The 57,671-nt window shown below is 40.4% G+C and carries 44 protein-coding genes and 3 tRNA genes (1 of these 47 only partly in view); 19 read left to right on the plus strand and 28 right to left on the minus strand.

Annotation, left to right across the window (positions count from 1 at the left end; translation table 11 throughout):
• The 4 genes from J4N24_RS13005 to J4N24_RS13020 form a co-directional block, all read right to left on the minus strand.
• Positions 1-462: the beginning of a SusC/RagA family TonB-linked outer membrane protein gene (locus tag J4N24_RS13005; RefSeq protein ID WP_207534128.1), read on the minus strand. The gene continues 2,622 nt to the left of window position 1, outside the view; only the first 462 of its 3,084 coding nucleotides appear in the window; it begins with the start codon at positions 460-462; its stop codon lies off the left edge, out of view.
• Between the two features lie 381 nt (positions 463-843).
• On the minus strand, positions 844-2,436 hold the full coding sequence (locus tag J4N24_RS13010; protein WP_207534129.1) for a sulfatase family protein: 1,593 nt from the start codon (positions 2,434-2,436) through the stop codon (positions 844-846).
• Positions 2,420-3,952, minus strand: a complete 1,533-nt coding sequence (locus J4N24_RS13015) for a sulfatase family protein (protein WP_207534130.1) — start codon at positions 3,950-3,952, stop codon at positions 2,420-2,422. Before J4N24_RS13015 ends, J4N24_RS13010 begins: the two co-directional genes overlap by 17 nt.
• 62 nt (positions 3,953-4,014) lie before the next feature.
• Positions 4,015-5,493 (minus strand): sulfatase, encoded by a 1,479-nt coding sequence (locus J4N24_RS13020; protein ID WP_207534131.1) that lies wholly within the window; start codon positions 5,491-5,493, stop codon positions 4,015-4,017.
• 49 nt (positions 5,494-5,542) lie between these two features.
• Here J4N24_RS13020 and J4N24_RS13025 point away from each other — a divergent pair, with 49 nt between their 5' ends.
• Entirely contained in the window at positions 5,543-5,695 is a 153-nt protein-coding gene (locus tag J4N24_RS13025; RefSeq protein ID WP_207534132.1) for a hypothetical protein, read from the plus strand.
• A 27-nt stretch (positions 5,696-5,722) separates the two neighbouring features.
• On the opposite strand, the gene J4N24_RS13030 is transcribed toward J4N24_RS13025, so the two are convergent.
• The 4 genes from J4N24_RS13030 to J4N24_RS13045 form a co-directional block, all read right to left on the minus strand.
• Positions 5,723-6,505, minus strand: a complete 783-nt coding sequence (locus tag J4N24_RS13030; RefSeq protein WP_369806228.1) for a ThuA domain-containing protein — start codon at positions 6,503-6,505, stop codon at positions 5,723-5,725.
• Between the two features lie 181 nt (positions 6,506-6,686).
• Complete coding sequence (locus J4N24_RS13035; protein ID WP_207534134.1) at positions 6,687-9,026, minus strand: arylsulfatase; 2,340 nt, start codon at positions 9,024-9,026, stop codon at positions 6,687-6,689.
• 227 nt (positions 9,027-9,253) lie between these two features.
• Entirely contained in the window at positions 9,254-9,574 is a 321-nt protein-coding gene (locus J4N24_RS13040) for a DUF6686 family protein (RefSeq protein WP_369806229.1), read from the minus strand.
• A gap of 137 nt (positions 9,575-9,711) precedes the next feature.
• Positions 9,712-10,278, minus strand: coding sequence for a DUF4256 domain-containing protein (locus J4N24_RS13045; RefSeq protein WP_207534136.1), 567 nt, complete (start codon positions 10,276-10,278; stop codon positions 9,712-9,714).
• Between the two features lie 400 nt (positions 10,279-10,678).
• On the opposite strand from J4N24_RS13045, the gene J4N24_RS13050 reads away from it, so the two are divergent.
• Positions 10,679-11,320, plus strand: coding sequence for a DUF6266 family protein (locus tag J4N24_RS13050; RefSeq protein WP_207534137.1), 642 nt, complete (start codon positions 10,679-10,681; stop codon positions 11,318-11,320).
• Between the two features lie 160 nt (positions 11,321-11,480).
• On the opposite strand, the gene J4N24_RS13055 is transcribed toward J4N24_RS13050, so the two are convergent.
• The 6 genes from J4N24_RS13055 to J4N24_RS13080 form a co-directional block, all read right to left on the minus strand.
• Positions 11,481-11,556: transfer RNA gene (locus tag J4N24_RS13055), tRNA-Lys, on the minus strand.
• A gap of 103 nt (positions 11,557-11,659) precedes the next feature.
• Positions 11,660-12,091: a GtrA family protein gene (locus tag J4N24_RS13060; RefSeq protein ID WP_242691612.1), complete on the minus strand. Its 432-nt coding sequence runs from the start codon at positions 12,089-12,091 to the stop codon at positions 11,660-11,662.
• The gene (locus tag J4N24_RS13065; protein ID WP_242691613.1) at positions 12,088-12,807 is read right to left on the minus strand and encodes a CDP-alcohol phosphatidyltransferase family protein; all 720 of its coding nucleotides are present in this window, start codon (positions 12,805-12,807) and stop codon (positions 12,088-12,090) included. Before J4N24_RS13065 ends, J4N24_RS13060 begins: the two co-directional genes overlap by 4 nt.
• Before the next feature lie 77 nt (positions 12,808-12,884).
• Entirely contained in the window at positions 12,885-13,538 is a 654-nt protein-coding gene (locus J4N24_RS13070; RefSeq protein WP_207534138.1) for a DUF4833 domain-containing protein, read from the minus strand.
• A 5-nt stretch (positions 13,539-13,543) separates the two neighbouring features.
• Positions 13,544-14,350 carry a phytanoyl-CoA dioxygenase family protein gene (locus J4N24_RS13075; RefSeq protein ID WP_207534139.1) on the minus strand — a complete coding sequence of 269 codons (807 nt, stop codon included), beginning with the start codon at positions 14,348-14,350 and terminating at the stop codon, positions 13,544-13,546.
• Positions 14,351-14,707: 357 nt separating this feature from the next.
• Entirely contained in the window at positions 14,708-15,487 is a 780-nt protein-coding gene (locus J4N24_RS13080; protein WP_207534140.1) for an SDR family NAD(P)-dependent oxidoreductase, read from the minus strand.
• A gap of 758 nt (positions 15,488-16,245) precedes the next feature.
• On the opposite strand from J4N24_RS13080, the gene J4N24_RS13085 reads away from it, so the two are divergent.
• Together J4N24_RS13085 and J4N24_RS13090 are read left to right on the plus strand one after the other, a co-directional pair.
• Entirely contained in the window at positions 16,246-19,404 is a 3,159-nt protein-coding gene (locus tag J4N24_RS13085; RefSeq protein WP_242691614.1) for a SusC/RagA family TonB-linked outer membrane protein, read from the plus strand.
• 10 nt (positions 19,405-19,414) lie between these two features.
• Positions 19,415-20,908 carry a RagB/SusD family nutrient uptake outer membrane protein gene (locus J4N24_RS13090; protein WP_207534142.1) on the plus strand — a complete coding sequence of 498 codons (1,494 nt, stop codon included), beginning with the start codon at positions 19,415-19,417 and terminating at the stop codon, positions 20,906-20,908.
• A 68-nt stretch (positions 20,909-20,976) separates the two neighbouring features.
• Here the strand turns inward: J4N24_RS13090 and J4N24_RS13095 are convergent, their stop codons facing one another.
• Both J4N24_RS13095 and J4N24_RS13100 read right to left on the minus strand, forming a co-directional pair.
• Positions 20,977-21,270 carry a DUF6122 family protein gene (locus tag J4N24_RS13095; RefSeq protein ID WP_207534143.1) on the minus strand — a complete coding sequence of 98 codons (294 nt, stop codon included), beginning with the start codon at positions 21,268-21,270 and terminating at the stop codon, positions 20,977-20,979.
• A 119-nt stretch (positions 21,271-21,389) separates the two neighbouring features.
• Positions 21,390-22,409, minus strand: a complete 1,020-nt coding sequence (locus J4N24_RS13100; protein ID WP_207534144.1) for a PorP/SprF family type IX secretion system membrane protein — start codon at positions 22,407-22,409, stop codon at positions 21,390-21,392.
• A 312-nt stretch (positions 22,410-22,721) separates the two neighbouring features.
• Between J4N24_RS13100 and J4N24_RS13105 the strand changes: the two genes are divergently transcribed.
• The 3 genes from J4N24_RS13105 to J4N24_RS13115 all read left to right on the plus strand — a co-directional run bounded on the left by J4N24_RS13105 (position 22,722) and on the right by J4N24_RS13115 (position 23,580).
• Positions 22,722-23,204 carry a hypothetical protein gene (locus J4N24_RS13105; protein ID WP_207534145.1) on the plus strand — a complete coding sequence of 161 codons (483 nt, stop codon included), beginning with the start codon at positions 22,722-22,724 and terminating at the stop codon, positions 23,202-23,204.
• A 178-nt stretch (positions 23,205-23,382) separates the two neighbouring features.
• Positions 23,383-23,458 (plus strand) — tRNA-Gly (locus J4N24_RS13110).
• Positions 23,459-23,491: 33 nt separating this feature from the next.
• Positions 23,492-23,580: transfer RNA gene (locus J4N24_RS13115), tRNA-Leu, on the plus strand.
• Positions 23,581-23,784: 204 nt separating this feature from the next.
• On the opposite strand, the gene galK is transcribed toward J4N24_RS13115, so the two are convergent.
• A complete protein-coding gene (galK, locus tag J4N24_RS13120; RefSeq protein WP_207534146.1) occupies positions 23,785-24,954 on the minus strand; it encodes a galactokinase in 1,170 nt (389 codons plus the stop codon).
• Positions 24,955-25,237: 283 nt separating this feature from the next.
• Here galK and J4N24_RS13125 point away from each other — a divergent pair, with 283 nt between their 5' ends.
• Together J4N24_RS13125 and J4N24_RS13130 are read left to right on the plus strand one after the other, a co-directional pair.
• Positions 25,238-25,630, plus strand: a complete 393-nt coding sequence (locus tag J4N24_RS13125; protein ID WP_207534147.1) for a hypothetical protein — start codon at positions 25,238-25,240, stop codon at positions 25,628-25,630.
• Positions 25,631-25,686: 56 nt separating this feature from the next.
• Complete coding sequence (locus tag J4N24_RS13130) at positions 25,687-26,067, plus strand: response regulator (protein ID WP_207534148.1); 381 nt, start codon at positions 25,687-25,689, stop codon at positions 26,065-26,067.
• 89 nt (positions 26,068-26,156) lie between these two features.
• Here J4N24_RS13130 and J4N24_RS13135 read toward each other — a convergent pair whose 3' ends face one another.
• The 7 genes from J4N24_RS13135 to J4N24_RS13165 form a co-directional block, all read right to left on the minus strand.
• The gene (locus J4N24_RS13135; protein WP_207534149.1) at positions 26,157-27,314 is read right to left on the minus strand and encodes a glycoside hydrolase family 76 protein; all 1,158 of its coding nucleotides are present in this window, start codon (positions 27,312-27,314) and stop codon (positions 26,157-26,159) included.
• Between the two features lies 1 nt (position 27,315).
• Positions 27,316-28,449 carry a SusE domain-containing protein gene (locus J4N24_RS13140; RefSeq protein ID WP_207534150.1) on the minus strand — a complete coding sequence of 378 codons (1,134 nt, stop codon included), beginning with the start codon at positions 28,447-28,449 and terminating at the stop codon, positions 27,316-27,318.
• Between the two features lie 17 nt (positions 28,450-28,466).
• A complete protein-coding gene (locus J4N24_RS13145; RefSeq protein ID WP_207534151.1) occupies positions 28,467-30,098 on the minus strand; it encodes a RagB/SusD family nutrient uptake outer membrane protein in 1,632 nt (543 codons plus the stop codon).
• 20 nt (positions 30,099-30,118) lie between these two features.
• Complete coding sequence (locus J4N24_RS13150) at positions 30,119-33,160, minus strand: SusC/RagA family TonB-linked outer membrane protein (protein ID WP_242691615.1); 3,042 nt, start codon at positions 33,158-33,160, stop codon at positions 30,119-30,121.
• 887 nt (positions 33,161-34,047) lie between these two features.
• Positions 34,048-35,871 carry a glycoside hydrolase family 2 protein gene (locus J4N24_RS13155; RefSeq protein WP_207534153.1) on the minus strand — a complete coding sequence of 608 codons (1,824 nt, stop codon included), beginning with the start codon at positions 35,869-35,871 and terminating at the stop codon, positions 34,048-34,050.
• A gap of 49 nt (positions 35,872-35,920) precedes the next feature.
• Positions 35,921-37,645: an arylsulfatase gene (locus tag J4N24_RS13160; protein WP_207534154.1), complete on the minus strand. Its 1,725-nt coding sequence runs from the start codon at positions 37,643-37,645 to the stop codon at positions 35,921-35,923.
• Positions 37,646-37,665: 20 nt separating this feature from the next.
• Positions 37,666-40,122, minus strand: coding sequence for a glutaminase family protein (locus J4N24_RS13165; RefSeq protein ID WP_207534155.1), 2,457 nt, complete (start codon positions 40,120-40,122; stop codon positions 37,666-37,668).
• 266 nt (positions 40,123-40,388) lie between these two features.
• Between J4N24_RS13165 and J4N24_RS13170 the strand changes: the two genes are divergently transcribed.
• The 7 genes from J4N24_RS13170 to J4N24_RS13200 all read left to right on the plus strand — a co-directional run bounded on the left by J4N24_RS13170 (position 40,389) and on the right by J4N24_RS13200 (position 49,972).
• The gene (locus tag J4N24_RS13170; protein ID WP_207534156.1) at positions 40,389-43,550 is read left to right on the plus strand and encodes a ligand-binding sensor domain-containing protein; all 3,162 of its coding nucleotides are present in this window, start codon (positions 40,389-40,391) and stop codon (positions 43,548-43,550) included.
• Between the two features lie 9 nt (positions 43,551-43,559).
• Entirely contained in the window at positions 43,560-44,339 is a 780-nt protein-coding gene (locus J4N24_RS13175; protein ID WP_207534157.1) for a response regulator transcription factor, read from the plus strand.
• 65 nt (positions 44,340-44,404) lie between these two features.
• Positions 44,405-45,004 carry a 5'-methylthioadenosine/S-adenosylhomocysteine nucleosidase family protein gene (locus tag J4N24_RS13180; RefSeq protein WP_207534158.1) on the plus strand — a complete coding sequence of 200 codons (600 nt, stop codon included), beginning with the start codon at positions 44,405-44,407 and terminating at the stop codon, positions 45,002-45,004.
• Positions 45,005-45,120: 116 nt separating this feature from the next.
• Positions 45,121-46,989 (plus strand): rhamnogalacturonan lyase, encoded by a 1,869-nt coding sequence (locus J4N24_RS13185; RefSeq protein WP_242691616.1) that lies wholly within the window; start codon positions 45,121-45,123, stop codon positions 46,987-46,989.
• A gap of 13 nt (positions 46,990-47,002) precedes the next feature.
• Positions 47,003-47,890, plus strand: a complete 888-nt coding sequence (locus J4N24_RS13190) for a dienelactone hydrolase family protein (protein ID WP_207534159.1) — start codon at positions 47,003-47,005, stop codon at positions 47,888-47,890.
• Between the two features lie 135 nt (positions 47,891-48,025).
• On the plus strand, positions 48,026-48,832 hold the full coding sequence (locus J4N24_RS13195) for a hypothetical protein (RefSeq protein WP_207534160.1): 807 nt from the start codon (positions 48,026-48,028) through the stop codon (positions 48,830-48,832).
• A gap of 102 nt (positions 48,833-48,934) precedes the next feature.
• Positions 48,935-49,972: a LacI family DNA-binding transcriptional regulator gene (locus tag J4N24_RS13200; RefSeq protein WP_207534161.1), complete on the plus strand. Its 1,038-nt coding sequence runs from the start codon at positions 48,935-48,937 to the stop codon at positions 49,970-49,972.
• Positions 49,973-50,012: 40 nt separating this feature from the next.
• Here J4N24_RS13200 and J4N24_RS13205 read toward each other — a convergent pair whose 3' ends face one another.
• Positions 50,013-50,630, minus strand: a complete 618-nt coding sequence (locus J4N24_RS13205; RefSeq protein WP_207534162.1) for an outer membrane beta-barrel protein — start codon at positions 50,628-50,630, stop codon at positions 50,013-50,015.
• 300 nt (positions 50,631-50,930) lie between these two features.
• Here J4N24_RS13205 and J4N24_RS13210 point away from each other — a divergent pair, with 300 nt between their 5' ends.
• Positions 50,931-51,527 carry a TetR/AcrR family transcriptional regulator gene (locus J4N24_RS13210; RefSeq protein ID WP_207534163.1) on the plus strand — a complete coding sequence of 199 codons (597 nt, stop codon included), beginning with the start codon at positions 50,931-50,933 and terminating at the stop codon, positions 51,525-51,527.
• Between the two features lie 5 nt (positions 51,528-51,532).
• Here J4N24_RS13210 and J4N24_RS13215 read toward each other — a convergent pair whose 3' ends face one another.
• The 3 genes from J4N24_RS13215 to J4N24_RS13225 are packed head-to-tail and all read right to left on the minus strand — an operon-like array spanning position 51,533 to position 54,569.
• Positions 51,533-52,297, minus strand: a complete 765-nt coding sequence (locus J4N24_RS13215; protein WP_207534164.1) for a LytR/AlgR family response regulator transcription factor — start codon at positions 52,295-52,297, stop codon at positions 51,533-51,535.
• Positions 52,298-52,320: 23 nt separating this feature from the next.
• Positions 52,321-53,367 (minus strand): sensor histidine kinase, encoded by a 1,047-nt coding sequence (locus J4N24_RS13220; RefSeq protein WP_207534165.1) that lies wholly within the window; start codon positions 53,365-53,367, stop codon positions 52,321-52,323.
• Entirely contained in the window at positions 53,367-54,569 is a 1,203-nt protein-coding gene (locus tag J4N24_RS13225; RefSeq protein ID WP_207534166.1) for a hypothetical protein, read from the minus strand. Before J4N24_RS13225 ends, J4N24_RS13220 begins: the two co-directional genes overlap by 1 nt.
• Positions 54,570-54,800: 231 nt before the next feature.
• On the opposite strand from J4N24_RS13225, the gene J4N24_RS13230 reads away from it, so the two are divergent.
• Both J4N24_RS13230 and J4N24_RS13235 read left to right on the plus strand, forming a co-directional pair.
• The gene (locus tag J4N24_RS13230; protein ID WP_207534167.1) at positions 54,801-55,361 is read left to right on the plus strand and encodes a hypothetical protein; all 561 of its coding nucleotides are present in this window, start codon (positions 54,801-54,803) and stop codon (positions 55,359-55,361) included.
• 19 nt (positions 55,362-55,380) lie between these two features.
• Positions 55,381-57,528 (plus strand): cation:proton antiporter, encoded by a 2,148-nt coding sequence (locus J4N24_RS13235; protein ID WP_207534168.1) that lies wholly within the window; start codon positions 55,381-55,383, stop codon positions 57,526-57,528.
• Positions 57,529-57,671: the final 143 nt, after the last annotated feature.

Raw genomic sequence — 57,671 nt, forward strand, 5'->3', positions numbered from 1 at the left:
ACTAACTGGCTGAGAAAGTACTTTCTGAGATACAGAAGCCACAGAGCCGGTTAGATCAATACGTTTTTGAGTTCCGTAACCTACTACTACTATTTCATTCAATTGATTTACGCTTTCTTTCAACGCAACAGTAACGGTTGGCCCGTTAACCACAACTTCTGTTTTTTCATAACCAATAAAGCTTACTTCAAGCGTGTAGGGAAACTTTTGTCCGGTTACGAACTTAAATGCTCCGTTAGCATCCGTATTTACTTCGTGAGTAGTGCCTTTTATATGAACGATAGCGCCGGGAAGGGTTTCTTTCGTTTTGGCGTCAATTACTTTCCCGGTTAAATTAGAATTAATTAATGGGGTCGTCTGAGTTTGAGCTTGTGCTGTTTCTACATTTCCTGCATAGGCGAACAATCCTAAACATAGCAGGCTAGTCCTGGTGATACGCCAGGATCTGGTAATTAAATTCATAAAATTATTTGGCGTTAAGTTGACCGAAAATATGCCCGGCCAGAGTGAAAATCCTGATTTGACCTTTAAGATCTAAATTGACACATGTTTACTAAACATGTTGAGCAATAGGATCAACAGACCATCCTAGAATTTGAAGAACAAGGTGTAAAAACGGGGTTTGAGTACAAATTTTCCATCTTACTTATAAATTATATTTCTCTAATTGTTTATTTACACACCCTGATACAACATAGATTCCCTGCTATAACCCACCCCGGTGATGATACTTACCTTTTTGTCAGCGCCTGCAAATATAAATCTTTTTCGCAAACTCTATAAAATTAATAGATTTAATATTCATACTAGGACACTGTTCTGATCAAGACCTAAAAAGAGAGCCTATTTGATAGCCTTATCCAGATCTGACTCATTTGCAGAACCAGTTTTAACAATCTCGCCTCTCAAATACTTCTCATAATATCCAACAACATCAGGTTGAGCATACTTGTATTGATCGAACAGGTAGCCTTTTCCGAACATCCTTGGGTCGTTCTGCTTTCTCAGCTCAGCTTCCAACTGCTGTTTCAACTTCTGTTTCAAGGAAGTTTGTGCTGAACTAGCTGCGAGGTTATTTAAACAGAAAGGATCTTTTTTAATGTCATATAACTCCTCGCCTCCTTTTTTTGCAAAGGAAAGTTTCCAATACTCGTCATTCTCATTCTTACGATGAGCTTGCAGAATGCTTGTCTTTGTTGGACTCCCATCAGTATCCCTGTAACCTGTTTCAGGATTACCGCAAGGCCAGCGTGAAGGTTCGTAGTTAACAGCCAGAAAATAACCATCTTTTATAATTGCCCGAACAGGGTAACCTTCATCATTTGGTCTCCCGATGTCTGTACGTTCTCTTCCCAGAAGTACATGATCGCGGTTCTTATCGGGGATGGACGATTTTAAAAGGTTGAGAATAGATTTTCCTTCAATCGCTTGCATTCCCGATGAGCTTTGATCAACCCCTGCCAACTCCAGAAATGTAGGAGCAAAATCAATAAAGCTCACAAAATCTTTCACCTTCCTTCCAGGAGATTTGATGCCATTTTTCCAGTAAATAGCTAAAGGAAGATGATTAGCCTTCTCATATACATGTCCCTTAACACGCGGGAAAGGCATCCCATTATCTGAAGTAACCACAATAATCGTATTGTCAAGCTCACCAGACTTCTCCAAAAGGTCCAGGATCTTACCCAGATACTGGTCAAAATATTCTACCTCGTAAGCATAGTCAAGCAAATCATTCCTAACCTGTGCGTTATCAGGCCAGGTAGGCGGTACCTTCACCTGACTTATATCTTTTTTTCCTTTGCTTATTCCGGAGCCATATTCGTAAGCACGATGCGGTTCGTGGCCGCCATACCAAAAGCAGAAAGGCTTGTCAGAAGGCTTTTCCTGCAGGAATTTCTCAAAATTAGCAGCATAATTAATAGGAGAAATTTTATCTGTTGGCGTCTGGACCTTAATTTCACTGTATGCCTTACCTGTCAATTGCCTTTGCTTCCCATTCCCGTCTACCGCAACACCGGGTCCCCAACCTTTTCCTGTAAAAGCAGTTGTATATCCGTTTTGCCCTAATACTTCTACAAAGCTGGCAAATTTGGCCGGGAAGTAAGAATTATGATTAGCAGCCTCTTCAAGTTGCCATGGATTCCAGCCTGTTAAAATACTCGCTCTTGAAGGCGAACATTTAGCATTAGGAGTATAAGCATTTTCAAACAGGATACCTTCCCGCGCTATTCTGTCAAAGGCTGGTGTGTTCACATAGGAGTAACCAAAACCATATGCGCTAAAAAATTCAAGAGAGGCATCATCTGCAATACAAAACAGAATATTGGGATGCTTTGTCTCTTTGTTCTGGGCTGAAATAATCCCGGGAAGACAAAAAAACAGGGTAGTAACTGAAACGCTTACTGCTTTAAAGATTCTATCTGCTACGGCCATTTTCTTTTAGTGTTTTTAATGCTGCTGCAAGTTCAGCTACTATTTCAGGATGTTTCATGGCAACGTTATTTGTTTCGCCAATATCTGTTTTGAGATTGTAAAGCTGAGCTTCGGGATTGTTTCCGAGCTCTATTCTGGCACCGGGGTTCACTTTTGCGCCATCTTTAGGTTCTATATACTTCCATTCGCCTTTAATAAGGGCAAGTGTTCCGGCATGCTCTACTAAACTTTCTCTTCCCTTAACAGACTTTCCAAGTAAAACCTGCAATTCATCAAAACTATCAGGAGCGTCAGCGGGACTTAATTTTTGCTTAGTCAAAGAAGCGAAGGAAGCAAAAAGGTCAACCTGACTAAGAAGTGCATCCGAGGATGTACCAGGCTTGATAACGCCGGGCCACTTAATGAAAAAAGGAACCCGTGTTCCGGCATCAAAAATGCTGTATTTACCTCCCCGTAATGGTCCGGCAGGTTTGTGTCCGTTCAATTTCTCCACAGCTTCATCCTGGTACCCATCATCCAGCACAGGACCATTATCGCTACTGAAAATTACAATAGTATTCTTACTTAAACCCAGACTGTCAAGCGTTTTCAGCACTTCTCCTGCACACCAATCTAATTGTAACAAGGCATCTCCCCGTACACCGAGGCCACTTTTCCCGGCAAATCTTGAATGAGGAATACGCGGCACATGGATATCGTGAGTAGCAAAATAAAGGAAAAATGGGTTCTGCTTGTTATCCTGGATAAAATGCTTTGCCTTCGCAGTTAACACATCCGCAATATCCTCATCCACCCAACGCGCAGATTTTCCTCCGCTCATATACCCGATCCGGCTAACGCCATTCACAATAGTTTGATTATGGCCTCTTGAGGGTTTTACCTTAAGAAGCTCCGGATTATTTACTCCCGTAGGCTCGTTTCCAACCGGGGCCTCATAACTCACCAGAACAGGATCATTCTTATCCAGATTCACGATATGGTGGTTTTCTACATACACACAAGGTACGCGGTCGCCAGTAGCAGGAAGGATATAAGAATAATTAAAACCCAGTTCCAGTGGTCCAGGCTTTATCTCTCCATTCCAGTCAGGTCCCGATGCAGGCCCTAATCCCAAATGCCATTTACCTACAACGCCACTAGTATATCCTGCTCTTTTCAGGAGGCCCGCAATAGTAAGTCTTGCTGTATCTATTATTAATGACGCATTTCCCGGAGCCACCTTCGTCCCTTCCTTTCTCCATGCATACTGCCCGGTGATCAAAGAATATCGGGAAGGGGTACAGGATGCTGATGAGGTGTGAGCGTTGGAAAAGCGTAAGCCCTGCTTCGCAATCTTGTCTAAATTTGGGGTCTTTATTTTGCTTGCCCCATTAGCACTGATATCACCGTAACCCACATCATCTGCGTAGATAAGGACGATATTTGGTTTTGTCGCGGTACTTTTTTGAGCAAGCGCTTCCGATATTGAAGACGCCAAAAGTGCAAAAAACAAGTATTTATAAGAAGTTTTGATCATTGATAAAATATTAGGAAGCATAAAAAAATACAGGGAGGGATCCCTGTATTTGAAGCTAATTTTTACTCTCCGGCTTGGCGACGCTGCCTGCCTTCCACCTGTACTACTTTAGGCTCTAAGGGATATCCCTTTTTCAGCAAAGCTGCCAGTGCTGCTACCTGAGCTTTAAATTTTTCGTCTTTTGCCAGGTTGGTAAATTCTTCCGGATCCTTCACATGGTCATAAAGTTCAACACCCGCTTTTCCATGATCCCACTCTGTATATCTGAAACGCTCAGTTCGTACGCTTCTTCCAAAGATTTGTCCTCGTTTTACTTGTGTATAAGCTGCCTTATCCCATTTTGCATCTCCTTTTTTCAGCAGAGGTGTAAGACTCTTACCTTCTAAATCAGAAGGAGCTTTCAATCCGCTAAGTTCAGCTAAAGTTGGATATATGTCTACCAGCTCTACAGTACGGGGACTGGATTTCCCCGGAGCATAACCAGGAGCTGAAATAATTAAGGGAACCCTGGCTGAATTTTCGAATAAGCTCTGTTTCATCCATTGTCCATGCTGACCAACATTGTAACCATGGTCGCTCCATAGAACAATGATGGTATTGTCTGATAATTTTAAACGATCTAAAGCATCCAGCACCTTTCCAACCTGGGCATCCATAAATGAAATAGAAGCATAATAAGCTCTTAAGGCTTCACGCTGTTTTGCTTCATCTAATCCCCAGTTTGCAGGCCTGGTAAATAAAGCTGGCTCTGGAATATCATCCCAGTCGTTAGGCGTTTTCTTTGCCAAGGGTACTGTTTCTACCGGATACTGATCAAAATATTTCCTTGGAGCCACATATGGAGTGTGAGGCCTGAAAAAGCCAACTGCTAAAAAGAATGGTTCATTCTTTTTTTCTTCGAGAATTCTGATTGCTTCCTTAGCAATTAAACCATCCGTTTGTTCCTCATCGGTACCGTCGGCAATATGATAACAAAGGGCACTTCCCAGAGGTCGGTCCGGAGTAAGATTAATAATCTTTGACTCCTCAACTTTATCTCTACCTTTCGGATTGAATCTTTGTACCCAGGAAATAGAATCATCTAGTCCATTGGTTCCTATCTGCCCTGGAACCCCATAATGATATATTTTGCCTACCCTTGCGGTGTAGTAATTATTGTTTTTAAATAATTGAGGAAGAGTTACAACATCCGGAAGAATTTTACGAAAGTGCGTTTGCAGTTCGTATATACCTGTAACATCCGGACGGTGCCCCGTAAGTAACGAAGAACGGCTTGGACTGCAAAGAGGAAATTGAGTATATGCTTTATCAAACCTTACACCCCGTGCAGCAAGACGATCGATGTTTGGAGATTTAACATAGGTATTCCCAAAAGCACCAAGATCATTATTCAGATCGTCTATGGCAATAAACAGTACGTTAGGTTTCTTTTTCTGATTCTGGCCACTCGCATTGCTGTTCAAAGCAAAAAGACCAAGAGCGATGCATACCGCTGGCTTTAACGAACTCGCAAGGCTGCTAATCAATGTATTAGTTCTCATCGGGTTAAAATATATTGTGTTAATTCTTTTACAATCTTTAAATCACTCGATGAAATCTTACACTAACAAGCAGGGGACTTCTCTTTCCGTATTCTGGTACCCGAAAGAAAATGGAGGAATAGCTAAAGCTGAAATAACAGGATACTTTTTAGTATCAATTTCTAATACTACTAACTTCATTATGAGTGATTGGCAGGGCTAAGATACAAAATCTATAAAAAAAGTAGATTTATTTTTTCTTTCTGCCGCTCAACCACAATAAGGAATTGATAATCATCCTATTTTGAACCTCATTATCAAAGGTATAGGAAAGGGTTTTATTCGTATTATCAAACTTATGCTCGTAGTCAATATCGTTATGGCCCATGTTTACATAAACCATCTTATACTTTTTATTGGACCATACAACCGGATAATATCCGCTTTGCCAGATCTCATGCTTTTTAGGACCTGTACCAAGGGGAAAACTGCTGGAATCTATTGCAAGTAAAATGCTGATATCCGGATTCAGTCGCAGGTCATTCTCCCATCGGTACCATTCATTCGGCGAGGCTTTGAATGTATGCGGTAACCGGCGAGTAACAGAATGTTTCTTATCTACTACACGTAGAATAGCAGATGTAGGACGCCAGGTATTACTACCATAATTTCCTGAGCCTAAAAACTCGTTATGATACCAATCCCAGTTCTGAGGGTATGAAGAAGGCGTAAGGGCAAAGGCTGAGAAATGAAAGCCCATCCAGGCCCCACCCTTCTTCATATAGTTTTCAAAGTTTAGCCGTTGCTGCGGGTTATCAGGTCTCGTATCTAAAAATAATACAACCTGATATTCTGATAAAAAGTCCGGATTAAGATTATTCCAGTTTGATGTTGTATCATAACTAAATCCCTGCTTTAATCCAATCTTGGGAAACCACTCATTGGCCTCATGCACAAAACTGATATGCGCCTGATCGTTTTTAGCAGTAAAAAATGCAATTACCTTAAACCGTGCTTTTTTTTCTTTAGTCACAGCTTGCAGACTAGAAAAAACAAGGCTGAATGTAATAAAAAGCACATACAAGAAATGGGGCGTCCACCGCTTATTCATCAGGTTTAATTTGATAGTTCATGTAATGTTACGAAAACTATCTACATCAAACAAAACCACATTGAGCCAAGTCACTGCATTTGAGGCGCCCCGTTAAAAATGCTTATTCTCCGCTGGCACCAGTATTACTCGTCACCGGTCTTGGTGCATTCTTCGGATAGTTTATCGTTACCTTCTTGAGCTTACCATTAAAGTTGAATGGAACGACATACTTGTCTGACACTGCTTCTGAAAGATCCCGGCCAACGTCTGTTCCGTCTGTTTTACTTTGACCAAAAACAGTGGCTTGTGCACGTGTGAAAACCCTCTCTGCTACTTTTTCATTATTAATGAAAAGCGTTTCTGTTCCGGCAGCCTCAGCGCTTGGTTGCTCTGCAAATTTGTATTCAAGTTTAAAGCTGGCACGACCCTTAGGTAAAGGCTTATCAACAACCAGATGACTGATCTTATTTCGACTTTTGTGCGCGTACTGGAATTTTCCTTCTTTCAAAAACAAGCTTATCCCAGATCCTTCTCCTCCGATAGCAAACAAAACACCTTCTTCCTTGCCTGAAATTAATTCAGTTTCTGCAGTAACATTGAAAGAACGACCATTATATAGCGGATTATTTACACCTACCAGGTGATTAACTCCAGGGAAAAAAGTAATTGTTTCATGATTACCATAAGCGCTACGGTTTTGAGGAAGATCCACTTGTGAGAAATCCTTCAGAGGATAAACATTGTACTTCTTCGCTTCCTGGTCAAAAAGCCCCTGAAGTTCTTTCAGCTTTTCGGGATACTTTGAAGCTAGATTTATCCTTTCGTTAAAATCGTCGTTGAGATTGTAAAGTTCCCAGACATCTTTGTTGAAATCCGTTCCCGGTTGATGAAGTGTACCTGCTTTCCATCCATCTTTGTAAAGCGAACGACTTCCGGCAATTTCATAGTACTGGATAGTATGCCTGGATGGAGCTTTAGCTTGATCTATTGTATAAGCAAGGCTCGTCCCTTCAATAGGTTCCTGTTTATACCCATTTATTACTGCCGGTACCTGAGCTTTCGCCAACTGTAAAGTTGTAGGCAATACATCTATTACGTGACCATACTGATTGCGAATTCCCCCTTTATCTTTAATTCCCTTTGGATAGAAAAGAATCAATGGATTGCGGGTACCGCCTTCTGTATTAGCATCGGTTTTCCAGTATTTGAAAGGAGTGTTTGCTGCCATTGCCCAACCTTGTGGGTAATCTGTATTAGATTCGTCCGTACCAATGATATCCCGGGCATTTAAAATTGCGTCGATCCTCGCTTCTCCTTGCAACGCATTTACCTGAGCATTCACCGTACCTGTTTGGGTTCCCCCCTTGCTTGCTCCGTTATCTCCGAGAACTACAGCAACAATGGTATTGTCTAACTGATCAATCTGCTCAAGGTAATTAATAACACGACCGATTTCATAGTCAGTATAACTGTAAAACGCAGCATAAACTTCCATAAAATGAGCAAAGGCTTTTTGCTCCTTCTCTGAAAGCGTGTCCCATGCCTTAATTGCAGGATTAGGATTTCTCTCAGGAAGGATTGCATTCGCCGGAATTACCCCCAACTTTTTCTGACGCTCGATAACCAGTTCCCGGTATTTATCCCAGCCAAAGTCGAACTTCCCTTTATATTTATCGATCCACTCTTTAGCCACCTGGTGTGGTGAATGGGTTGCTCCTGTAGCGAGGTAAAGAAAAAACGGCTTCTCGGGGTTACCCGACTTCTGATTTGCGATGTATTTTATTGCCTTGTCAGCGAGCAATTCATTCAAATGTTTGGTATTTGGTTCGATATCGATCTTCGTCTGGTCTTCCCAAAGTTCAGGATGCCATTGGTCTGTAGCGCCAGGATGGAAACCATAAAAATGATCAAAGCCACGACCAGTAGGCCAGCGATTAAATGGTCCGGCTTCAGTGTTCTCATTCACAGGTGTTAAATGCCACTTGCCTAAAGCGAAGGTATTATAGCCGTTTTCACGAAGAATCTCTGCAACAGTAGCCTTCTCAAAAGGAATACGTGTATCATAGCCCGGAAAATCAACTACAGCAGGGGTAAGTAGACCTACGTGAGCAGAATGATGATTTCTACCCGTAAGTAGTGCAGCCCGCGTAGGTGAACAAATGGCCGTGGTGTGAAAATTGGTAAAACGTAAACCCCGATTGGCAAGCTTTTCAAGGTTCGGGGTTTCTACTAAACCACCAAAGGCGGTAGTTGCTCCAAAGCCAGCATCGTCGATTAAGATCCAAACCACATTGGGAGCACCAGGAGCAGCCTTCTTGTTATATTCGGTCTTATAAGGTGCAGATTCAGATAGGGTCTTACCTATTTTCCCCTTGAAGGGCTGTTGAGGACTATTTTGTGAATAAGCAAAGTGGGCTGTTGCTAAAATAATAGCAGCCGAAACAGATAATTTGTTACGCATTTTATGAATGATTGGCAATGCGAAGATATAAATCTATAAGGTTTATAGGAAATATATATGGCCATTTTTTTAATGCATTTTTTAACAAAAAACCCGGATTTATATGAAGTTAGGCTCTCAAAGAAATCTTGAGCTTTAGATACCTTTTTTTTACAAAGTTATTCTAACAAAATCGGATTATGATTTGCGAGATTATGACAAACGATTTTAGCCTGATCAGGAGATTTTCAATCCTTTAATAGGTTGTAAACCTCCCTCATAAAAATAGCCTCTTCCATCACTTCATTCAAACACTTCCACTCCTCCCAGGTGAAGGCCATAGAAATATCACTGCAGGGGGTGTTTATTATTGCGCGATTCACTTTATCTGGAAAAGGGAAAGAACAATCTTCGTACCGCAGGGCTGCCACCGCTTCCTTAAACAGTGTGAACTTTTCTGCGCTGAAATTCAAAAGCAGGTTATTATGCCATAAGTAGTATTGGTTGCAGTGCATGCAATAGTTGACAGTAATATTTGATTTGCTACTCAGAAGTCTCGTTTGACACATGCCTTTCGATCTATTTTTATGATTAATGCAGATGCAGCAAATATATATTATTTAGACTAATTTTAAATAGTAGGACAAGTAAAAGTAAAAGTTCTCTATTCGTCGGGCGGTTAGGGCAGTGTTTATGATAAGAGTATTTAGACTTTTAAAATTCCTCGGAAAGCCCTTGCTGCATAGTAAGACTGAGCCCCATTGTGATACACAAAGACTTGACCGTAACGAAAATCACCAAATATAGCTCCTCCATGCTTTCGGATTGCTTCGGGTGTTTTTAACCAACTGGATGTCTTGGCATCAAAATGCCCGAGTTTCTGTAACTCTCTGTATTGCTCCTCATCCAAAAGTTCAACGCCCATTTCTGCGGCCATATCCACAGCACTATTTTCGGGTCGATGTTCTTTTCTTGACTCGAGCCCTTCCCTATCATAACAAACGCTTCTGCGACCTTTGGGACTTTCCGCAGAACAATCGCAAAAGATATATTCATTGCTAGCATCATCATACGCGATCACATCCGGCTCTCCTCCTGTATTTTCCATTTCATCCAATGACCATAACTTCTCCGTATTTCCTGCCAGCTTTGCCTCAACATCTACCCATTCAATTCCTTTGTGGCGGTTTTTATTTTTTTCAAAGCGAGACTTTAAAATCTCAAGAAGATCTCTGGTTTGCTTGGGTGATAATTGTTTTTTATTACTGCTCATATCAATCATAGTTTATATAAAGTTGTCACTAAAAAAGTCAGCTGCCTATTCAACAGTAAATCGATGAATGATTGCCACCTTTTATATGATTTAGAACCGATTTAATTTTTTAACTTCTGTAAGATAATATAAATTTCTCCTGTTCAACTCCCCTGCCAGCCCTGTAAAATTAACAATTACATATTAACTATTACTTGAAAAATATAAGAAGCTTTCACCCCCAAACTTGTAATTTCAAGGAGGGAACAGGGGCATAACGCGGTAATAACCCGGACCTAGCGCGGTAAATTTCGCGAGAGGAACGAATTAAGGACAAGTTAATCTTTTATTAACTACAGGTTTTTATTAATTTCTTTTTATACTTATATTAGCATTATTGTTTAACGTTAAATCCTTAATTATGGCAAGACAAAAAAACGGACCAAATGGTCCCTTTTACGGAAAATGCGGATCAGTTGTGGGAAGCAGTTGGAGAGGGGTTGATTATCTCCGGGGACTCCCTAAGAGAAGAACGACACCGCCAAGTGAAAATGAGGCGGCGAATCGAACCCGGTTTGGCTTCACTCAAACATGGTTAAATCATGTTGGAGCTTTTCCATCCATCGGGTTTGCAAATTTCTCACCTACAAAAACCTGGCAAAACATGATGATGTCCTGGAATTCAAAAAATGCAGTAACAGGAGAAGCTCCAAATTTTAGGATCGATTACTCTAAGGTGTTGTTAAGTGACGGACCACTACAAGAGGCTACTAACCCATCGGTTAAGGTGACCGCAGAAGGTGAATTTATCCTATCATGGGAGACTATTTATCGTCGTAAAGCAAAACAAACAGACGAGCTACTATTTATTGCAATTTGTCCCTTATCACTAGATTCATTTTTCAGTGCGGGACAAAGCAATCGCGATAATGGAAATTTCAAAGCTACGATACCTGAATTTTTAAAGGGCTGTAACGTAGAAGTATTTATGGCATTTTGCTCAAGAGACCGTAAAATTGCTTCCAGATCACAATATTTGGGAAATCTCGAGGTGCCTTCATAAGCCTAAAATAAGTTTGGTTAAAAGGATTTTCATAGCAATGTGAAGGCCTGCCGTGAGTCGACCCTTGCATTGCTATTTTAAAACGTAATGAAATTTCTAAATTCATCATCCTCACAAAAGAAAAAACCGCTTCTACTTTTGATAGAAACGGCTACTTTTTTGGTGACCTGGGAGAGATTCGAACTCTCGACCCACTGATTAAGAGTCAGTTGCTCTACCAACTGAGCTACCAAGTCATTAATGCAAACTAAAGCAATTTTAATCAAATTTTGTAATAAAATTTTTCTTTGCTTTTTTTGATTAGGGAATTTTTCAATAACAGTATATATTTTTACTTGATTATGAGCCAATTACAGAAGGTTCCCTCTCAGCTTTTGCCTTTTTAAATACCCAATATCTAATAAGTGGATAGTTGAAACTATAAGATATCAATAGATCTACAGCAATTCGACTAATCTTGTAATCAAGACCCGAACTCTCTGTTACGAAAAACGTACCTGCCGATTTTAACAAAACGCTTCCTCCAATTACTACAGAAAATTTTAATAGCTGGCTTTTGAGAGAGTGATGAAAATCTTCTTCTGAGTTAAAGGCCCAACGCCTGTTTAATGAAAAATTTATCGCAGCTCCAATGATCCCGCTTACTACAATAGAAATGGTGTACTTAACAAAAAACACCTCTGTTAGCGTTACCATTATTGCATAATCAGACAACCCACCAGATAAGGCTGAAACTTGTGCCTTTCCAAAAGTTAATAAGGCTTTCCTCAATGTATTAAGCCTTTCTCCTCTGTATCTCTTTTGTCGCCTGCCTTCAACAGGTTTGAGGTATCTTTCAAGTTTAGAATAAACAACATTAGCGAAATTACTATAGCTGGGTATTGAATGATACGGGAGTAAAACACTTCTGCAATAAGGATCAGAGCAATGATAACACGCAATTCAGTAGGACCTACAGCCCCTGAGTCTATAGTATAACGATCTGTAATTTTATATCGCAGCTGTGAAATCAATATCGCCCAGCCGTACAAAGTAACAAATAAAAAACCTAACCATTTATAGGGTTCTGTTGCATAAATGTAATATCCCATGCCTATGGAAACAGTGCTCAGCCAATCCATGATAATGTCAAGGGCAAAGCCGTACCACTTTCTAGATTTGTTCCTGTAGAAGGCCAGGCGACCATCCAGCGAGTCTCCAAGCCAGTTGATCGCTAAGCCAGCTATCCCAAGTAGAAGCCAGATTGAACCTATATATGATGCAGTTAAAAAAGCAAGAAACACGATGGCCGAACCGACTCCGCCTAAAAAAGTCAGGAAATCAGAACTTATGTAAGCTGGTATCTTTTTTACCAGCAATAGAATGGTCCTTTGTTCAGCCTCTCTAAGGAGGTTTGTTCTCTTTCTATCACCGAACACCCTTAAGCGGCTAGCGACGTTGTCTAAAATTTCTTCTTCTTTTATATTTTGAGGCTCTGCCAATAGCATTAATTTTACTTTTTACGATATCGATAAAAAAGGAATAGATGAGCTTTCGCTTACTTATTTTAACAACATACATGACTTTAAATATCTATGCGATGAGTTAGAGAGCGCCCTGTTTTCACGTCCACTCCTGTTAAATCAACATAATCAACTTTTGGAAGGCATATACTACCCTCCTTCACTCTTACAAAAACTTTGTTCAAAACAAGTTCCCTTTGGCCAACATTTGCATGCACATTGTATTCATGTCCCTCTTTCAGCAAGTACAAAGGCAATTTCGGATAAGCTGCGAACCGGAGCTCATGATTGCCATTGCCAATTGATTTAGAACGCAATCCATAAGCCAGTCGCCGTTGAATTGATGTTAGCTCTTTAACCTGGCCCTTATCAGCAAACTTTATCCAAAAAACATTGACGGGGTCTTCCGCATCAACCTGCCCATCTTTAATATTTAGTTGATAAACAACAGTATTTGCATCGGGATCCCGCTGTAAATAAAACAGCATGTTGTTCACGCCCCGCGGCACAGGGAATTTATCACTATCACTTTTATAACTAAAAATTGTTTTCGAATTATTACTGAACGAATTAGGGGCTATCAGTAACAGCATAAGAAGAAGCGCCGTTCTGGCAAGTCTGACGCCTCTTCGTTTATATGCATTCTTAACAACCAAAATGGCTTTATTTAATCGCCCTGATCTAACCAGGAAGTTAACGATAAGTAAAATAAGCATCTTACTTATTTTACTATACCAGCAAAGCGTTGATAAAATACGGTAGGGCTATTCTCATGTTTGGGTTCGTACTTACCTGCTATAATAGGCACATAAATTACCCTTCTCCGGCTATCTTCGCCTATTACTTCTGATTTTGCAACCCGATGCCACAAGCGTCCATCATGAACTGTCAGATCACCGGCAGAAGGAATCACTGCTACTTCATTAGGATCTTCATCATGATCCAAAAAGTATTTTTTCCTGAATAGGAACTGGTATAAGCTTTGGTTGTGGGTACCGGGAATGATTCGCAACCCTCCATTTTCAGGCAGAAGATTACTTAAATGAATCCCTACATTGAGCATTGGGTTTACTCTGCCGCCATAAAAGATATCTCTCAGGCCGTCTGTATGCCAACCCATCTTGGTAAACTTACTTTCAGGGCCGTTAACATAGTGATTGAAGACCATCCCATCTTTTTCTTTATCGCCAATTCTCGCCCCCGAACCTGCCAATTCCAGCAATGATTGCAATCGGGGATCTAATAGCAATCCGCTTAGGGTTGGATGATGCTGATTTATAAATGCAAAACGTTGAACAAGAGTAGATCCGTCAAGGTCTTTGCCATACTTGATGGGCACGCCATTTACTTTTTTCACATCTTCGGCGATCCATTTTCTTTGAACTTCCTTGGAAGCTTCTACTATAGAGGCTACTGTATTCTGAGTTATAAAATTTTTAAAATGGATAAATCCATTAGTATTGAAGAATTCTTTTTGTTCTGCTGTCAGCGATTCTCCTAAAGTGAATTGTTTATAGGCTGTTGCCATGATCTTAAAATGTTAGGGGTTATTTGTATTGAAATATTCTTATTGTAAAGCCAGATACACCGCTTGAAGAGGTGTTATTAGCAACAACAACAGATCTTTGAGAAGCTGTACAGATAGAATTTCCTGGTGTTATTAAATTTCATTATACTTTCAAACATACTCTATAGATTTAGTAGTCTATAATGCAAACATAGAAAAAATTCTTTTTGTTTAAATAACTTTAATGAAAATTTAAAGAAAAATTTAATTGACTTCTGACGATGGAAGAATGAACGGATTTAACCGCAAATAAAACAACCGCAATAAGAATTGAGCTCTTAACTTTTGGGCACCAATATGCTTCTTACTCCCAAAGTTCTACTGCAGCTTATATATGCCTGCGGCAGCATTCTCAATAAGATTTTTAGGGAGCAAACGCGTAGCAAAGGCCGAAATAAAGTTGGTTGGCCCAGGAATTACTTCTGCCCTCCCCTTCAGCATCCCCCTTACCGCGAACTCTGCAACCTCTTCAGGCTTCATGTTAAATGCCTGGGCCATTTTACTTAAGGCATTCAATCCGGCACGTTCTGCAAAACCAGTATCTACAGGCCCAGGACAGATGCAGGTAACAGAAATTGGCCCTTCCCTCAATTCGTGACGAAGGGCACGAGTAAAGGACAGTACAAAACTTTTTGAGGCAGCATAGAGGGCTAAAGTGGGAACAGCCTGATAAGCTGCAGTACTTGATACATTCAGTATATACGATTTCGAGTGCTTTTTGAGGTAAGGAATGATATAATGGCTTAGCTCAACTAGAGTATTCACGTTCAGTTGAACCATGTTCAGTTGTTCGGTCAAATCCAGCTCCGAGAAGTCTCCCCAGAGTCCATATCCCGCATTGTTTACAAGTACTGAAACTTCAAAATTATTAAAAGATAGCCAGTTGGCAACACCTTTCGCTGCTTCACGCTGTGATAAGTCAGTTACAAAGTATTCAACAGAAATCCCATACTTTTGTATAAGTAACTCTCGTAGTAGCTTTAGCTCATTTTCAGATCGCGCAACAAGCAATAAGTTATAATTTCTTCTGGCCAGAGAAAATGCAATTGCGCGGCCTATTCCTTTACTTGCTCCGGTAACTAATGCAAAATTTTTCATAAAATTTTTAAAGGTAAACGCTCCTGACGGTGCTTAATAAAAATGAGAAATTGAAGGCCCTCATCACTTAAACCGAAATAAACGCCACTGTGTTAATACTAATATCAGCAGAATTTGTTGAGTTCAATTGTATCTTACATCAAGTGCAGCAGAATAATCTGCTGCTTAAGATGTAAGAGCCTGCATTGCCGAAGATTGGCGTTGAAATCCTTAGAAATGAGGAGTAACTAAGGTTGGCTTTGCAGGAATATTCTCAATCAAAAAGAAGCGTTCTAGCATTGTCGGAGCAAATATAAAGGATAAAATCAAATTCTATAGATTTTATAGAATAAATTTAACTGTCCTGTCCTATCCTGCAAATTACCAAAACAAAAAAAGCATTAAAGCGCTACTTATTTTTAACATTTAACAATTAATCTATAGAAGTAATAGGATATTTTTATAGGTTTGCGTCATAATTTTTCATTATGGAAAATCAATCAATAAAAATGCAGGTTCAGATTTTATTTAAATCCAAGATCTACTTTCAGCGATGTTGTCGTAAAAGGTAGATAGCTCTCTCATCCTCCAATTGTTAGCTTCTGCTTCTGGAGCCTCTTCTTAATCAACCCTTCCAACAGGAAGTTTTATTACCAATCTATTTAAAAATGGTTTTCGCACACTCAAAAAACAGTGTTAGGCTGTTTAGTGGCTTTTTTTTGCCCAAATTTTTAATTGTACTATTAACAATTATAGCTACTGAAGCTATCGCTACGTCCATGAAACAGGTTATTACAGTAAATGGAACTGTTAAAGATGAAAAAGGCGAGCCTCTGCCAGGGGTAAGCGTGCATTTAGGCGGCTCTAAAGCAGGTACTACCACTGATTTAAACGGAAATTTCAAAATCAATGTACCTGATAACTCTGCCGTACTTGAATTCAGTTTTCTCGGGTTTCAAACAGAAACAATCAAAATCGGCAGTCAAACAACGCTGAATATTATCCTTAAAGGAAATGCAACATCTCTAAATGAAGTAGTTGTGGTTGGATACGGAACTCAGCGTCGCTCTGATATACTTGGAGCGGTATCCTCCTTTGATGTAAAACGAATTGAGGAAAAACCTATAACCCGCATCGAGCAGGCTTTGATCGGACAGATGCCCGGAGTACAAGTACGCCAGCAATCTGGTACTGCGGGGGCAGGTTTAAGTATTCTTGTCAGGGGTAGTGGTTCTATAACTGCAGGAAATGAACCACTTTATGTGATCGACGGCTTTCCTTTGGATGTTGCAAGTCAGAATTCAAACGGAACCTTTACTGAAAACCCCTTGAATAATATCAGCCCAAATGATATCGAAAGTATTCAGGTTCTTAAGGATGCAGCAGCCGGTGCAATTTATGGCTCGCGAGCGGCGAATGGGGTAGTGATCATAACTACAAAAAGAGGAAAAGCCGGAAAGGTTAACATTTCCTTTAACGCCAATACTGGTCAAAGCCAAGTAGCAAAAAAGCTCGATATATTAAGTCCCGAAGAATGGGTTGCAATGGCTACAGACGTTGCCAACTCCAACTGGGTCCGTTCAGGGACAGGCAGAACTGCTAGTCAGACAAATGCGGAAAGGAGAGCTATATTAGGTCTTGCTGCCACAGATTATAACATCACATATATGCCAGACGAGAGGTGGGCAATAGCTGGTCACCCAGGTTTAACTTACGTAGACTGGCAGGATGAAGTTTACCGGAAAGCACTCTTTCAAAACTATCAGTTATCTGCTTCAGGAGGTGCCGAAAATGTAAACTACTTTATCTCCGGTAACTATTTAAATAATCAGGGAACCCTTATCCAAACAGATATCAAGACATATGGACTTAGAGCTAATGTAGAAGCCAGAGCATCTAAAAAACTGAAATTTGGAATTAACCTGTCACCAAGTTATTCTGAAAACAACGCTGCTGATGCAGAAGGCAAAGACAATATTCTAATGAATATGGCAACCCTAACGCCGGTTGTAGAAGAGGCGGCAGGGTTAAACACCAATGCAGGAGAGTACAGCAACTACAATTGGGCGACAGCCCGCTTATCCAGTCCTGTTGCCTACCTGAATAATACCACCAACTTTATAAAAACAACCAGGATTCTATCCTCCATCTATGGCGAGCTTGAAGTAATACCAGGTTTAAGATTAAAATCTACTGTTAATTATGACGACTATGGTGTAAACACAAAGAGATACATCTCTGACTATGTAGCAGCGGGCGGTGCAACTGAAAGGATCACTAATCCTGGTAAGAATGCAAGCGGCGCATATAACGTAAGTAAGAAGCAGAACTTCCTTAACGAAAATACGCTTAGCTTCGATCGGACTTTTGCAAAAGATCATCACCTTACCTTATTGGGAGGGATATCTTACAACTATATACACCGTGAGGTTTCGAACCTGAGCACCGCTGGTGGATTTGCTAACAATATCGTTACCACCATCAATAACGCTATTCCAAATACCGCTGGTGTAACGGTTAATGGAAATACTACAGAAAGTAACAATACTCTTTTCTCGGTATATGGTCGTGTGCAATATGGATTTAAAGACAGGTACCTCATTTCCGGAACTATAAGGAGAGATGCTTCATCCAAGTTCGGTCTGGAGAATCAATGGGGCACCTTTCCTTCAGCCTCAATAGGTTGGAGAGTTTCGCAAGAGCCCTTCTTTGAAGATGTGAAAGTGATCAGTGATTTGAAATTCCGTTTAAGCTGGGGTAAATCTGGGAATAATAACATTGGTGATTATAACTCTATGCCTTACTTCAGAAGTAACAATTACAACTTTGGGGGCAATACACCAGTGGTTGCTAACGGCCAGGTTTTGTCAGGGCCTGCTAATCCCGCCCTTAGATGGGAGACTTCAAACACCTACAATGTGGGTATTGACCTTTCTGTTCTTAAGAACCGGATAACATTTATTGCTGATGCGTATACAAGGAAAAGCACCGATCTTTTATTAAATCTGCCGATCTATGCTACGAGCGGATTCAACACCAGCCTAAGTAATATTGGAAAAGTAAGTAACAAAGGACTAGAGCTAGGCTTAAATAGTAATAATATTGCTAAACGGAAATTCAGCTGGTCCACCAGTGCCAATATAGCCTTTAACAAAAACGAGGTGTTATCGCTTCGTGGAGATAATGCACCTATCTATATTCCATCAGCATATAGTTCCAGTGTTACTCCCTACATCCTTCAGCCCGGTTTACCTATGTATAGTTTCTATGTAACAAAGGTTATCGGTATTTTATCGGCAGAAGACATCGCCGATCCTAAAGTGGCTAAGCTGGCAAATCAAACTATCGGAGACGCTAAGTTTTTTGACGCTGATAACAATGGAGTGATTAATGCTAACGATCGTGTGATTGGGGGCAGACCAACGCCTAAATACACCTGGGGAATCACTAATACATTGAAATACGGCAACTTTGACCTTTCTGCTCATATCTACGGTCAGCAGGGAGGCCAGCTTCTATCCTATTTTGGGCGAGCAATTGACTTCTCCGGATCTACATCTGCAAATATACTTGGGCTATGGAGAGAGCGTTGGACTGCTGAAAACCAAAACTATGGTGCCGTTCGTGGAAAGTATGGAAGCAACTATGATTCCCCACAGGTAACGTCTGACTGGATTTACTCCAGTGATTTTTGGAGGGTTCAGAATATTACACTTGGGTACAATTTGAAAAATGCTTTAAAAACTAAAGCGTTTAATGCTGCCCGGGTATATGTTTCTCTGCAGAACTGGTTTGGTAAGGACAAATATTACGGAGGTGCGAACCCAGAAGCTCAGAATACAAACACAAGTGGAGATGCCAGTTTCCCTGTTCCAGGTGATTACGGATCTATGCCATTAAGTAAGACAGCAACCTTTGGTGTAAACTTCTCATTCTAAAATTTTAATTATGCGATCTATTATTTCTATTCTATCCATATTTACTCTTATCGCTTTCAGCGCATGCGATAAGGAACTTGATCAGCAGCCTGTATCGAATGTTACAGAAGGTAACTTTTATAAAAATAGCAATGACTTTGTTCAGGCAGTAAACGGCTCCTACGCACAGCTTAAAAATTATCCACTCCAGGCATTGTGGCTTGGGGAATTAAGAAGTGACAACTTAAATGTGTTAAATGCAGGGAATCGAGACTGGCAAGGTATCCGTGATTTTCTACCTACGATCTCGACAGTTGGTTTTGTGGTTAATAGCTGGAATAATAACTTTAACGGGATCTTCAACGCAAATTCGGCGATCAGTGCAATTGATGAGAAAGGTTCAGTAATAACAGACGCAGCGCTTCGTAGCCGTCTGACCGGAGAAGCTCACTTTCTTCGGGCTTTTTATTATTTCCAACTCGTTCGTCTATACGGAAAAGTTCCTTTAATCGAGAAACCAATGACAGCTTCAGAAGCTGCTTCTGTCCCACGCAGTCCGGTTGCCGATGTGTATGATCTTATTATCAAAGACCTGCAATTTGCTGCTCTTAACCTCCCTCCTTCTTATACCGGGGCAAATGTGGGAAGAGCAACATCATGGGCAGCAAAAGGTTTGTTAGGGTTAGTATACCTTACCAAATCAGGCCCTACTTATGGAGTCGACGGCCCAGGATTGAATTCTAACGAATATGACAAAGCTTTAAAACTATTTAATGAAGTTATAGATAGTAAACAATTCGAATTCCTTTCAGACTACGCTTCGATCTTCTCCTATACGAACGAGAATAACAAGGAAGTAATTTTCGATGTGCAATTCATGAGTAGCGGCAATGGAACAAACTTTCCGAACCAGTTGGTACCGGTGCCTTACTTTACCAGTATTGGCCTTTCCAATGCTTATGGTAATGGCTTCGGAGCAAGCAACTTCAGTATATCGAGAGACTTGATATCAAGCTATGCGGCCGGAGGAAATGATATCAGAAGGACTTTTAACATCAACTCTACGTATAATGCTAACAGCACATTTATAAAAAAATACCTGGATGTGAGCAAGCGGGGTGTAAATGGAACAGACTGGCCTATTAATTTTATTGTTTTAAGATATACTGATATCCTTTTAATGAAAGCCGAAGCTATTTTACATGGTGGCGGCGGAACTCAAGCTGAGGTTGACGAAATAGTTAACAGAGTAAGGACGAGAGCAGGTATCGGGTCTATTCCTCTTACAAATGTTAACTTAAATACCTTGATGGAAGAGCGCAGGAAAGAATTTTTGGGTGAAGGTTTACGCTGGAACGACTTGATCAGAGAAGGTCTTGCAGTTACAACTTTAAACAGCTGGATCGCAAAGGAGCAGATCACTACCATTAAAACGGTTGTTCCTGACTACATTATTTACCCAATTCCTTCAGGGGAGTTGTTTATTAAGCCAGGCTTATATGAACAAAACAAGGGATACAATTAGTTGAGCACTTATATAAATGGTAAAAAGCAGGAGTAAAACTTCTGCTTTTGCTGTTTTTAGGGTAAATATTAAACAAAACAGTCTATGTAGTCGAGCGCCATGTGGATAAGTAGCCCTAAAGCCACCAACCTAAATCTGGGTACAAAAAACATTACAGCATAGATGATGATGGCGATATAAGAATGAAGTGGATGAAAGCCAACGCTGCAACGGTTAGGGTCATAGATCGGATTTGCAAGCAAATGATCCAGGTCTACTGCCATGGTAGCTATCATTATCAGCCAGGTCTTCAGAAGTGATCTTCTAAAAAACAGAAAGGCAACAATGGCCGGGATTATAAAATGAAGAAGTATATGAAACATGTGCTGCTTACAAATCGCAAAAGTAAGGATTGTTGTTTATTTAGGAGACTTTGCTATAAATATTGAATAAGATCCATTGAGCAGACGGCTTAAATGGGTATACTGAATTGAGAAAATGATCAGAAGGTCCGCATCGGACAGGTCACTTTGTACTTATTGTTCAAAAATAGTCCCAGCACAACCTCGTGTGTTCCGTTAGTTACAGAATTTAGTTCAGAAACAGTCCGGTCATAAGCGTAACCTACGGAAAGAAGCGAGCTGATATTGAAGCCAGCCAGTGCAGAATAAGAGTCCTTATGACGGTAGCCCGCACCCAACCAAAAACGGTCTTTGAAAGCAAACTTAGCGTTAGCATCGAAATTTAAGGGCGCAGCAGCTACCTTTTTCAATAAAGCAGAGGGAATCATGGTTATACTTTCAGAAAGAAAAAGCTTTACGCCTCCCGTAAGATAATAGTGAGGCACACTTTCACTCTGATAATTTACAGAAGTAGAATTATTGTTATAATCCTGTTTCAGCAATTGCTTGACTGATAGACCCAAGTAATAGCCTGAAGTATACGCCCATAACCCTAAAGAAAGATCGGGCTTAATCTGCCGTACATTGTTACTGGCAATTGCTGGATCAATGGCACTAGAGCCAAGGGTTATATCCTGAACATTTAAACTATTTGCATTTATACCAGCAGCTACACCTACAGCAAGATTTAATTTATAGCTGATGCCCAAATGGTAAGCGTAACTTAGGTTGATATTAGTTTGAGATATTTGTGCGGCTTTATCCTTCATAATAGATATTCCCACTCCATGATGAGGCTCTGCGGCCCTGTAATTTAGAGTAAAAGATCTGCTCATTGGATTGGAATAACTCCCTGCAGACATAGACGCAGCGTCGCCTTGCAAAAATCGGCGACCTATAGGTAAATTAGCAGTAAAAAAGGAAGTTACAGGAGCTCCCTCCAGTCCTGTCCATTGTTGCCTGTGACCAACTTTTACGTCTGCATAATTCTCAATTCCACTCACTGCAGGGTTGAGCAGATAATTATTCAGTACATATTGGGTGTATTGAGGCAGCTGCTGAGCTTTAGCAGAAAGCTCAAGAACCAGAGTAAATACGAATAGAATTAATAGCTTTCTCATTTACATCAAATATTCGAAACGGCTCCTGCTATAATTATTCGGGAGCTGTACATAAGGAATCCAATATTTTCCTCAATCACCTTGGTTAGTTACAATGTTTCTACCCTCCTAATGTAATGAATATCAATAGAAAAACAGCCATTAAAACCTGATTTCAGGTATTTTATTCAAGCCCACGAATTAGAATAATTTCGGTTTAAGAACATCAACGGTACTGTTAAGTTTTCTGGTGCTATAATTGTATTAAAAATTTGAACTGATATTTCGTTTTCATCATTTTTTCATCTTTACACTCTACCTTGGCACCCTCATATGGCTAATACTTCTCAAATACTGCAGTTAAACCGGTTTCGATTTCGGGAAAAATTCTCGGTAGAGGACTGGATAAGAATAGGTTTTATTCCCTCCAGGTTCAGTAAATTGAAACAGCTTGAGGACTATATCAACAACTGCATTGGAGACATTATGATCCTTCCTGAAATTCCGGCAGTCAGAAGAAAAATAATTTCCCATTATATTGTAGAGTTGGAAAAAGTAGGAATTAATAATCAAGAGCGTTTACTAGCCTATATTTACATGAATGAGGTGGGCAGGATTTGCGGATTGAATCTGGAAAAGAAATTAGATTACTGGATTTTTGGATTGCGAGGCCTCGCATTTTATTATTTGAAGCCTCTATTCTATAAACGAAAGAAGAAAATCAGGGATTTGATGAATGCTGCCTCTCCTCAATTCGAAAATTATTTCGAATTGGTGCGAAAAAAAGCGCTTCTACTTGAGGAGATAGGCTTGTAAAAGGCCTTTAAAAACGTAAATTGTTCTTCTATCTCCCATATTTTTTCTTTTAAAAAAATTAAACTTCTCTTTTTCAAGCAATAAGAAATCGACTGGTCCACTTTTTCAAAAAACCCTTGACTAGTGTATTATTATATCTATATTTGCACTCCCAATCGCGTTAAACGGTAGGGAAAATGCGAAAGTAGCTCAGTTGGTAGAGCACAACCTTGCCAAGGTTGGGGTCGCGAGTTCGAATCTCGTCTTTCGCTCCAAAAGGTTCTTCTTCCGATCTTTCGGAAATACCTGCTCGGGTGGTGGAACTGGTAGACACGCAGGACTTAAAATCCTGTGACCCTTAAAGGTCGTGCGGGTTCGATTCCCGCCCCGAGTACCAGTAAAACGGGAAAGTTTGTTAAAGCCGGCTTTCCCGTTTTTTTTATCAATACTCATTAATATTTTTCCCCCTTCAACTGCATCTCTGGATTATCGAAATTTTGGATCAATCAAAAACACAGCGATAATGCAAAAAAATTCTCCTTACGCTTTTACACAGCATAAGGAGAATTACTAATACTATTTTGGATTAAATTCCCTTAAATTAAGCCATTGCCATTTCCGCTACAGCAGAACCTCCACTTATAGCAGTATGATATACCTTGGGCTCCTTGCCAAATTGTTGCTTGTAGGCATGTTTGGTCTGATCGATAACAAATTGAGATGTTGCCTTTTCGACTAATGCAATAATGCAACCTCCAAAGCCTGCTCCCATCATCCTGGCGCCTAAAACTCCTTCATTTTTTCGCACTATGTCTACAAGGTAATCACATTCTTTACAACTTACTTCATACAGATCTCTTAAACCCTCATGGGTTAAAGACATCAGACCTCCAAGTCTTCCAAAGTCGCCAGCTATCAGAGCTGAACAAGCTTGCTCAACTCTTTTCATTTCCTGCACTACATAGAGACACCTGTTATATACCTTCTCTGATAATTGCCCTTTAAATTGAATAAGAGCCTTTTCATCCAGATCAGTAAACCTGACAACATTTGGAAGTGTAGCTTTGATAGCCTGTAAACCCTGCTGGCATTCCTCCCTTCTCGTGTTATACTCCGAGGAAATAAGATGATGTTTAACACCTGAATCAAAAAGTACGAATTCCAGCCTTTCGGATTCGAAAGGTACATATTCATGTTGCAGACTGTCACAATCCAACTTAATAAAATGATTCTCCTTTCCAAATAGACTCGCGTACTGATCCATGATGCCGCACTTTACTCCAACAAAATCATTTTCTGATTTCTGAGCAATTCTCGCAAGCTCAACTTTAGTAAAGCCCGACTGATATAACTCGTTAAGAGCAAAAGCAGCAGCGCACGCCAGCGCAGCTGAAGAAGACATTCCACCCGCCAATGGTATATCGCCGCTAATAACAATGTTCATTCCCGACAATTCCTTGCCCGAGCGTTGAAACTCCTTCACCACGCCCAGGACGTAGTTCGGCCAAAGTTTCCATGCAGGCTTGAGGTCGGATAGTTGAGTTGAAACTTCATCTTGAAAATCGAGGGCACAAACATTGATCATATTGTCCTCCCTTTTTCCTACTGCCAGGTAGATATAGCGGTTAATCGCAGCGGGCAATACAATTCCAGAGTTGTAATCGAGGTGTTCGCCAAGCAAGTTAATTCTTCCCGGTGATGTAACTACCAAAGGTTGGCCTTTAAACTTCTCGGCATAAGCTGCGATAAGCTTTTCTAACTTTCTCATCATAAAATTTAGTGTTTGGGTTTAAATTGATTTCCAAATGGTTAGGATTTGAAAACTTGCAGCAAGTTAACAAAAAACATTTTAAAGAAGCAGATTAGATTTAGTTAAGCTTGCCCTGGGATTCATTTTCTGTTCAGATAGACAATTTTAGAAGTAAAATGGGAAAAAGTATTTATTTGTAAAATCCTTTTTTATCTAAAGCTCAACTCTTTCCCTACCGGAATTAATTATAGTAGGCCAAATGGAATAGTTATTGCACAATTTCCAATACACACACCTTAGATATATGAAAAATTTTAATGTTAAAAATCCATTGGCAAGGCCATGGCTTTTTGCAATTTTATTGACCAGCTTTGCCTTTGGTCAATTGATTTCAACTCTATTGCTAGCTATATTTAACTCTTCCCCTGATCTCGTAATTCTCAATCCTTCTGTTAATTTTTCCATGGTATTATGGGCTGTGGCGATTGCTACCACTACACCTGAATTAAGGGGAATAAGAATTATTCAGATTCCTGTTTATCTTTTTATGGTCCTTCAAATGTTAGTGAGTCTTATACCACATCCACATCTTACAGGGTTAACAGCCCTGCTACAAGTACCTCAACTATTTGGCATGATCTCAGGCTTTACGGCCCTTATTCAAATAACTATTTTAGGTAAAAAGTACTTGTCTTAAGTTTTGGATTACTATTTGCATAAGGTACAGCGTTTGAAAACCTAAAACTTGAGAACATGCAAGGAAGAATAGTAGTGGTAGAAGACGATGAAATGACCCGGGAAACAATCATTTTGCTGCTTGAGCATAGAGGTTATGAAGTCAGCAGCAGTGCAACTGGTAAGGATCTGATCCAACTTGTTACTAGTTTTGAACCCCACTTAGTTTTGCTCGACATTAATCTGGGTGAATTAAATGGCCGGGATATTTGCAGGGATTTTAAGCAAGATCCAATTCTCTGTTCTATCCCAATAATTATAACATCCGGGGAAGATGATTTATACAATAGCATTCCCTTCGAGGGTGCTAATGACGTTCTTTTAAAACCATTTGAAGAAACAGCCTTGATCAGCAGGATAGAAAGGCAATTAGAGAATTGCAAACATTCGCAAGTCTAAGATCTTCACGGTTATATAAAAAGCAAAAGCCCGGCTATGAATAGTCGGGCTTTTGCTTTCTATAAAAGTTCTAATTGAAATGTCTTTGATCAATTCAAGTAGCCTTTCTGATCAAGAAGGGCCATTGCCTCCATTAGCATACTCCCACTAAGCTCAGCTCTCAATCCAGCTTTTGTACCGGGAGCTTCCCACCAGTGGTAGTTGAATAAAATGACCGGATTTTTAGACGTTCCCTTTGTCCAGAGAACTTCAGCATTATGTTTCAGGAAATTAACATACCTTTTTCTTGTCGACTCCGGTAGGTCATCTAAAAGAATCAATTGAGTAAGGTAACGAACAAGAATACCCTTAAAAAGGTTGACGTCGTGGTCGGGTTGCTCCGCCCAGTCGCTCATAACCTTATTAGAGGTATTCACTAAGGTACTTGTAGCCCAATCAGCTGTTTTTATCGCATCGTTAAGATAAACCTTGTTCTTGGTAATCTTATAATACTCCACGGCAGCTCCAATATAGGTCCCTGCATTGTAAGTCCAGTCTCCGTTCTTGTCGTTGAGTTTCTCAAATACCCTACCTGATTGAGGGATTACACGATTTTCCTTTATCCAGCCATATATTTTGGAAAGCCAGTACAAGTTATTGTGGCCATTTATAACTTCACTCTCGCCGTATTTCTGCCAGCGCCGGGCAGCAATAATAGCTGCAGGCCCGTTAGATGGTACACCTTTACCCCGGCCTTCGGGTGTGTTTTCATGGTTCCAGGGGATTCCGCCTCCACCCTGCTCGTCCCATCCATCTATGATAAACTGCCATAATTGTTTAGCTGATTGCTCATAACGAATATCCCCTGTGGCTTCCAAAGCTCTAAGATGAGCCATGCCGTGCCAGCCCATATCATCGTAATAATTATTATAAAACCGCCCGCCATTCTTCGCCTTTACCCCCTCATAAAAATCAGAGATCTTTTGTTTATAAGTTTCACTTTTAGTCCTGTTATAAGCATCTACCATAACATCTAAGCCATGGGCCTCCGGCCAGTAGTCAAACTGTGCTATAGCCCCAAGGTTGTCATTATTAAAGTGATTTCGGGTAGAATTCCAAAACACATTGGTTAAAGCTGAACTGCTGCTATCAGCAGCAGCAGCCCAGTTTATCGGATAGATCGCATTGCTAGCAATGTATTCGTCTTCAATTTTCCCACAGGAGGCCATTATTGTAGCCAAGCCGAGAATTGATAGTATCTTTTTCATCCTAGTTTTGAACGTTATCTATTTTGTGGAAATAATTAGCCTGTATAGTATTAAGGTTTACAGTGATAGTGCAGCTCTTAATAGTTCTGTTCGGAAATTTGAATGAAAAATCCCATCTATTCTTATCCGTCGGATACAGATAAGTATCAAAATATGCGCCTGTAGCCGTTGATGGAGGAGAATTGTCCTTATTTTTACTACCCAGTTTCTGCTCTGCACCTCCCATTGTGATCCAGAAGAAATATCGGTCATCAGAGAATCCTCCATTTGTAAAATCTGGTACAACATTGTCAGCTTTCCAAACGCCTTTACCCTGGTAACTCAACGCAGTACGCTTTTGAGGGGTGCACATAAAGAATTCTAATTTGGTAACCGGTTCAATAGTTATGTTAGAAGTATTAAAATCAAGCTTTATCCTGTAAACCCCATCCGCTGTTACCGTTGCTCCATCCCCATTTTCTTTAAAAGTGGCGCCTGAGGGATCAGTGGAGAATGTTCTGGAGACTTTGGTTTTTGAATCAACAAAAGAATATTTTTTACCTGCAATCAATCTGGTGTATATTTCAAATTCGCTGCCTCCTTCTAAACCCTTAACAGGTAAGGCTTCAGCAAGGGTTGCTCCAGCCTCAGTACCTTCTCCAGTTAAGTACAAGGCTGCCGGAGCCTCTATCCCGCTTAAACGGGTAAGGTTAATTTTTCGGCTTTTTGAAGAAACTACTTTCGTTAATCCTCTTGAAGAAACAATTGTCCATTTTAAAACACCTTCTGCAGCAGCGGGAATTCCTGCAAGCCCGCCTATACGATTCAGAATCTTGTGTGTTATACTAGCTCCATTGCTTAGTCCATTATTATCAGCAGGTACTACGTAAAGGGGATTTGAGAAATCACCATTCTCTTTATCAAAAACTACATCATAGTACACAAGGCCATTATCCTCTGCGGTAGCTCTCTCCCATTCGAAATACAAGCTCGCAGTACTTGACGTTTGTAGAGGCACATTCCTGCCTTCGTCAGGGGAATAAAGGGTATTAACTTCTGTTACTTTTACTTCTTTAAATTCCTCTTCTTTTTCGCAACTTGCAAGGACAAGGAGCATCAAAAAGGAAAAAACGGTGGATATAATATTTCTTTTCATCTTATTTGTTCTAATGGTTAGTATCCTGGATTTTGAGTTAAGTTTGGATTGGCAAGGAGTTCCTTGCGGGGAATAGCCCACAAATAATCACGGTCTTTACTAAAATTACCGCCTGCAAGCTTAATGTACTCATAGGAGCCACTGCTCTTGTCGAACTTTGCACCATGGTGCTCTGCGTTTAGAACGGTTTCGGCAATGCCCCACCTACGAATATCGTAGATCCTAAGACCTTCTAAAGCCAGCTCCACACGTCTCTCATTACGAATAACTTCACGCAGCTGATTTTTATCATTCGAGGGCAGGTCAACTGCAGTTGCCACATTATCAAACCCGGCCCTTTGCCTCAAAAGTTTAATTGTTTGGTTCCATATCGTTGCGTCCATCAACCCAAGCTCATTCTTCGCTTCTGCGTACATCAGTAGAACATCTGCATACCTTATCAATGGAAAGTTTAGATTTGAAGCCCAACCTCCACCTGTATAGGTTGTCGAACTTGGGTCTGCGTACTTGCGGTAATAATAACCAGTAGATGTTTGAGCAGTACCAATACCTGTAAATTTATCTGAAACCTTTCCAGCAGGAACAGTTCCGTCAGGGTGAATAACGATTGTATACTCGGCACCTGTACGATCAATCCATTTAGAGCCGTCATAAGCAATAGTTGCATTCAGGCGAGGATCACGGTTTGCGTAAGCAGGATCGGCAGCAGTCCATTTTTGGCCATTCTTCATCAAATAAGAATCAACCAATTCCTGGGTAGGACCGGCAAGATTCAAACGAGCCCCTGCAGACATCGGAACAAGATCAACAAGTTCTCCCCAGGTTCTTACCTCAGGAACAAACTCCAGACTTAATATAATTTCACTGTTGTATTCGTTCCTTGCCCAGAACAATTGTTCGTAATTATTGAAAAGGCTGTAAGATCCATATTTTGTCGAATTAATGAGCTTTCCTGAATATTCTGCGACTTTATCCCAGTTGTTCTCCCATAGGTATGCACGGGCATTCAGGGCTACTGCTGCACCACTTGTGATACGACCATTATCTGCCGGCGCATATCCTTGTTTCGAAGGTAATATTTCTGCGATTTCATCTAATTCCTGATGGATCCAGGCTAATATTTCTGCTTTTGGCTTACGAACAAGTTCCTTCGACTCAGAGTAGTTGATGTCTTTTACGAAATGAGGAACGTTGCCGAACCAGTTTGTTAAATTAAGATAATGCCATGCCCGGATAAAACGAGCCTCCGCCTTACGTTTGGTACGCAGATCTTCTGGCATTGTTGCTACCCGGTCTACATTCTCAAGAAATAAATGGCAGGTTTTAATCCCTGAATAAGCATCATTCCATTCACTTTGAAATCTTCCGTTTGAAGCATCTGCAAGGCCTGTTGCTATAATTTTTTCATTTGTTGTGCCATATGCATTGTACACGTTATCACTAAGGATTTCGTTAGCGAGTGTACGATTAGTAGTAGCCATCTGACGATAGGCCATATTTAATACAGAGTTCGCTTTATCTTCCGAAGTCCAATAGGTTACGTCTGTAAATTTATCATAAGGTGCAATATCCATTTTTACACATCCTGTGAAGCACAGTGATATTGCCAGATAAAAACCGGTGCTATATTTTAAAAGTATCTTCTTCATCTTCTTATTATCAATTCGATTTAGAATTCTATATCGATGCCTCCACCAATGTATTTCAGTGTCGGATAATTACGCGCGCTGTTAGCGCCCCCAGCAGACATGTTACTGTTAAACTCACTTGATTCAGGATCAATAAATGAGTTTTTAGAAAGTGTGAGAAGGTTCTGACCATTCAAGAAGAAGCGCGCTCTGTTCATCCCAAGCTTTGTAGATACCTTTTTGGGAATGGTATATCCTATCTGAATATTCTTTAATCGCAGATACGCACCATCAAAAATGTTAAAGTTCGATCCTTTACCATAATTGTTGATAGTAGAGGAAGTACCCGGAGCCGTAAGTCGCGCCCATTTTGCATCAGTATTTGCAGGAGTCCAATAATCAAGCTGATGTTCAAACATTACAAAAGAATAGCCACCATGAAAGGGCTCGATTAATTCGCCCCTTAGTGCCATATCCCTTTTACCCACACCTTGCCATAACGTGCCTAAATCAAACCCCTTCCATTCAACATTATAATTAAAACCGAAGTTGAATCTGGGAAATGCATTACCCAGTAGGTATCTGTCATTGTCATCAATAATTCCGTCGCCATTCCTGTCCCTGTATCTCACATCTCCAGGCTGCGGTTGCACACCAATGGGCAAAGCAGAGTTTTTGATCTCTTCCTCGTTCTGGAACAAGCCATCTCTGATATATCCATAGTAACTTGCAAGAGGAAGTCCAACGCGAGTAATGCGTTCTATCTCGTCAGATTTGTTAATTATCTGATTACCTACCAGCTTTGTAACTTTATTCCGTGAATCTCCAACGTTAAATGCAAAGGAATGATTGAATGCGCGATGGCGAAGATTGTAATTCAATGATAGCTCCCAACCTCTATTATTCATAGCACCCGCATTTTGTTCAGGAACAGCACCACCTAAGGCTCCCGGGGGCTCTATAGATAAAAGAAGATCGCTGGTAGTTTTATCAAAGTAGTCTAGCATCAGATTCAATTTGCCTCGGAAAAAGCTCAGATCTGCCCCCAGGTTTAATGTAGTATTTTTCTCCCATTGCAATTCGGGATTTCCAAGCGTAAAACCGGTACCTGCTACCGGGGTATTATTGAAGCCGTATTGATTGGTGTAAATATCATACGTAGTGAAAGTCTGGTAATCTCCTACGTTCTGATTTCCTAGCTGACCAAAAGATGCACGCACTTTTATGTCACCAACTTTCTGTTGATAAGTATCAAGGAAACCCTCTTCAGTTATGCGCCAACCGGCAGATATAGATGGAAAAAATCCCCAGCGATTATCTTCAGTGAAACGTGTTGAACCATCGTAACGGAAGTTCGCTTCAGCATAATAGCGTTGATCATAGGCATAGCCGAATCTGCCAAACCAGGAGCTCAGGCCTCGTTCGGTGGTTCCATTTGCAGAATTGGAGCTACCCGCATCGATTATAGTACCAGTAATTGGCGTACCTAAAACTGGATCAACAAAACGTTTTCTAACTTCATGATTTATCCTTCTGAATGATTCATTAGAATATGCCGCGAGTGCTGTAACGTTATGTTTCCTGGCAAACGTTCGTTTAAAATCGAGAAGAAATTGTGTGTTTAGCTGCGTAGTTTTTCCAGAAAAATCCTCGATGCTGTAATTATTGGAATTCTGCTGATTAACTGGCGTTTCATCACCAGAAAGGTTGTAAAGCGGCCAGTAAAATCGTCTAATCAAACGGTAATCGGGACGAAGGTCAAACCCTACTAATGCCTTTGCAGATAAACCTTTAAGAATCTCAAATTCGCCGTTCAAATTAGCAAGGAAGTGATCATTGGCTGATTTTATGTATCCACCTTGCTCAAGGCTCGCTAACGGATTGCCACTCGTGAGAACATCGTTTGTATAATATCTGCCATTGTCGCCTTTAAGAACATAGTTATTATAAACAGGTAACCGTGAAGCATCTGCAATTATAAAACCATTATCTCCCTGGTAAGATTTTCCATCATTACGATCGTAGGACAGCAGAGAGGATAATTTTAAACGACCAATGTTAGACGTAAGGTTACTGCGGAAGTTATAACGTTTAGCTCCATAATCGGGGCCTCTAAAATTACTCTCCTGATCATAATAACCAAAAGAAACCAAATAGGTTGTATTACTTGAACCTCCCTGCACACTAAGGTTATAATTCTGTTGCAGCCCGTCTTTCATTATCCCCTTTAAAAAATATTCGCTATCACCGCTTGCAAATTGCTGGATCTGCTGCGATGAATAAATAGGGTTCGAACCGGAATTCACATAAGCATCATTGCGCAGCAGGGCATTTTGATATCCTTTTACCGGAGTAACCAGAATAGTAGGTTGTTGTGAACCAACTATACCACTAAACCTGATCGCAGGTTTCATATTAAGCTTACCTTTTTTTGTGGTAATAAGAATAACACCATTTGCAGACCTTGAACCATAGATAGCAGCGCTGCCCGCGTCCTTTAGAATAGAAATATTTTCTATATCATTCGGGTTAAGGTTGTTCATTTCCCCCACACCCTCCATAATCATCCCGTCAATAACCAAAAGTGGCGAATTGTTACGCCAGGTACTTATCCCCCGGATATTCAAATTCAAAGAATTATCGTTGGGATTCATACTGCGTTGCTGGATAACAAGACTTGGAGAAGTTCCCTGAAGGGCTTGTGTAAGGTTGGCAACTGGTCTTTCCTCAATTTGGCTTGCTTTGATCTGGTCAATTGCACCTACTACGTCTCCACGGCGCTGCGTCCCATATCCAACAACTACTACCTCGTTTAATAACTTATCATCCGGCATCAATTTAATTGAAAGTGTTGATTGCCCATTCACAGGAGTTTCCCTTGTGCTATATCCAATAAAGGAAAACACCAGAATACTGTTATCTGTAGGAACAGAGATCCTAAAACTGCCATCAGCTCCGGTAACTACTCCGGCAGTTCCACCTTTAACTTTGACACTAACGCCAGGTAAAGGTTCCCCTTTTTCATCTGTGACTCTTCCTGAAACATCTGCACGATTTACAGCAGCTTTTACTTTAGTTATCATCGAGGCAGAGCGGTTGATAATATTTTCCGAGCCTTTGACCGCACTGGCATGCAGAAATGCGGTAACAGAGAAAACAACGGTAAATTTTATGGTCCGAAGGATTTTTAAAGGTATACAGCTCCTGTCACTGCATGTACATTGAGTATAAAATTTATACATTCGAATAGGTTTAATTTTAAGACGTTATTTATAAAAATAAGATGGTTAGCTTCATTTCCAGGAATTCAACCTATCCTGGCGCTTAACTTTTAATATGATGCAACTCATTTCCTCATAGAGGTTCCTCCTTCCTTGCATTTTTATATAGTATCCGGGGTTAGTTTTATGTTGCGGTCATTTCCGATAAGTGCTATTACTCTTTTACAGGCATTCGAACGATCAAAAGTGATAATAGGTAAAGCCTCCATACATGAAGAATGGAGGCCCCCAACCAATATAACCAATCTTAAAATGTGATGCATTTGTTTCCTTAATAAGGCCAGAGCTGTGTATATATAGAGCTAATGATAAAATCATTTGGTCAGTTAATCCTCCATTAATTGGTTCAATTCTCAAATTTCACTTCATCATATTCATTTTAGAACAATGTTTTTACGTTGAATTTGATAAATCAAAGAAAGGGGATTTTGAGGTTGACAGTTGGTCGATTTGTATCAATATTTGATTAAAAAGTGTCAAATTTGGCTTGCTAAAACGTTAAACTGACAGGTTTGAAAGTTTAGGTTCAAAGGAGGTTTGGTATTAATTTGACTCTTACAGCCTGCCGGATTTGTTAATAAAAACGAAATCCGGCAGGCTAATTTGAAGGTCAGAGGGTTTAGGTAGGACTAATTACTCATCTCTTAATAGGTTCATGACACCCGCTATAAACGCAATCGCCTTTCTATTCACTTGGTGTATAAGCCCTTATGAAGATCCATCATCTTCGAAACCGGAAACTTGATAACCTTACGATCATAGGTCATTAATCCATTAGTTTCCACCTCTACGTCTGTTGTTTGAGTGTAAACTGCAGCAGAAAGCCCTGCTTCGATCAGCTCTTTGAGTCTTGCTATAAACTCGGAATATTTGCCGAACATTTCTTCTTCATTCTTGAAGGTTTGATAACCCCAGTTATCTGCCGGTTTCCATAGATGATTCTTAACTGGAAGCCCCAGCCCGCCAAACTCCCCAAGTACCAATGCTCTCTTATCTCCGTAAAATGCGGGATCCGGCATTGCAGGATGTGGATAATTATGAATATCGATAATATCACCTGCGGGAACAAAGTTTCCTCCACTGGCTGCATTTACTAATCGAGAAGGATCTTTCTTTTTTGTCCAATCAACAATTTCTGCAGTTTTGAATTGTCCCCAGGATTCGTTAAATGGTGTCCATACCACAATGGAGGGGTAATTGTGCAGTGATTCCATGATTGCGTTCCATTCCTTCTTGTAAATAGCCTCAGATTCTGGTGTCCTCTTACGATCAGACTGTTTATCGAGTACTCCGAGACGGTTTTCCCAACCGTTCTCACCATTATCACCACTCGGCATGTCTTGCCAAACTAGCATCCCGGCTTTATCACAGAAGTAATACCAGATTGCCGGCTCAACCTTGATATGTTTGCGGATCATATTGAACCCCATCTCTTTCGTTTTCTCAATATCAAACCTTAGAGCTTCCGTTGTAGGTGCGGTATACAATCCGTCAGGCCACCAACCCTGATCAAGCGGACCATATTGAAATACAAACTTGTTATTCAGAAGTATCCTCTGGATTCCGTTTGCATCTTTGCCCAGAGATACCTTTCTCATCGCAAAATAGCTCTTCACCTGATCTACAACTTTACCTTCCTCAAGTAGTTCCACTTGCAGATCGTAAAGAAATGGGCTCCCCGGCGCCCACAGCTTTGCATTCTTGATTGGAAGTACTGCCTGTCCATTAGCTGCAATTTCCTGTTCAGCTATTTTTGTAGTACCGTCCCAAGCGGATACACGTACGAGGCTACCTTTTTGAGATACTGAAGGTTGGATAGTAACAGAACCAGCATCAATATCTGGAGTTATCCTTATTTTTTCTACATAAGAAGGGTTTACTGCTTCAAGCCACACCGTTTGCCAGATTCCCGTAACTGGCGTATACCATATTGAACCTGGCTTACGAACTTGCTTACCTCTTGGCTGTGGGCCTTCATCGGTCGGATCCCAAACCTTAACCGTCAGAGTCTGACTCCCACTGCCCTTTAAATACTTGCTGATATCAAAACTGAAAGGATCATTGCCTCCCTCGTGCTCTCCGACCATCTTTCCATTGAGTGAAACAGTTGTTCGCCAATCAGATCCTCCAAAATGTAGCAATACTTTTTTCCCCCTCATTCCTGCAGGAAGACTAAAAGAGGTATTATACCATAACACATTATCTTTTCCCACATTTCTTCCTACTCCCGACAGGGCTGATTCAACAGCAAAAGGAACTAATATTTTACCCTCCTTCCTGAAGGAGCCTTGTCTAACAGGTGTAATGCCATAATCCCAGAGACCATTCAAATTTAACCAGTTACCCTGGCGAACAAATTGAGGTCTGGGATACTCGGGAAGAGGCTTCTTTGCGTTAAGGGCCTCTCCCCATTGAGTTTTTATACGCCCATCAATAGCTTTCCAGTTTTGGCCTTGTACCGTTATAGAAAGCACTAATCCCAGAATGCAGCTAAGAGTTAATTCTTTAATCATTTTGTATGTGTTATGTGCTTTTTATTTTGATGTAATAAATCCATCGCCATTAGTGACCAGCTCTTGATGGAGTTCCCGGCTTAGGGAATACCTGATTCTGTACAGCCCAGGAGAGCCATCTCCTGCTCATTTCTTTTACTTTTTCAGGATACATTCGCGACAAGTCCTTCATTTCGGCCTGGTCTTCACTTATTTTATAGAGGTGCCAGGTTGAATCCCTGCCACTTTTCGAAACGATCTTCCATTCCCCGTACCTGGCATATCTCGCGCCGTAATGCTCATTAAATAAAGCCTCATGTCCTGCAGAACGTAAACCCCGAAATGCAGAAACTAAGCTTTCACCTTGCATAGGAGTAATTCTATGCCCTCTGTAAGTAGTCGGATACGTAGCATTGGCAAGTTCAACGAAGGTTTTCATAAAGTCGGTAATATGACCAAGCTGATCAATGAAGCTTCCTTTCCTTGCTTTAATTCCACGGGGCCAGTAAGCGATCATCGGAGTTCGGACACCTCCCTCATAGGATTCCATTTTAGCGTATTGATAAGGGGTATTGGCAACATTTGCCCATCTCCTTCCAATGGAGGCAAAAGTTGTTTGGGGCCCTGGTAAGACTTCTTTTTTCACTGGATAAACTATTTTCCGCCCTTCCCGTGTTTGTGAGGGCCGGTCAAAGCCCGGGCCGTAAGCCGAAGCATCTTCGGGACTTGCGCCATTATCGCTTAAAAAGACAATTAGGGTATTTTCAAGTTCTCCGGTCTCTTTTAAGGTTCGAAGAATACGGCCAATGCCCTGATCCATTGCATCGATCATCGCTGCATGGACAGCCATTGCCCTTGCATCCCAATCTTTATCAAGATTTTTATCCCAACTTAACTGAGCATCGTCAGGGGGTGATAATTCGGTTTTCCGGGAATCAATTAATCCCATTTTAACCATTCGCTCATACCTCCTCTTCCTGATCTCATCCCATCCTGCTTTGTACGTATCCTTATATTTTTCTATATCCTCATTTTTGGCCTGCAAAGGCCAATGGGGAGCATTCTGAGCAACGTAGAGAAAGAAAGGCTTATCCCCTTTCGAAAACTCGCGAATATATTCACAGGTAGTATCATTTATAGCATCAGTATGGTAATAGTCTTTAGGAACCTGGGTAATTGGAGTAGTTCCACTAACGAGGCTAAATGGATCATAAAAATCAATAACTCCCCATAAGGTACCGAAATACTTTTCAAAACCCCTGTTAGTGGGATACTGATCTAAAGGTGAGAAAGCGGGATAAATGGTCTTATGATTGAGCCAATCCAACTGCGCTTCCCCAGTCGACTGCTCTACTGTATTAGAAACATGCCATTTACCCGTCATTGCTGTTCTATAACCTGCTGTCTTGAGCACCTCTGCCAAAGTTACAGTATTCTCGGTCAGGTATCCTCGATAACCCGATTCTACCCTGGAAGCAGTCATTTCTCCTATTCCTGCATTATGGTTATAAATACCTGTCAGGAGTGATGCTCTAGTAGGACAACACCTGGAGGTATTATAAAAACTTCTGAATCTGATGCCCTCTGCTGCAAGATAATCAAGATTAGGGGTTTCAACTTCTCCTCCGTAGCATCCAAGATCTGAGTACCCAAGATCATCAGCCAGAATTACAATAATGTTAGGTCTTGTATCTTTCTGTTGAATTGCAGTGCCCGGATTTTGTTTAAAAGCAAACAGAGACGCAGAAGTAATAATTCCAGCAGCAATTATAATACATAGCGCTTTTTGACTCATTTTTCTGGTTTATGGTATCTCTACTTTTTATTGAATAAAAATCTACCTTCCAACATTTTTATAAAATATCCTCCAACTACACTTCTTGCCTGAAAACCTACATTTTTACCATCTGTGGTTTCATGCCAATCACTTAAAGGCACCCTTCCTTTAGTATCGGTCGCAAAGCGATAAACCGGGCTTACAAACTTTTGAAAATCCTCGGGTTTATCAGCAAGTGTAGCAGTCCAAACTATCCAGTCGGACTTAGTATAGGTTCGGCGACTGTCAAGAGGCAATCCAAAAGGATTTTGTTTTGTGAGGTAAAAAGCTATCTCCTTTTCTATTACTTCTTTGGGAAAGATATTATATCCTAATAATTTATCCCACACCAAATTATACTTCTGACTCCAGGTATTCTTGTTGTCAAAAGTAAGAGCAAAATGATCTCCTGCCTCTGCTTTATCAACCCATTTCAAAGCCATTTCTTCCGAAATCTTTCTATAATTCTCCGCATCCGCAGTTTTACCAAGCATTTCTGCAAGCAAAGCGTAGGAACGAATTCCCAAAATTGCTTTAACAGAAAGATTTGCATTCCGGGCCAGATGGCCGGCAAAATCATCTGTACAAAGCTGATTTGAGGGGTCAAACCCTTCCTTTCTTAAATATTCGGCCCAGGTACTTAACACCACCCAATGAGCCTTTGCGTAATTCGCGTTTCCCTCTGCCTTTGCTATCGCCGCAGTCAAGATCAGCATATTACCTGATTCTTCCACGGGCATATCTTCACCATAAGTTTGTCCGTTAGCGAGAGGATAGGTGCCCAGGTCGTGTGCTGCAAATGGCTTCTTCCACTTCCCGCTCTCGCTGTAATAGAAAATCCCGTTTAGCATACCCTTCAAAAGCTCAGGATTGTAGTATAAGTACATTGGTGCAGAGGGATAAGTCACGTCAACAGTATTGATAGATCCATTACTAAAGTTCTCTTTGGAAAGGAATAGGAGATCTCCCTGGGGGCTCGTAACCAATTTGTGGGCGGCAATACTTTGACGGTAAGCAAGCACACACAGCTTGGCATACTCCTCACCGCCTGATTTAAATGCTTCATTGTATAATTTACCGTCTAAGCTATCGCATTTCCTGACTATAGATGGATATTGCTGAGAAGCAAGGTTAAGGACATCCAGGATCTTTGTACTACCATTGGCATTCCACCAGGGCCGTAAATTGGATCCAAAGTATTGAACAGAAAAGATATCATCATATCCTAATAAGGTATAAAATCTCTTTCCTCCGGAACCAACTCTACCTGCGGGAATGATTGTTCCAAGCACAAGGTTTTTACCAGTCACAGAAAGGCCCTCTGATTTTGAGTTGAATGGATCCGCTTGAGCATTGGATAAAATAAGTGACTTTGCATTATAGGTTGTCGGAACAGCCAGGTACATATGCCCCCAGTCAATCCTCAAATCATCACCTCTCTTCTTTAAAATAGGTTGCTCAACGGTTCCGGCTTTTAAAACCGCCAGATTTCCTGTCTTAAGCTTTTCTGCTTTTACCATTTGAGAGGGGACATTTACACTCAGATTTGTAGATGCACCAAAGAATAGATCCACGGAATGGTCCTGCCCGTCATTGGCACTTACAGAATAACTTATATATGAAACAGGACGGGAAAGAATACTCAGATCGCTTGTAAGCAAAGGAGAGCAGAAGGTTAGCTTGAGATCAACCTTGCCACAAGTAAGATCGTAAGTAGTTTGCGTTGCAGTTACATTTACACTTTTTTGAGAAGCAAGTAAAGACTTAGTTTCTGGCAGAGGACCATCTGATATCCCAGCATCAAGATAGCTATCTCCTCCCGTGTTCCTAACATAGATAGCCATTACATTACCGCTTCTTTTAAGCTTGGAAATTACAGAGGAAGATAAAGGTGTATAAACATAATTGCTTGAATTACCTTTTTTTGAATAAACAAGTTCTCCATTTATCCAAACCATGGCATCATCGTCGTGTTGAATTCGTAAAGCTGGTTTCTGGCCTGCTTCTGCCTTAAAATCAAAAATTCTTCTGGTCCAAAGCTCCTTACTTTTCCACAGTGTGGATCCAAGATTAGTATCGTGGCTAAAAGGCTCTTTTCCTTTTTTCCAGCTACTCTCCTCATAATCCAAAAGCTTCCAATCTCCCTCTGGTTCTGTTTCTGTGTACCTTACTTCTACATTCGCCTCATCACCACAAGGCACAATAGCCCTGTAGGAGGCTGGATTCCTTCCAAGGAAGCGATAGATTACATTATCAACTTTAATAAATCCTGTGAGTGAATGATCTGTATTAGTCCAATGAGAGGTGCTGATCTTATTTAATGTATCTCCGGCAGACCAAATACTAAAATAAGGGTCATGAGCAATAAGAGGATAAGCAGGAGCTTTAGACACCTGCGCTCTGCTATGAACAGAGACAATCAGAAAGAGGATTAACGGAAAAAAATTTAATTTCATATGGAAATTGTGTGTTTATAACAGTTTTATTTAAATAGATATCAGAAGCTAATTGGCGCTGTCTTAATACTGCGAGGGTCAAAATAAGGCAATCTTCAGATGTCGATTTAATCAAACTTTAATCGAAACGTCTCAATTTGGAAAGGAAAGCTCAACGTAAAGTGCAGTTAAAGTGAGTAATGAGGCACTTTAGCTTTTTTGTTACGTTTTCGGTATTCGAACACTTTAAACCAAATGTTTGAATCTATATCTTTGACCTGCTAGCCATGCTTCTTATAATTAAGCGAAGTATTATTTTATTAACTCTGCTCCTTACAGTGCTGTCTGCAAGCGGGCAAGCCTTTTATTTCAGACATTTTCAGGCAGAGAACGGATTAACTCACAACACAGTATTTAGCCTACTGCAAGACAAAAATGGTTTTATCTGGATTGGAACAAAAAGCGGCCTAAATCGCTTTGACGGCTATAGTTTCAAATCCATCAGTAATAGTAATTCCATTGGATCCCTTTCGGATATTACTATTAATTCAATCTGTGAGGATCTTAATGGCCTCATTTGGATAGCTACAGGTTCAGGTCTTTTCAGGTATGATCAGACGGATGAGTCGCTGCATAAAATTTATAAATCTGAGGATTTTGATATCAGCTACCTGAGATGCGACAGAGAGAATAACTTATGGTTCATTTCAAGGGAAAAGCTTTTCAGATTCAATTATAAGACACGATTATTTACTTACAAAGGTGTTTTAGCTACATGTTTTTCCATTGACAGTCTCGGAGACATGTGGCTGGGAGACAGCAAGGGTTTTCTGAAAAAACTAAATATCAAAACCAATAACCTAAGCCAGTTCGAAATATTTGATAAAAGTATCGGCCAGAACTTAAAGGCAATAAGCAAGGTATTTTGTTCAGGTACTGAAGTTTTAGTGGGAACCACAAAGCAAGGATTGCAAAGTTATGATGTGCAGGCTCGTAAATTAAAACCAGTGATTAGCAAGAATAAAGACGGAACAGAGGTTTATATAAGGGATATAATTGGCGGAGAAGGAAATAACTGTTGGATCGCTTCAGAAAGCGGAATTTACCGGTATAATGCAGAAACAGGTGAAATTATAAACTTAAAAAAAAGGCCGGATGATCCTTACTCTATATCAGATAATGCGGTCTACGCTCTTTGTAAAGATAAAGAAGGAGGAATTTGGGCAGGTACTTTTTTTGGAGGTCTAAACTACTTCTCACGTGAAACAAGTAAGTTCGAAAAGTACTATCCGCTTAGCTCAAAGAACTCCTTATCGGGTAGTGCCGTAAGGGAGATTCATAGCATTGACGGGAAAGAGATTTGGATTGGAACGGAAGATGCAGGATTAAATAAATTTAACATTAATACTGGTCAGTTTAGTATTTACACATCTAATGGACAACCGCTTAGCCTTTCGTACCCCAATATCCATGGCCTGCTTGCCGACAAAAGAGCTATCTATGTTGGGCCTTATCTTCACGGGCTTGAAGTAATAAACCCCGCAACAGGCAATGTCAAAAACCGCTTTACTTTACTTAAATCAACTGGCAGCAACTCGAGCGATTTTGTGATGTGCATCTATAAGACAGCCGAAAACACCATCCTGATCGGGACTGTTGGTGGAGGCCTTTTAGCGTTCGACGAAAAAGGGAAAAGGTTTAATAAATACCCTTACTTTCCAAAGAGTGACTTTATCTATTCTATCACCCAGGATCATAAAGGTTTTGTCTGGGCAGGTAGTTTGACCGATGGTGCGTACTTTTATCATCCGGTTACGGGTGAAAATGGTAACATTCGGTTTTATGGTCGCCGCGATAGAGGGAAAGAATCAGATTTTCTGATTCAGGGTATAATGGAAGACAGCAACGGCCGGCTGTGGTTTTCAACTGAAGGAGGAGGTCTGATCCGTCTGGAGAAAGACCGTAAGACCTTCAAAAAGTTTTCTACCAAAACTGGTTTTCCTACAAATAATGTTTACCGTGCACTCGAAGACAAGAGGGGTCGTCTCTGGATCAGTTCTTTAAAGGGCTTGATCTGTTTTAACCTTGAAAATGATCACTTCAAGGTGTACACCCAGGCAAACGGATTGTTAACTGATCAGTTTAACTACAATTCGGCTTATAAAGCTCCGGATGGAAAGATGTATTTTGGCTGCGTAAAAGGAATGATCTCCTTCAAACCGGAATCTTTTAATGGCTCGCATAATCCTCCTGCATTATATTTCACCGGCTTCCAGATCGATAACCGGGAAGTTATACCCGGGCGCTCCTCAATATTAAAAAAGTCTATTAATTATACAGACACTGTCATTCTAAATTACAATCAATCTAACTTTAATATTGAATTTGCAGCTCTAAGCTACTCTTCGCCTTCTGTTGTAAAGTATAAATACAAGATGACCGGTCTTGATAAGAACTGGACTTATTTATCTAGCAACAGAAGGGCTTATTTCACAGACCTTTCTCCCGGCAATTACTCTTTTACTGTTATTGCAGAAAGTAACGTTGGAAATTGGCCTGCCCAGGAAAAGGTTTTACACATTAAAGTATTGCCACCTATCTGGAAAAGTAAATGGGCTTACCTGATCTATACAATTTCCCTCGCCCTCTTGGTCTATTACTCCATCAGGTACTATAAGATAAGAATGGAAAGAAAGAATCGAAGCAAACTTCAACTTTATGAATTGGAGAAAGAAAGAGAAGTATATCAGGCCAAAATTGAATTTTTCACAACTATCGCCCATGAAATACAGACTCCTCTTACCCTTATACAAGGTCCGACAGAACGGGCTCTGAAAAGAATTGAGGAAGTACCTTCCATCAGAAAGAACCTGCTGATGATAGAAAAGAACACGATGCGGCTGCTGGAACTAACCCGTCAGCTTCTTGATTTTAGGAAAGCAGAGATCAACCAGTTTGAACTCAATTTCGTAAAGGTTGACCTGATTTTATTACTTAAACATCAGGTAACTATCTTTAAAGAAGATGCGGCAAAAAAGGCGATTAACATCGTTGAAAACCTGCCAAAAGAACCGTTTTACGCATTCGTTGACCGCGAAGCCTTAATTAAAATCACAAGTAATTTGTTATCAAATTCAGTAAAATATTGTCAGGCCCTTGTTGAGGTTAAATTCATTGTGCCACAAGTCGATGAGCAAACCTTTACTATAAGGTTCATTAACGACGGTCCTGGTATTTCAAACGCTGAGCGTTTGAAGGTGTTCGAACCTTTCTACCGAGCTGCAAATGGAAGAAATAAACCAGGTACTGGAATTGGCCTATCCCTGGCAAAATCATTAACTGATTTGCATGGGGGAAGTCTTAAATTATTAAATACACATAACGAACTAACAATTTTTGAACTAACCTTGCCGATAAGACAGAAATTTGAATTCGTACTCGGCAAATAAAATTTTGAAATGGCAGACACAATTTTAGTTGTTGACGATCATGAAGATATCCTTGATTTCCTAACCGAAATCCTCTCGGATACCTATGAGGTAGTTACAGCTTCCGATGGATCAGAGGCTCTAACGATCCTTGACGCACAATTAGTAAGTTTAATAGTAAGTGACATAATGATGCCGGGGATTGATGGTTTTGAATTATGCCAAACGATTAAATCGAACGTGGAATATTGCCACATACCCCTAATACTCCTGACGGCGAAAAACACATATAAAGCTAAGGTTGAAGGCTTGGAAGTTGGTGCAGATGCTTATATCGAAAAGCCTTTTTCTCCCGAATACCTTATAGCTCAAATAAACAATCTTTTAAAGAACAGAGCAAAGATCAAGGATCACTTTGCCCATTCGCCATTTGAAGATGTGCGAGTAATGGCTTATTCAAAAACAGACGAACTTTTCCTTAAAAAGCTGGATGAGCATATTCAGAAGAATTTGAAGAATACGAATCTGGACATTGATACGTTGGCGGACCTAATGAACATGAGCCGCCCAACTTTCTATCGGAAGATAAAGTCGCTATCTTCACTATCGCCTAAAGAGCTTATAAACGTAACGAGGTTAAGAAAAGCTGCAGAACTTCTTGCAACCAGGGATTATAAAATTTACGAGATAGCAGATATGGTTGGCTATGCCTCGCAGTCTGTGTTCGGGAAGAACTTTCAGAAACAGTTTAAGATGACTCCGATGGAATATGTTGCATCTTTGAAGCCGAAGGATCGAGATAAGGGCTGATTAGATAAATCATTTAAGGAGAATGACCTGGTTTGAGTATTTTTGTAAAGTTCAACTATTTAAACATGATTGTAATCAACGAAAATCACTCATTTGCTCCTGAAAATGTACTCTTTACTTTTGCCCTTGCTTCTGAAGCTGCAGACGTATTTGAAGACTACAATAAGTTGATTACAGGAATTGGTAAAGTAAATGCAGCTTACGAACTTACTAAAGCTATTCAGGATAAAAGGCCCGAAGTGATCATTAACCTTGGTTCTGCAGGAAGCGCCTTTTTTCAAAAAGGGGATGTCGTGTGTTGTACTGAATTTGTTCAAAGGGATATGGATGTGAGAGGTTTAGGTTATGAACAATATGAAACCCCTTTATCAGGAATTCCTGCCCAACTGAATTATGGTCTTGACATGGCCAATCTAAAGAAGGGTGTATGTGGCACAGGAGATAACTTCGAAATGGCGCATCTTACCAAGGCCTACAATGTTGTAGATATGGAAGCTTATGCTTTGGCTATGATCGCAATGAGGGAAAATATTCCGTTCGTTTGTCTTAAGTACATCTCTGACGGAGCAAACGAAGATGCAGCCGATGACTGGACGGTACAAGTACACCATGCTGCCGCCAGGTTCGGAAAAATTCTTCAGCTTCCTTTTAGAGCACTCGTGTAATCAACTTTTTACCAGCACTTCCCAAAAGCTCCCTTATCTTTGGTTTTGGCAATGATCGCAGGCATCCTGAAACGTCCTGCATTAGATGCTTTTAGAATCTCTTATAATAACCAATTATGATGAAGTATTTCTCTTATTTACTCTTTGTGTTTATAAGTCTGGACGTTTATGGACAACGTGTGATGGAAGACCTGGACCGGGGTGTCGTAGCCGTTCGCTATGCGGCTGATTCAGTTTTCGTAAGTTGGCGTCTCTTGGGAACAGAACCAACTAATCTTCCTTTCAATATCTATAGAAAGACAGGGAACAGCAGACCGGTAAGACTAAATAACCATCCAATAACAGGAGCAACTCACTTCATCGACACCTGGGCTGGTTTTAGTCAAAGCATTTCTTATGATGTAAGAGCGATCATTAATGGCAAAGAAGCAGGCGAAGATAAACCCTTCGAATTACTGCCCAATGCAGCGGTACGTCAATTTCTATCTCTACCCCTTAACACTCCAGGCGGATATCGACCTCACGATATATCTGCCGGCGACCTTGATGGAGATGGGGAATATGAGCTTATAGTTCACCAAACAGGGAAAGGACTGGATAATTCCTTTAATGGAATAACCGATAAACCTATACTCCAAGCTTATAAATTAAATGGTAAATTATTATGGACTATAAACCTTGGTAGAAACATTCGCGAAGGGGAGCACTATCTCCAGTTCATCGTTATTGATATGGATGGAGATGGAAAAGCTGAAGTAGCCATGAAAACTGCTGACGGGACTGTGGACGGAAAAGGAAAAGTAATTGGAGACTCTACCAAAGATTTCAGGAGTAAGGAATCAAGAACTCTTGGGAAAGTACTTGAAGGACCTGAGTTTTTTACGGTATTTAACGGTGAAACAGGAGCAGCCCTGGCGACTACGGATTATATCCCTTCACGATATCCTACAGATGGCTGGGGTGGCCCGGGGGGAAATGGTGGTAACGATAACAGTGGGAACCGTGTTGATCGCTTCCTTGCCTGTGCGGCCTATCTTGATGGAAAGTTACCGAGTGTGGTAATGTGTAGGGGCTATTACGGACGAACTGTTCTTGCAGCATGGGACTATCGGAATGGAAAACTTAGCTCCCGGTGGGTTTTCGACACCAAAGATGGGAAAAATCCATTCTCCGGGCAGGGTAACCACAACCTGACGGTTGCAGACGTAGACGATGACGGAAAGGACGAAATTGTTTATGGAGCAATGGTGGTTGACGATAATGGAAAGGGCCTTTTCTCTACTGGCTTTCGTCATGGAGATGCGCTGCATGTAAGCGACCTGGATCTAAATAAACCGGGACTTGAAGTATTTGGGCCTCATGAAATAGAAGATCACTCAAAAGGAGACTCAGGATATGTAGCAGGTGCCGGCCCCGGAGTAGCTGTATATAGCGCTCGTACAGGAGAAGTATATTTTAAAGGCTCTATGGATACAGATGTTGGCGGGGGCGTTGCAGAAAATATCGACCCCTCAAACCCAGGCGCGGAGATGTGGTGGTCTAATTCTGGCGGTTTATACAATATGAAAGGAGAAAAGATTGGTGATACACCAACAGGATCATGGCCGATCTGGTGGGACGGAGATTTTACCCGGGAACTGGTAGGCCGGGGAGCTATTCATAAATATAAGGTTGGAACGATCTTTAACGTTCCAAACGGAGAAAGAGGCAACGGGCGTGGGGTTCCAAATCTATCTGCAGATCTGTTCGGCGATTGGCGTGAGGAGATGGTGCTTGCTGCTGGTACAAATGAACTACGGATCTTTACTACTACCATTCCAACCAGCCATCGGATGTATACGCTCATGCATGATCCCCAGTATCGTCTCAGCATTGCCTGGCAGAATGTATCATACAACCAACCTCCTCATCTAAGCTTTTATCTTGGTGAAGACATTAAGAAAACACCCAAACCAAATATTATATTAGCCAAAAGAAAAAAATAAAACTCCTTTATCTATGAGCGAAATTAAAAAAGAAGATGTTAAACAAGAGATCTTTGATTTGTATGATGACTATGCTCACAGTCGCATCAACAGGCGCGATTTTATACAGAAACTTGGCCTTTATGCAGTAGGAGGATTAACGGTTCCTTCTTTGATGAGCTTTTTAATGCCCGATTATCAGGATAGGATACAGGTAAAATCGGATGACCCGCGTTTGAAATCGGAATATATCACTTATAATTCGCCAAAAGGAGGAGGAAATATTAAAGCCTTATTATCTAAGCCGGTGGATGCGAAAAAGAAACTGGGTGGAATCATTGTTGTTCACGAAAACAGAGGACTTAATCCCCATATCGAAGATGTTGCGAGGCGAGCTGCACTTGCAGGATTTATTTCTGTTGCCCCTGATGCTCTTAGCCCCCTGGGCGGTTATCCGGGCAATGATGACGAGGGAAGGAATCTGCAAAGTAAGCGTAACCGGGATGAAATGCTGGAAGACTTCATTGCTGCCTACGACTATTTAAAAGAGCACAAAGATTGTAACAGCAAAATTGGTGTGGTTGGTTTTTGTTTCGGGGGATGGATATCAAATATGATGGCAGTCAAGGTTCCTGGTCTTGATGCAGCTGTACCGTTTTACGGAGGTCAGCCTCCGATAGAAGAAGTTTCTAAAATAAAAGCCCCTCTCCTTCTGCATTATGCTGAACTTGATACACGCATTACAGAAGGTTGGAAGGCGTATGAAGCAGCACTTAAAGAGAACAAAAAAGAGTATGATGCTTATATTTATCCTAAGGCAAATCATGGTTTCCATAACGACACTACTCCTCGTTACGATAAAACAGCTGCAGAGCTTGCCTGGATTCGTACTATAGACTTTTTTAAAGAAAAGTTGAAATAAGTTCAGATACAACAGAGGCTGGAGCGACTTAAGCAGACAGTCTCTGTTAAGCCATTCGTCTCCCCCTCTTTTTGCTCCTATGCCTGTAGCGTTTTTCTAAGTACTACCGTAATTCAATAAACGCAATATTTTTACATGAAAACCCGAAACACTTTATTTTCCATTCTCACAGCTGCTACCTTCATTACAAGCTCTTCTTGTAAAAAAGAAAGTTCGCCGCAAATCATTACCGATCCTATATATACAGTAGATCTGGTTAAAACGATTAGATGGGCAAACTCAGGAACAGAAACCTACTCCTATAACGCTGATAGTACACTGAAAAAAACTATTGCAGGAAGTACAGGCGCAACCACAATGACAAGGGATTTTAATTATACCAACAAGAAACTAACCCAGGTTATTAAATCAAACTTGATGGAGGAAAATTATGAGTATAACAGCCATGGACGTATTAGCAGCATTGTTGAAAAACTAGTGGGAACTTCTTATCCTGGTACTAAACTCGAATTTGACTATAATACCGACGGGACATTAAAGACGATGAAGTATTACGAATTCGATGATCTCAGAAGTAACTTAAAAAGCACCTCTACTTATGAATACGATAATCAAAAGAGGCCTTATAAAATCACTACAATAGGCCAGTCCAACCCAGGAACGAAAGTGATATTTGACCTGGAGAACTACTCGGGTAATTTCTATATAAATCCCTTTTCTCTTCTTGAACCCTGGCATCTGGTTGCAGAAGATTACCAGGTCTACAATTTTGCCCTGCTAAGTTCTTTAAATCGGTTACCGGGAAAAGTCACACGAAAGATAGAAGTTAACGGAACTGTCCAGGAAACAGAATCAGAAACGTTCACTTACGAAGTTAAAAACAACAGACTGGAGTCAATACTGCATCATTCCAATAATTTTAAGATAAGCTTAGAGTACTAGGCATCGTCGTCGCATTTACCTTGATTCATGTAAAATACTTTGTATACTTTTATGCTTTCTGAAATAGTATTGTAAAAGAGGATAAAGGGGATACACTCTGACATGAAAAAAGATTCTGAAAAAGTTGATCTGCGCACTTTAGCTAAGCAGTTGAATTTGTCTGTCTCGACCGTATCAAGGGCATTGAATGATAGTTACGAGGTAAGTCCGGTTACCAAAGAGAGGGTTTGCGAACTAGCCAGGAAGTTAAACTATCAGCCTAACCCCTATGCAAAAATGCTGAAGGAAAAGAGCACTAAGACGATTGCGGTAGTTATTCCTGAGATTGAAAACAGCTTTTTTGCTGCCTCCATAGATGGCATTCATAGTGTAGCCAATCAGTATGGGTATCATGTTCTGATCTACATCACTCAGGATAGTCACGATAGGGAAACAGCAATTATTAAACTCTTGTCGGGAGGAAGAGTGGATGGGGTGCTAATTTCTCTATCATTAGATGCCAAAGAACTGGATCATCTTTCCTGCCTTACTTCTGATATTCCTTTTGTATTGTTTAACCGGGTTGGGGTAGACGGACCTTCCTCATTCAGTCGTGTAACAGCTGATGACTTTGATGCCGGCTTTAAGGCTGGTCAACACCTGTTAGAGCAGGGATTTAAAAATATTCTCTACTTGGGTATTTCACCTAATACATCAACTGATACCGCGCGCAGGCAGGGGCTTTTACATGCGCTGGTACGGAACAATGACGTGAATTATGAGATGATGTATTGCAACCAGCAAACCAGGGAGGAGAATTTACAGGAGATAAAGAAAAAGTTGCATTCTGCCCAGTTCGATTCAGTTTTTGTCTCAGTTGAAAACCTGGTCCTCCCCTGTTATGAAGCTTGCGCAGAATTAGGATTGAAAATTCCCCAGGATTTAGGCATACTTGCCTTTTCAAACTCTCCTGCTACCGCTGTTTTCAATCCAGCCTTAACAACCGTCGTACTTCCTGCCCGCGAAATTGCAGTACTGGCGACTCAAAATCTGATTTTTCTGCTAAAAGGGAAACCCGACAATGTAAAACAGAACGAGCGCTTACCTTCAAAACTTATTGTTCGTGCCTCAACGATAAAAAAGCATTCAACAAAAAAATAGGAGCCCTTTTGGAGCTCCTATTTTCATACGCTTGATTTTCCTAGAAGTGGAACTGAACACCAATTTGTGGGGTAAAGAAACTCGTACCTACAGCGAAAGTTTCTCTTCCTGCTCCTTTGATTTTATCGTCATTCTTATCTTTCACAGTTAGGTTGTTGTAAGATGCGCCCGCGAAAGAGAATTCAATTGCAACCTTTTTTGTTGGAAAATAAGCAAAACCCGGAGAAAGAGCCACCCCAATAGAAGTTGATGTGCCTGTTTTATCACCAGCTTCACCATTTGCGTCAGTAGCTTTCACAGTACCGAAGGCCATTGGTACAGCTGCCTGACCGAAAAATTTAAACTGCTCAGAGAGGTTTACGTAGTAACGTCCAAAAGGACTAACAACAAAGGCTTCATTTTGGCCCGAAGAGCTTGCGCCAGCTATTTTGGAATAGTTATATCCAATTCCTGTACCTACAGCAATATTATTAGCTACAAAATAACCAATGTTAGGAACTAAAGAAAGATTCTCTGCAGCCTTTGCTCCTGAAGCATCCGATTTTGAAGATGTATAAGAAGCTGTACCGCCAACAATGATTTTTCCTTTTTCGGTCTGAGCTTTCGAAGAAAATGCAAGACCTGATAATAATGCGATTGATAAAATTAACTTTTTCATATTTTCTAAATTTTAGTATTAGTCTATCGACTATGAAACAAAATTAGTCGAATATTCCATCAAATCAATACGGGCTGCAATCTTACAAACAAGGAAAAAATACAATTAGCTGATCTATAAGCAAAGCAATTTTAGAATGACTTTTTTCTTACTCAGCTTTGACTATATCGCTCTAGTAGATTTTAAGTAATAACTTATACACATCCATAAATAATTCTTATATTTATTGAAAAGGCAAACGATTACTGCTGTTTTCCCGTTAACACTTATAAAAAGTAGAATAATAAATCCATTCAGTCGATGAATCCAAATCAAAGAGATGAAAAAATAATACAGGAGATATTAGTAGCAGCCAGGAATGTCTTCACTCAATACGGATTCAAAAAGGCGACTATGGAGGATGTTGCAAAAGCTACAGGTAAAGGGAAGAGCACTTTGTATTATTACTACCCGGGCAAGACTGAGCTTTACGAGGCTGTAGTGCGGGATGAAGTAGAAAAGCATATTAAGGCCATCCGGGAGGAGGTCAATAAGGCTATAGGATCTGAGGGCAAACTAAAAGCCCTTTTATCTAAGCGACTGGAATTAAAAAAGCAGATGCAAAACCTTGGGCACGTTATACAAGAGAGCATGTTTGACAACTTCGACACCTTTTGCCGTATCAAACAAGAGTTTGAAGAGACACAGGTAGGATTTGTAAAAGAAATTGTTCTTGGCGGTATTCAGCTAGGTGAATTTAAAAAGCTTTCGGCGGAGGAAATAAGTTTCTTTTCCCATTGGGTAATCGCAGGTTTTAGCAGCCTTTCACAACCCATATACCCCTCACAATGGCTGAAGGAAACAGATGAATTTTGTGATAAAGTAGTGGGTTTTATTATTGAGGGGGTAAAAAAATAATAATCCTACTGATCCAACCATGCTTTAAATAGAGGGGTTCGTTGACTGCTTACAATAACTTCTTCATTTAATCCGGGTTCCAGTACCAGCTTAAGTCGCCCCTTAAAATAAGGGTGAATTTCCTTAGCCGAATCGATATGAATTATAAGTTTCCGATTGACATGAAAAAACCACGTGGGATCTAAAAGTTGAATAAGTTCTTCCAGCGAATAATCAACAGGATATTGATATCCATCTCGGGTTACCAGGAGATTCAATTTATCATGAGAATAGAAATAGGCGATTTCCTCTACCTTTATAGCCTTTATTTTTGCGCCGAGCTTTACCATAAACCTTGATTTGTAAGTGATATTTCGCGCATTCATCATACTGATAAAACCGTCTATTTTTGGTTCGGTCAGAGGCCTGGCGCTGCCCTTCATTTCCTCCAGTTTTTGCAAGCTTTGTTCCAGCATTGAATATTTAACCGGTTTAAGAAGATAATCTATACTGTGATATTGGAATGCTTTCAATGCGTATTCCTCATAGGCCGTACAAAAAATCACAGGGCACTTTACCTTAGCTTTTTTAAATATATCAAAGCAAAGCCCATCAGCAAGGTGTATATCCGTCAGGATCAGATCAGGCAAGACATTAGCAAGAAGCCACTCCGCTGCTTCCTCGACAGAAGGGATAATAGCCATAACCTGAACTTCTCTGTTATATTCATTCAACAGCTTTACCAAACGTTCTGCGGCTAATGGTTCGTCTTCAAATATTAAAACCCGCATTATTTATTCCTTTTCTTGTGTTCTTAATACATTTCCAAAAGTGGTAAACTAACTTTAAAGTGAGCACTATCCTCCCCCACTTCTACTTGCATATCTGAGAGGTAAGCATACCTCTTACGTATGTTTTCCAGTCCTGTTTTGATCATCCCTGTTTCCACTGTAGCTTTAGGTTGAAAGGTATTTTGCACCAACAACCGGTTATCCCCTAGCATATAGATGCCGACAAATAAAGGATTATAAACCGAGATCTTATTATGCTTTATTACATTTTCCACTAGCAATTGTAGTGTAAGAGGCGGGATACAAACCCCGTCAGATAAATTATTGGGAATAGAAATTTCAAATATCAATTGTTCTCCAAATCGCTTTTTTAAAAGAAAAATGTAGGAATGAATGAATTCAACCTCAACGTTAAGGGGCACCAGTTCCTCGCTTTTGTAACGTAGAACATAACGGTAAACATCTGCAAACCTGTCAAGAAAGTCTTGAGCCACTTGTGGATTTAATTCTATAAGTGAGGATAATACATTTAAATTATTAAATAAAAAGTGCGGATCCAGCTGCATCTTAAGCGACTCTAACTGAGTGCGTAAATTCTCCTCCCGCAACAGATCAGACTGCAAATGCGCCTTTTTCCATTTATTCATAAAATACAAAGCAAAATTGATGGACAGTACAGGAATGATAAAAAGCAGGCCGTAAACGTTCAACACCAGCATCTGCTCGACAGCAGGTCTTTCTGAGCTCTGCACTTTAAATAAATAATAGGTAGAATTAATACACCCCAAAGAATAAACACAACTTAATAGAAGCTGGGTAAAAAAACGCTTTGTAGTTGGCCCTGCCCAGGGCAACCAACGATCCAGTAGATTAAACAAATAATTGTTACCAATCCAAAGCAGAGTAAGAACTGTAATAATCCAAAGAAATGCAACAAGATAATAGAGTTCGACACTTGCCTTGATTAAGCTAAACCCTAAAGAAAAGATGAGGAGTACTCCAATAAAGCAAGCAAAGGCAAAGAATCTCCCGTCACTTTTATCCTGATCTGATTTACCTGGCTTTAACATTACTTGAATGAAATCTCCCTGACTTTTGACCAGGGAATGTATCTGTGCTTTGAATTTACCAGCAAAACAACAATTCCCCAATTATTACTTGTAACATCATTATGATTGTGTAAAGTCAACACTTTTTCATCTTTTAATGTAACTCTAGACTCCTGGTCACTGATAACTTTTATATTGCTTATATAATTAAAAGGAATCTGATAACTTATGCTATTACTCCTGCCTTCTAATAGCTCAACGTTCCATTGCTCATCCAGATCGAAAATACAATTACCTTTAACTACTTCCCCTTCGTTAGTTTTTACGACCGCATATATTCTCTTGGGTGAACGGTAAGAGGCGTACCCGAGATCTTTCGGCATTTTGGAGAATCGGACAGAGTTAAAGGCTTCCCAATCAACAATAGCCCTTCCCCAAGCAGGGTGCATTACTACTATTCCGTGATTTGAGGCATTAACATCCCTGTTATTTTTCAGAAAGACCTTTTTTTCAGAATCAAACTTGATTATAGCCCCCTTGTCTCTTTTTTCTATGGAAGCAATCATATTAAAGGGATATTCTGTATCTGTCCTTTCAACATCATTAAGTTTACCTTCGAGCCGCTGGCTCGTAAGGAACTTAATCTTATCCCACTGGATAAATCCACTTAGCTCCCCCTGGCTCGTCGAGATGGTGCCATAAAGAAGATCAGCATTGAAAGGATTGAAGTTATCTGGAGAAGATTTGAAAATTACGCGACTAATCGAATTCCAGGCAACTTTTCTAGACTGAGGACTAAAAACAGTAATATCCTTACCTAAATGGCGGTTTTCCCTGCTATCAGTAACTACTCTCAACTTAGAGCCATTCTTGAGAAAAATTTGAGCATCCATCGCCCCTGTAACATGTATTGAGGCTATATCACCGAAACGACATAGTAGCTCCGTCCTTCTTTCAGGCAATTTATCCTTCCATAAGTTCATGAACTCCCAGTCAATCCCCTCGTCCTGATCACTTAGCGCATTGATCTGATTTCGGGTAAGATATTTTAGAGCATACTGTTCTTTCTTCGAAACAAGTAAAATATCAGTCCAAAGCAATTGCCCTCCACTCCACCGAACTGCTCCACTTACGATACTACGGTCCTTCAAAATCACGTCGGCGTAAATAATTCCTTCATATTGGCCTTTAGCTACCTTAGTAAGAGACAGCAGAATTAACAAGAGGAAGCACCGAAAAAAACAAACCATAACATGCACTAGTTCCAGGGCGGAAAGTATTGAAAAGAACAAATAAAAACAAGGAAGAGCAGATGAAGCCAGACTTTGAACTAATAAAAGAGGAATAAGAGGGAATGAATACCCACCTTACTCCTTTTAATTTTTTTTTAATATCTGTCTCTACCTTTGTATCTAACCCATACTATCCAACAACACTAGTTAAAATTCATCTGAATGAATATCAAGCCTCTTGTATTAATTCTTCTCATAACGCTAGTCTTTAATGCTTGCAGCTCTGATAACAAAATCAAAGCTATACAAGATTCTCTCGCGATCCGTGATAGCCTCATTGACTCATTAACAATCCAGCTGAAGATAAAAGAGGATTCACTTTTACTTCTTAAAAACGCTACAGATACAACAAAAGTTCTAACGGATACTGCAGGAGATTATAAGCCTGAATTGATTGGCCGCTGGACCGTGAGCATGCAATGTATTGAAACATCATGCGAAGGTTCAGCAATAGGAGATGTTAAAAATGAACAATGGGAAATTTCTTACGAAGGAACGTCTATTGTTGCCAAAGTCCTTAACCAGAAAGAAGTTACCAGAACGTATAAAGGAGTTTTCAGGAATGAACATATTGAACTAAAAAACCTGGAAGCGACGGCTAATACCCAAATGATCGTAACTCTTCAGCAAAAGAATAGTGAAGGATCTCTGGAGGGTATTCGTGAGATAATAAAAGCAGATGATTGCCGCATTCGGTACTCGGTAAAACTGACAAAGCTGTAAACCTTTAACTACAATTAAAATGTTGATCCTTTCTGCAGTTGATCTGTCACTTCCCTTACAAAATCCAGTGATTATTTTTTCACTGGTTTTATTTATTATCCTTTTTGCACCAATACTTTTCGATAAGATCAGGATTCCGCATATCATTGGCCTTATCCTTTCAGGAATTGTAATCGGACCTTACGGTCTAAACCTGCTCCTGCGCGATAGTAGCATTGTGTTATTTGGAACAGTTGGGCTACTTTATATAATGTTTACAGCGGCGCTGGAAATCGACATGGAGGAGTTTAAAAAAAACAAAATGAAAAGCCTGGTTTTCGGACTTTTCACCTTCATAATTCCACTCACCTTTGGTTCCCTATCAGCCTTTTATCTTTTGGGCTTCAATATTCCCGCATCTTTCTTAATTGGCAGTATGCTATCTACACATACTCTTCTGGCTTATCCTATTGTAAGCAAATACGGGATAGCACGAAATAAGGCTGTGACCCTCACTGTCGGGGGAACAATTATAGCCGATGTACTCGCTCTTTTAGTTCTTGCTGCTGTAACAGGAATGACTAAAGGGGATATCGGACCTTCCTTTTGGTTAAAGTTAGGCATCGGTTGCTTGCTGTTTGGAGCTGTTGTCTTTGTAATCTTCCCTTTAATCGCCAGGTGGTTCTTTAAAAATTATGAGAACCACGTTTCACAGTACATATTCGTTCTGGCAATGGTATTTCTTGGTTCTTTTCTTGCGGAACTTGCAGGTCTTGAACCTATTATAGGAGCATTCCTTTCGGGCCTGGCACTGAACCGTTTTATCCCGCACGTCTCGCCTCTTATGAACAGGATCGACTTCATTGGCAATGCTATTTTTATTCCATTTTTCCTTATAGGAGTGGGCATGCTTGTAGATATTAGTGTACTTTTCAAAGGATTGGGAGCCATAAAAGTGGCAATTGTAATGATTATCTTGGCCGTAGCAACCAAGTTTATAGCTGCTTACATAACACAAAAATCATTTAAATTAAGTAATCTCGACCGTAACCTTATCTTCGGATTGAGCAATGCTAGAGTAGGTGCAACACTGGCCATCGTACTCGTTGGCTATAATATTATTCTTACAGAGACTGAAACAGGAGATCCAATTCGCTTATTAAGTGAAGATGTGTTAAATGGAACTATCCTTTTAATCCTCATATCCTGTACTATTAGCTCCCTTGCTGTTGAGAAGGCTGCACAAAAACTTGCACTTAAGAATGAAAACATCGGAGATAAGGATGAAAGTTCCACCGATCGTGTACTTGTATCTCTGGCCTATGAAGACACCGTTGGTGATCTGATAGATTTCGGACTGATGCTGAAGTCGGGCACAGACAGTGCTGATATTTACGCATTACATGTGAATGGAGATGATAAAAGCGATTTAACGGCAGGAACATTTGGAAAAAAGCTTTTAAATAAAGCAACTGTACATGCGACAGCAACGGCAAGTCAGATCATACCCTTAAACCGGCACGACGTTAACATAAGTCACGGGATAATTTACACCGCGAAAGAATACAACATTACCGACCTTGTAATTGGTTTGCATCGGAATGCTGAGGAAAATAATTTCTTCGGGCCTACAGCAGAGCCAATTCTAAAAAGGATAACTGAAACTGTCTACATTTACAAACCTTGCCAGCCCTTCAACACATTGAAAAAAATTCTGGTTGTAGTGCCCCCTAAAGCTGAATTTGAACCCGGCTTCCTGTATTGGTTTACTAAAGTGGTCAAAATATCCCGGGAAGCAGGCATCCCTCTCCATTTTTATGCAAATGCGGAGACCACCAACGAACTGAAACGCGCATCAGAAATAATGGAAGGATCTATTAAATTAGTATTTAATGAATTCGCGCGGTGGGAAGACTTTCTGATCTTTAGTCGCGAACTTAAGCAAGACGATCTTTTTGTAATTATAAGCTCAAGGCAGGCAAAGATATCTTATAATGAACAGCTCGGAAAGTTACCTTATTACTTAAGCAATTATTTTCAAGAGAATAGTTATATAATAATTTACCCCCGTCAACTCGAGCAGGGCGACCTTTCAGATATTCAACATTCCAACTCCTATCTTGTACAAGCCTTTACAGATAAGATACAGGCAGTGGGACAAATAGGCAGCGTTTTTAAAAAACCTTGAGAGGTTTAACTCTGTACGATGAGGCTACCAGGTTTGCAGTAATGGCACTGGCAATAGAACCGGACAAACCTGGCAAAGCTTTCTAACATAGAACTACACCTGTCTACAAGCAAATGAAACTCTAAGCCTCCCCACCGAAAAAA

This window comes from Desertivirga arenae (assembly GCF_017355785.1).
GTDB classification, from domain to species: Bacteria; Bacteroidota; Bacteroidia; order Sphingobacteriales; family Sphingobacteriaceae; genus Desertivirga; species Desertivirga arenae.

Excerpts from the sequence above, each read along its gene's own strand:
- J4N24_RS13010 (WP_207534129.1), bottom strand. The coding sequence starts at position 2,436 with ATGGCCGTAGCAGATAGAATCTTTAAAGCAGTAAGCGTTTCAGTTACT.
- J4N24_RS13015 (WP_207534130.1), bottom strand. The coding sequence starts at position 3,952 with ATGATCAAAACTTCTTATAAATACTTGTTTTTTGCACTTTTGGCGTCT.
- J4N24_RS13020 (WP_207534131.1), bottom strand. The coding sequence starts at position 5,493 with ATGAGAACTAATACATTGATTAGCAGCCTTGCGAGTTCGTTAAAGCCA.
- J4N24_RS13025 (WP_207534132.1), top strand. The coding sequence starts at position 5,543 with ATGAAATCTTACACTAACAAGCAGGGGACTTCTCTTTCCGTATTCTGG.
- J4N24_RS13035 (WP_207534134.1), bottom strand. The coding sequence starts at position 9,026 with ATGCGTAACAAATTATCTGTTTCGGCTGCTATTATTTTAGCAACAGCC.
- J4N24_RS13040 (WP_369806229.1), bottom strand. The coding sequence starts at position 9,574 with ATGTGTCAAACGAGACTTCTGAGTAGCAAATCAAATATTACTGTCAAC.
- J4N24_RS13045 (WP_207534136.1), bottom strand. The coding sequence starts at position 10,278 with ATGAGCAGTAATAAAAAACAATTATCACCCAAGCAAACCAGAGATCTT.
- J4N24_RS13050 (WP_207534137.1), top strand. The coding sequence starts at position 10,679 with ATGGCAAGACAAAAAAACGGACCAAATGGTCCCTTTTACGGAAAATGC.
- J4N24_RS13065 (WP_242691613.1), bottom strand. The coding sequence starts at position 12,807 with ATGCTATTGGCAGAGCCTCAAAATATAAAAGAAGAAGAAATTTTAGAC.
- J4N24_RS13070 (WP_207534138.1), bottom strand. The coding sequence starts at position 13,538 with ATGCTTATTTTACTTATCGTTAACTTCCTGGTTAGATCAGGGCGATTA.
- J4N24_RS13075 (WP_207534139.1), bottom strand. The coding sequence starts at position 14,350 with ATGGCAACAGCCTATAAACAATTCACTTTAGGAGAATCGCTGACAGCA.
- J4N24_RS13080 (WP_207534140.1), bottom strand. The coding sequence starts at position 15,487 with ATGAAAAATTTTGCATTAGTTACCGGAGCAAGTAAAGGAATAGGCCGC.
- J4N24_RS13085 (WP_242691614.1), top strand. The coding sequence starts at position 16,246 with ATGAAACAGGTTATTACAGTAAATGGAACTGTTAAAGATGAAAAAGGC.
- J4N24_RS13090 (WP_207534142.1), top strand. The coding sequence starts at position 19,415 with ATGCGATCTATTATTTCTATTCTATCCATATTTACTCTTATCGCTTTC.
- J4N24_RS13095 (WP_207534143.1), bottom strand. The coding sequence starts at position 21,270 with ATGTTTCATATACTTCTTCATTTTATAATCCCGGCCATTGTTGCCTTT.
- J4N24_RS13100 (WP_207534144.1), bottom strand. The coding sequence starts at position 22,409 with ATGAGAAAGCTATTAATTCTATTCGTATTTACTCTGGTTCTTGAGCTT.
- J4N24_RS13105 (WP_207534145.1), top strand. The coding sequence starts at position 22,722 with ATGGCTAATACTTCTCAAATACTGCAGTTAAACCGGTTTCGATTTCGG.
- galK (WP_207534146.1), bottom strand. The coding sequence starts at position 24,954 with ATGATGAGAAAGTTAGAAAAGCTTATCGCAGCTTATGCCGAGAAGTTT.
- J4N24_RS13125 (WP_207534147.1), top strand. The coding sequence starts at position 25,238 with ATGAAAAATTTTAATGTTAAAAATCCATTGGCAAGGCCATGGCTTTTT.
- J4N24_RS13130 (WP_207534148.1), top strand. The coding sequence starts at position 25,687 with ATGCAAGGAAGAATAGTAGTGGTAGAAGACGATGAAATGACCCGGGAA.
- J4N24_RS13135 (WP_207534149.1), bottom strand. The coding sequence starts at position 27,314 with ATGAAAAAGATACTATCAATTCTCGGCTTGGCTACAATAATGGCCTCC.
- J4N24_RS13140 (WP_207534150.1), bottom strand. The coding sequence starts at position 28,449 with ATGAAAAGAAATATTATATCCACCGTTTTTTCCTTTTTGATGCTCCTT.
- J4N24_RS13145 (WP_207534151.1), bottom strand. The coding sequence starts at position 30,098 with ATGAAGAAGATACTTTTAAAATATAGCACCGGTTTTTATCTGGCAATA.
- J4N24_RS13150 (WP_242691615.1), bottom strand. The coding sequence starts at position 33,160 with ATGATAACTAAAGTAAAAGCTGCTGTAAATCGTGCAGATGTTTCAGGA.
- J4N24_RS13155 (WP_207534153.1), bottom strand. The coding sequence starts at position 35,871 with ATGATTAAAGAATTAACTCTTAGCTGCATTCTGGGATTAGTGCTTTCT.
- J4N24_RS13160 (WP_207534154.1), bottom strand. The coding sequence starts at position 37,645 with ATGAGTCAAAAAGCGCTATGTATTATAATTGCTGCTGGAATTATTACT.
- J4N24_RS13165 (WP_207534155.1), bottom strand. The coding sequence starts at position 40,122 with ATGAAATTAAATTTTTTTCCGTTAATCCTCTTTCTGATTGTCTCTGTT.
- J4N24_RS13170 (WP_207534156.1), top strand. The coding sequence starts at position 40,389 with ATGCTTCTTATAATTAAGCGAAGTATTATTTTATTAACTCTGCTCCTT.
- J4N24_RS13175 (WP_207534157.1), top strand. The coding sequence starts at position 43,560 with ATGGCAGACACAATTTTAGTTGTTGACGATCATGAAGATATCCTTGAT.
- J4N24_RS13180 (WP_207534158.1), top strand. The coding sequence starts at position 44,405 with ATGATTGTAATCAACGAAAATCACTCATTTGCTCCTGAAAATGTACTC.
- J4N24_RS13185 (WP_242691616.1), top strand. The coding sequence starts at position 45,121 with ATGATGAAGTATTTCTCTTATTTACTCTTTGTGTTTATAAGTCTGGAC.
- J4N24_RS13190 (WP_207534159.1), top strand. The coding sequence starts at position 47,003 with ATGAGCGAAATTAAAAAAGAAGATGTTAAACAAGAGATCTTTGATTTG.
- J4N24_RS13195 (WP_207534160.1), top strand. The coding sequence starts at position 48,026 with ATGAAAACCCGAAACACTTTATTTTCCATTCTCACAGCTGCTACCTTC.
- J4N24_RS13200 (WP_207534161.1), top strand. The coding sequence starts at position 48,935 with ATGAAAAAAGATTCTGAAAAAGTTGATCTGCGCACTTTAGCTAAGCAG.
- J4N24_RS13205 (WP_207534162.1), bottom strand. The coding sequence starts at position 50,630 with ATGAAAAAGTTAATTTTATCAATCGCATTATTATCAGGTCTTGCATTT.
- J4N24_RS13210 (WP_207534163.1), top strand. The coding sequence starts at position 50,931 with ATGAATCCAAATCAAAGAGATGAAAAAATAATACAGGAGATATTAGTA.
- J4N24_RS13215 (WP_207534164.1), bottom strand. The coding sequence starts at position 52,297 with ATGCGGGTTTTAATATTTGAAGACGAACCATTAGCCGCAGAACGTTTG.
- J4N24_RS13220 (WP_207534165.1), bottom strand. The coding sequence starts at position 53,367 with ATGTTAAAGCCAGGTAAATCAGATCAGGATAAAAGTGACGGGAGATTC.
- J4N24_RS13230 (WP_207534167.1), top strand. The coding sequence starts at position 54,801 with ATGAATATCAAGCCTCTTGTATTAATTCTTCTCATAACGCTAGTCTTT.
- J4N24_RS13235 (WP_207534168.1), top strand. The coding sequence starts at position 55,381 with ATGTTGATCCTTTCTGCAGTTGATCTGTCACTTCCCTTACAAAATCCA.